General features: G+C 38.0%; 53 protein-coding genes and 6 pseudogenes. 15 read left to right on the forward strand and 44 right to left on the reverse strand.

The genetic code is table 11. The features are described 5' to 3' along the window. Positions 1–405, reverse strand: a pseudogene (locus VP97_RS14295) (RNA-guided endonuclease TnpB family protein); the annotation flags it as partial. 89 nt (positions 406–494) lie between these two features. Here VP97_RS14295 and tnpA point away from each other — a divergent pair. Then, positions 495–896 carry an IS200/IS605 family transposase gene (tnpA, locus tag VP97_RS14300; RefSeq protein ID WP_050182594.1) on the forward strand — a complete coding sequence of 134 codons (402 nt, stop codon included), beginning with the start codon at positions 495–497 and terminating at the stop codon, positions 894–896. Between the two features lie 131 nt (positions 897–1,027). Here tnpA and VP97_RS14305 read toward each other — a convergent pair whose 3' ends face one another. From VP97_RS14305 to lgt, 3 genes are all read right to left on the reverse strand, one after another. Continuing rightward, a complete protein-coding gene (locus VP97_RS14305; RefSeq protein ID WP_050182595.1) occupies positions 1,028–1,417 on the reverse strand; it encodes a hypothetical protein in 390 nt (129 codons plus the stop codon). Positions 1,418–1,613: 196 nt separating this feature from the next. Further along, on the reverse strand, positions 1,614–2,555 hold the full coding sequence (locus VP97_RS14310) for a F510_1955 family glycosylhydrolase (protein WP_050182596.1): 942 nt from the start codon (positions 2,553–2,555) through the stop codon (positions 1,614–1,616). Continuing rightward, positions 2,536–3,363 (reverse strand): prolipoprotein diacylglyceryl transferase, encoded by an 828-nt coding sequence (gene lgt, locus VP97_RS14315; RefSeq protein ID WP_050182597.1) that lies wholly within the window; start codon positions 3,361–3,363, stop codon positions 2,536–2,538. Before lgt ends, VP97_RS14310 begins: the two co-directional genes overlap by 20 nt. Positions 3,364–3,651: 288 nt before the next feature. On the opposite strand from lgt, the gene asnB reads away from it, so the two are divergent. Further along, positions 3,652–5,550: an asparagine synthase (glutamine-hydrolyzing) gene (gene asnB / locus VP97_RS14320; RefSeq protein WP_050182598.1), complete on the forward strand. Its 1,899-nt coding sequence runs from the start codon at positions 3,652–3,654 to the stop codon at positions 5,548–5,550. A gap of 94 nt (positions 5,551–5,644) precedes the next feature. Here asnB and VP97_RS14325 read toward each other — a convergent pair whose 3' ends face one another. Together VP97_RS14325 and VP97_RS14330 are read right to left on the reverse strand one after the other, a co-directional pair. Beyond that, positions 5,645–6,523, reverse strand: a complete 879-nt coding sequence (locus VP97_RS14325; protein ID WP_082220365.1) for a C39 family peptidase — start codon at positions 6,521–6,523, stop codon at positions 5,645–5,647. An 11-nt stretch (positions 6,524–6,534) separates the two neighbouring features. Next, entirely contained in the window at positions 6,535–7,260 is a 726-nt protein-coding gene (locus VP97_RS14330; protein WP_050182600.1) for an urease accessory protein UreH domain-containing protein, read from the reverse strand. Between the two features lie 230 nt (positions 7,261–7,490). On the opposite strand from VP97_RS14330, the gene VP97_RS14335 reads away from it, so the two are divergent. Next, on the forward strand, positions 7,491–7,730 hold the full coding sequence (locus VP97_RS14335) for a hypothetical protein (protein ID WP_050182601.1): 240 nt from the start codon (positions 7,491–7,493) through the stop codon (positions 7,728–7,730). Next, positions 7,727–8,155, forward strand: coding sequence for a DUF2269 domain-containing protein (locus tag VP97_RS14340; protein ID WP_245629900.1), 429 nt, complete (start codon positions 7,727–7,729; stop codon positions 8,153–8,155). Before VP97_RS14335 ends, VP97_RS14340 begins: the two co-directional genes overlap by 4 nt. Positions 8,156–8,369: 214 nt before the next feature. Here the strand turns inward: VP97_RS14340 and VP97_RS14345 are convergent, their stop codons facing one another. After that, positions 8,370–9,311: a cupredoxin domain-containing protein gene (locus VP97_RS14345; RefSeq protein WP_050182602.1), complete on the reverse strand. Its 942-nt coding sequence runs from the start codon at positions 9,309–9,311 to the stop codon at positions 8,370–8,372. Between the two features lie 299 nt (positions 9,312–9,610). Between VP97_RS14345 and VP97_RS14350 the strand changes: the two genes are divergently transcribed. Then, the gene (locus tag VP97_RS14350) at positions 9,611–10,891 is read left to right on the forward strand and encodes an alkaline phosphatase (RefSeq protein WP_050182603.1); all 1,281 of its coding nucleotides are present in this window, start codon (positions 9,611–9,613) and stop codon (positions 10,889–10,891) included. Between the two features lie 224 nt (positions 10,892–11,115). Here the strand turns inward: VP97_RS14350 and VP97_RS14355 are convergent, their stop codons facing one another. The 11 genes from VP97_RS14355 to VP97_RS14405 form a co-directional block, all read right to left on the reverse strand. Next, a complete protein-coding gene (locus tag VP97_RS14355; RefSeq protein ID WP_050182604.1) occupies positions 11,116–13,536 on the reverse strand; it encodes a heavy metal translocating P-type ATPase in 2,421 nt (806 codons plus the stop codon). Positions 13,537–13,616: 80 nt separating this feature from the next. Next, the gene (copZ, locus tag VP97_RS14360) at positions 13,617–13,823 is read right to left on the reverse strand and encodes a copper chaperone CopZ (protein ID WP_050182605.1); all 207 of its coding nucleotides are present in this window, start codon (positions 13,821–13,823) and stop codon (positions 13,617–13,619) included. A gap of 27 nt (positions 13,824–13,850) precedes the next feature. Further along, a complete protein-coding gene (locus VP97_RS14365) occupies positions 13,851–14,195 on the reverse strand; it encodes a metal-sensitive transcriptional regulator (RefSeq protein WP_050182606.1) in 345 nt (114 codons plus the stop codon). A 293-nt stretch (positions 14,196–14,488) separates the two neighbouring features. Continuing rightward, on the reverse strand, positions 14,489–15,049 hold the full coding sequence (lepB, locus tag VP97_RS14370) for a signal peptidase I (RefSeq protein WP_050182607.1): 561 nt from the start codon (positions 15,047–15,049) through the stop codon (positions 14,489–14,491). Between the two features lie 446 nt (positions 15,050–15,495). After that, positions 15,496–16,911 (reverse strand): sensor histidine kinase, encoded by a 1,416-nt coding sequence (locus tag VP97_RS14380; RefSeq protein WP_050182609.1) that lies wholly within the window; start codon positions 16,909–16,911, stop codon positions 15,496–15,498. After that, on the reverse strand, positions 16,908–17,621 hold the full coding sequence (locus VP97_RS14385) for a response regulator transcription factor (RefSeq protein WP_050182610.1): 714 nt from the start codon (positions 17,619–17,621) through the stop codon (positions 16,908–16,910). Before VP97_RS14385 ends, VP97_RS14380 begins: the two co-directional genes overlap by 4 nt. Before the next feature lie 25 nt (positions 17,622–17,646). Next, complete coding sequence (locus VP97_RS14390; RefSeq protein WP_050182611.1) at positions 17,647–17,946, reverse strand: YtpI family protein; 300 nt, start codon at positions 17,944–17,946, stop codon at positions 17,647–17,649. A gap of 119 nt (positions 17,947–18,065) precedes the next feature. Then, positions 18,066–19,232 (reverse strand): D-alanyl-D-alanine carboxypeptidase family protein, encoded by a 1,167-nt coding sequence (locus tag VP97_RS14395; RefSeq protein ID WP_050182641.1) that lies wholly within the window; start codon positions 19,230–19,232, stop codon positions 18,066–18,068. A gap of 23 nt (positions 19,233–19,255) precedes the next feature. Then, a complete protein-coding gene (locus VP97_RS14400) occupies positions 19,256–20,704 on the reverse strand; it encodes a UDP-N-acetylmuramoyl-L-alanyl-D-glutamate--2,6-diaminopimelate ligase (RefSeq protein WP_050182612.1) in 1,449 nt (482 codons plus the stop codon). A 345-nt stretch (positions 20,705–21,049) separates the two neighbouring features. Continuing rightward, the gene (locus VP97_RS23895) at positions 21,050–21,196 is read right to left on the reverse strand and encodes a hypothetical protein (RefSeq protein ID WP_156153504.1); all 147 of its coding nucleotides are present in this window, start codon (positions 21,194–21,196) and stop codon (positions 21,050–21,052) included. Between the two features lie 112 nt (positions 21,197–21,308). Continuing rightward, positions 21,309–22,016, reverse strand: a complete 708-nt coding sequence (locus VP97_RS14405; protein ID WP_050182613.1) for a response regulator transcription factor — start codon at positions 22,014–22,016, stop codon at positions 21,309–21,311. Between the two features lie 151 nt (positions 22,017–22,167). Here VP97_RS14405 and VP97_RS23335 point away from each other — a divergent pair, with 151 nt between their 5' ends. After that, complete coding sequence (locus VP97_RS23335) at positions 22,168–22,494, forward strand: four-helix bundle copper-binding protein (protein WP_082220367.1); 327 nt, start codon at positions 22,168–22,170, stop codon at positions 22,492–22,494. A 248-nt stretch (positions 22,495–22,742) separates the two neighbouring features. Here the strand turns inward: VP97_RS23335 and spoIIP are convergent, their stop codons facing one another. The 17 genes from spoIIP to VP97_RS14485 all read right to left on the reverse strand — a co-directional run bounded on the left by spoIIP (position 22,743) and on the right by VP97_RS14485 (position 35,368). Further along, on the reverse strand, positions 22,743–23,930 hold the full coding sequence (gene spoIIP, locus VP97_RS14410; protein WP_050182614.1) for a stage II sporulation protein P: 1,188 nt from the start codon (positions 23,928–23,930) through the stop codon (positions 22,743–22,745). Positions 23,931–24,078: 148 nt separating this feature from the next. Then, a complete protein-coding gene (locus tag VP97_RS14415; protein WP_050182642.1) occupies positions 24,079–24,774 on the reverse strand; it encodes a C40 family peptidase in 696 nt (231 codons plus the stop codon). 369 nt (positions 24,775–25,143) lie between these two features. Beyond that, a complete protein-coding gene (locus VP97_RS14420) occupies positions 25,144–25,587 on the reverse strand; it encodes an ElyC/SanA/YdcF family protein (protein ID WP_082220368.1) in 444 nt (147 codons plus the stop codon). Positions 25,588–25,751: 164 nt separating this feature from the next. Next, positions 25,752–27,164, reverse strand: coding sequence for a right-handed parallel beta-helix repeat-containing protein (locus VP97_RS14425; protein WP_172656776.1), 1,413 nt, complete (start codon positions 27,162–27,164; stop codon positions 25,752–25,754). Positions 27,165–27,195: 31 nt separating this feature from the next. Continuing rightward, entirely contained in the window at positions 27,196–28,305 is a 1,110-nt protein-coding gene (locus VP97_RS14430) for an acyltransferase family protein (RefSeq protein ID WP_050182616.1), read from the reverse strand. Positions 28,306–29,104: 799 nt separating this feature from the next. Then, positions 29,105–29,971 (reverse strand): hypothetical protein, encoded by an 867-nt coding sequence (locus VP97_RS14435; RefSeq protein ID WP_050182617.1) that lies wholly within the window; start codon positions 29,969–29,971, stop codon positions 29,105–29,107. Positions 29,972–29,975: 4 nt separating this feature from the next. After that, entirely contained in the window at positions 29,976–30,257 is a 282-nt protein-coding gene (locus VP97_RS14440; protein ID WP_050182618.1) for a hypothetical protein, read from the reverse strand. A gap of 117 nt (positions 30,258–30,374) precedes the next feature. Next, a complete protein-coding gene (locus VP97_RS14445; RefSeq protein WP_050182619.1) occupies positions 30,375–30,662 on the reverse strand; it encodes a hypothetical protein in 288 nt (95 codons plus the stop codon). Positions 30,663–30,708: 46 nt separating this feature from the next. Continuing rightward, positions 30,709–31,128: a hypothetical protein gene (locus VP97_RS14450; RefSeq protein ID WP_050182620.1), complete on the reverse strand. Its 420-nt coding sequence runs from the start codon at positions 31,126–31,128 to the stop codon at positions 30,709–30,711. Beyond that, the gene (locus VP97_RS23900) at positions 31,128–31,664 is read right to left on the reverse strand and encodes a hypothetical protein (RefSeq protein WP_050182621.1); all 537 of its coding nucleotides are present in this window, start codon (positions 31,662–31,664) and stop codon (positions 31,128–31,130) included. Before VP97_RS23900 ends, VP97_RS14450 begins: the two co-directional genes overlap by 1 nt. A gap of 115 nt (positions 31,665–31,779) precedes the next feature. After that, positions 31,780–32,157, reverse strand: coding sequence for a hypothetical protein (locus tag VP97_RS14460; RefSeq protein ID WP_050182622.1), 378 nt, complete (start codon positions 32,155–32,157; stop codon positions 31,780–31,782). Positions 32,158–32,188: 31 nt separating this feature from the next. Next, on the reverse strand, positions 32,189–32,461 hold the full coding sequence (locus tag VP97_RS14465; RefSeq protein ID WP_050182623.1) for a hypothetical protein: 273 nt from the start codon (positions 32,459–32,461) through the stop codon (positions 32,189–32,191). A 66-nt stretch (positions 32,462–32,527) separates the two neighbouring features. Next, the gene (locus tag VP97_RS14470) at positions 32,528–32,872 is read right to left on the reverse strand and encodes a hypothetical protein (protein WP_050182624.1); all 345 of its coding nucleotides are present in this window, start codon (positions 32,870–32,872) and stop codon (positions 32,528–32,530) included. 45 nt (positions 32,873–32,917) lie between these two features. Then, on the reverse strand, positions 32,918–33,904 hold the full coding sequence (locus VP97_RS14475) for a hypothetical protein (protein WP_050182625.1): 987 nt from the start codon (positions 33,902–33,904) through the stop codon (positions 32,918–32,920). Positions 33,905–34,021: 117 nt separating this feature from the next. Then, entirely contained in the window at positions 34,022–34,429 is a 408-nt protein-coding gene (locus VP97_RS14480) for a hypothetical protein (RefSeq protein WP_050182626.1), read from the reverse strand. A gap of 55 nt (positions 34,430–34,484) precedes the next feature. After that, complete coding sequence (locus VP97_RS23905; protein WP_156153505.1) at positions 34,485–34,622, reverse strand: hypothetical protein; 138 nt, start codon at positions 34,620–34,622, stop codon at positions 34,485–34,487. Between the two features lie 149 nt (positions 34,623–34,771). Further along, complete coding sequence (locus tag VP97_RS14485) at positions 34,772–35,368, reverse strand: hypothetical protein (protein WP_050182627.1); 597 nt, start codon at positions 35,366–35,368, stop codon at positions 34,772–34,774. A gap of 103 nt (positions 35,369–35,471) precedes the next feature. On the opposite strand from VP97_RS14485, the pseudogene VP97_RS23345 reads away from it, so the two are divergent. Further along, positions 35,472–35,666 (forward strand): annotated as a pseudogene (locus VP97_RS23345) (transposase); the annotation flags it as partial. Here the strand turns inward: VP97_RS23345 and VP97_RS14490 are convergent. Continuing rightward, on the reverse strand, positions 35,632–36,228 hold the full coding sequence (locus VP97_RS14490; RefSeq protein ID WP_050182628.1) for a response regulator transcription factor: 597 nt from the start codon (positions 36,226–36,228) through the stop codon (positions 35,632–35,634). The pseudogene VP97_RS23345 and the gene VP97_RS14490 sit on opposite strands and share 35 nt — an antisense overlap. A 147-nt stretch (positions 36,229–36,375) precedes the next feature. Here VP97_RS14490 and VP97_RS14495 point away from each other — a divergent pair, with 147 nt between their 5' ends. The 7 genes and pseudogenes from VP97_RS14495 (at position 36,376) to VP97_RS14535 (ending at position 42,387) form a co-directional block, all read left to right on the forward strand. After that, positions 36,376–36,702, forward strand: a complete 327-nt coding sequence (locus VP97_RS14495) for a four-helix bundle copper-binding protein (RefSeq protein WP_172656778.1) — start codon at positions 36,376–36,378, stop codon at positions 36,700–36,702. Between the two features lie 243 nt (positions 36,703–36,945). Further along, positions 36,946–38,065 (forward strand): annotated as a pseudogene (locus tag VP97_RS14505) (IS3 family transposase). A 25-nt stretch (positions 38,066–38,090) separates the two neighbouring features. Next, a pseudogene (locus VP97_RS14510) lies at positions 38,091–38,741 on the forward strand (transposase); the annotation flags it as partial. A 184-nt stretch (positions 38,742–38,925) separates the two neighbouring features. Next, positions 38,926–39,833: pseudogene (locus VP97_RS24540) on the forward strand (IS3 family transposase); the annotation flags it as partial. Between the two features lie 223 nt (positions 39,834–40,056). Next, positions 40,057–40,308: a FeoA family protein gene (locus tag VP97_RS14525; RefSeq protein ID WP_050182631.1), complete on the forward strand. Its 252-nt coding sequence runs from the start codon at positions 40,057–40,059 to the stop codon at positions 40,306–40,308. Beyond that, on the forward strand, positions 40,305–41,051 hold the full coding sequence (locus VP97_RS14530; protein ID WP_050182632.1) for a FeoB small GTPase domain-containing protein: 747 nt from the start codon (positions 40,305–40,307) through the stop codon (positions 41,049–41,051). Before VP97_RS14525 ends, VP97_RS14530 begins: the two co-directional genes overlap by 4 nt. Further along, positions 41,002–42,387 (forward strand): nucleoside recognition domain-containing protein, encoded by a 1,386-nt coding sequence (locus VP97_RS14535; RefSeq protein ID WP_050182633.1) that lies wholly within the window; start codon positions 41,002–41,004, stop codon positions 42,385–42,387. The genes VP97_RS14530 and VP97_RS14535 overlap by 50 nt, the downstream gene beginning before the upstream one ends. 242 nt (positions 42,388–42,629) lie before the next feature. Here the strand turns inward: VP97_RS14535 and VP97_RS14540 are convergent, their stop codons facing one another. Both VP97_RS14540 and VP97_RS14545 read right to left on the reverse strand, forming a co-directional pair. Next, positions 42,630–43,289, reverse strand: coding sequence for a DUF4352 domain-containing protein (locus tag VP97_RS14540; RefSeq protein WP_050182634.1), 660 nt, complete (start codon positions 43,287–43,289; stop codon positions 42,630–42,632). Positions 43,290–43,368: 79 nt separating this feature from the next. Beyond that, entirely contained in the window at positions 43,369–44,772 is a 1,404-nt protein-coding gene (locus tag VP97_RS14545; protein ID WP_050182635.1) for an alkaline phosphatase, read from the reverse strand. 403 nt (positions 44,773–45,175) lie between these two features. On the opposite strand from VP97_RS14545, the pseudogene VP97_RS24545 reads away from it, so the two are divergent. Beyond that, positions 45,176–45,944, forward strand: a pseudogene (locus tag VP97_RS24545) (IS3 family transposase); the annotation flags it as partial. Positions 45,945–46,524: 580 nt separating this feature from the next. Here the strand turns inward: VP97_RS24545 and cydC are convergent. From cydC to VP97_RS14570, 6 genes are all read right to left on the reverse strand, one after another. After that, positions 46,525–48,249 (reverse strand): thiol reductant ABC exporter subunit CydC, encoded by a 1,725-nt coding sequence (gene cydC / locus VP97_RS14550; RefSeq protein ID WP_050182636.1) that lies wholly within the window; start codon positions 48,247–48,249, stop codon positions 46,525–46,527. Further along, positions 48,246–49,976: a thiol reductant ABC exporter subunit CydD gene (gene cydD, locus VP97_RS14555; protein ID WP_050182637.1), complete on the reverse strand. Its 1,731-nt coding sequence runs from the start codon at positions 49,974–49,976 to the stop codon at positions 48,246–48,248. Before cydD ends, cydC begins: the two co-directional genes overlap by 4 nt. Before the next feature lie 179 nt (positions 49,977–50,155). Beyond that, a complete protein-coding gene (cydS, locus tag VP97_RS24945; RefSeq protein ID WP_425388475.1) occupies positions 50,156–50,263 on the reverse strand; it encodes a cytochrome bd oxidase small subunit CydS family protein in 108 nt (35 codons plus the stop codon). After that, positions 50,264–51,313, reverse strand: coding sequence for a cytochrome d ubiquinol oxidase subunit II (locus VP97_RS14560; RefSeq protein WP_050182638.1), 1,050 nt, complete (start codon positions 51,311–51,313; stop codon positions 50,264–50,266). After that, positions 51,310–52,659, reverse strand: a complete 1,350-nt coding sequence (locus VP97_RS14565) for a cytochrome ubiquinol oxidase subunit I (RefSeq protein ID WP_050182639.1) — start codon at positions 52,657–52,659, stop codon at positions 51,310–51,312. The genes VP97_RS14560 and VP97_RS14565 overlap by 4 nt, the downstream gene beginning before the upstream one ends. A gap of 600 nt (positions 52,660–53,259) precedes the next feature. After that, the gene (locus VP97_RS14570; RefSeq protein WP_050182640.1) at positions 53,260–54,675 is read right to left on the reverse strand and encodes an N-acetylmuramoyl-L-alanine amidase; all 1,416 of its coding nucleotides are present in this window, start codon (positions 54,673–54,675) and stop codon (positions 53,260–53,262) included. Between the last annotated feature and the right edge of the window lie 158 nt (positions 54,676–54,833).

Genomic DNA, 54,833 nt, shown 5'->3' on the forward strand with positions numbered 1-54,833 from the left:
AGGGAATTCTTTATGTTCCGCCTGCAGGCGGGGCGGCTGTTTCTTAAATCTTTTTCCTTCGGAAAGAACGTATTTCTGCTCTTTTTGCCAGTTTTGATAGTTAGAGCGGAAGCTCTTTACCTTGCCAAAAGCAGAAGCAATGGCACTTCGGCGGAAGTAGGACGGAAACTTGTAAAAACGCTCGTTAAACTCTTTGTATTTCGGAAGAGGGTTTGATTTGGTTGCGTGAATCAGTTTTTCCACTGCCGGCACAATCGACTTTGTTGTCAGGCGTTCAGTATCATCAAATTCTTTATCAATCACCTGAATGATAAAGGAAAGGGCATCATTGTAAATATCTAGCGTATTATTGAAGATTTCGGTCTGGTTTGTAATTTTGTGCAGTAACGACTTCGCAACTTTCATTCTCAAACCCTACTTTCCATTTTTTGGTTATTATGATATGTTGATCGTAACAAAAATAAAAACAGTTGTAAAACGAAAGGAGGTTTAGAATGATCGAATATAATAGGAATAGACATGCCCGATACAAACTAACGTATCATTTAGTTGTGGTTACAAGATATCGAAAAAAATGTATTTCTGAAAGCATCATGAAACGTCTAAGAGAGATTACAGACAGCCTCTTCGAAAAATGGAACTGCCGGGTAATTGAAATGAACGGCGAAGAGGATCATATACATATTCTGTTTGATGCCCCTCCTCAGATTAACTTAGCGAATACCATTAACAGCTATAAAACCGTCACATCACGGTATATAAGAAAGGAGTTCTCTGAGGAACTCTCTCCGTTTTATTGGAAACCTTATTTTTGGAGCCGTAGCTATATGATTTTAACGACAGGTGGAGCAACAATCGATATGACAAAAAAATATATAGAAGACCAGGGAGAGTGAAGACCTTAGCGCCTAACGCCCACTAAATCGGAGATTTTGAAGGGGAATGCGGCGCTAATTTTTTGTTCAAAAAAACACGCACTCAATAACTGGGCGTGTTTTTCTCATATTCATCTGTAAGACGCAATCATTCAATACAAATACCAAATGAATGTCCCACCTATTAATAAATAAATACTGGTTGTTATAAAGACTAGCCTTAAACCCTGTTTGTTTCCATTTATTTCTAAATTTTCATACTCTTTATAGGTGATTTCACCTTTTGCAAATCTTAATCCATTGGGGTTCGGTTCAATACTATACTGGTTTCCATCACTGTCTTCTAAAATGACTTCAGTAATTAAGGCTGTACCATTACCCAAAGTATCTTTATAATCATTTACATTTGAACTTTGTTCATGAAATTCTAACCTTCTACTGCCTAAAAAATTTGCTCCTACGAATTTGTAAATAGATTTCTTTTGAATTTGTTCAGCCATTTCTAAAGCTTGTTGCTCAAATACATTATTAGAAAAACACACATTTATCACCTCTCTATACTTTATTTTGGAGGAGCATAATTGGTGTTAATCATGCTTTTATGCCAGTAGAGCCTACAAAAGGTTATACATCATGCACTTCATATAACATCTATATTCCTTTCTAAAATCCTGTCCACAGTCCGTGTACTGTTGACACAAGCTCTGCTGCACCGATAATTATTACCCTTTATAATGTTTACTCACTTTTTATACCATTTCCGTTGTCTGCGATTGCATCCCAGGTGTCTCCCCCGTTATTACTTTGATAAATATTATTTTCACTGGTTGAATACGTAATAACATTATTGTCTTTAGGATTTACAGCAATAAAGGAAATAAATTCTCCTTCATTTGAAGATGGAATAGGTAATTCTTTTGGTTCAAGAGATTTCAAATCTAAAATAGTTAATTTTGCTTTTTCACCCATAGAACCTACCAGTATCTTTTCGTTGAACGTGTAAGTAAGTGCAGAGACAGGCTCTTTAGAAGCCTGATTAAAGATATTCCCATTGTCAGTAGACAGAAAAGCACCTTTATCTGTGCCGAGCGCAAGCATTTTTTCATTCTCGGGGTGAACTGCTATGGCCGATGCAGATCCTGTAACATTTTCCGCGTTGCTACTATTCCAACTTTTCGCCTCATCCGTAGAAAAATAAAGACCCGCCGACTCCATAACGGAGTTAGGCTGCGGGTTCATGATATAAATGGCTTTTGAATTATAGCCTGCAGCCATCCCATGAAAATCGATTTCTCCATACAGAGCCAGTGGCTCGATTTTAGAACCGAAATTATCACTTTTCACTACACCAAAGGGGTTTTTCAAATCACTGCCCTGGGCAGGATGGCCGCTGCTAAAAAAGCCGTCATTCGTCATAGAAAAACCCATATAATCGTTTGGCTCATTTTCAGAATTTCTCCAAGAGCCTTTTTCGTATATTCTCAACCCATCATGAGCCGGTATCACTAAGCTGTTTCCATCACCTGTGTAGCCCATTCCATGAATATGATCAAAACTGACCGCCTCACCTGTGCTTCTATTTAGATAGAATATACCTGCTACACTCGCTGCTATGATAGCCGAGAGAATGCCAATCATAATCATTGGACTTTTTTTCGATTTATTTGACTTTTTTGCCATATTGATCCCCTTCTATTCTTGCTGCTTTAAATTTATTTCTTCTGTAAACAATCATACCAATTCCTAGCCCAATTAATCCAATTGATACCATCTGGGCAACTCTTAAAATATCAAATAGCATCAAACTATCCGTCCTCATTCCTTCAATAAAAAACCGGCCGATGGAGTAAAGGACAAGATACGTAAAGAAAATTTCACCTTGGATGAGACTTTTTCTTCTTAAATACATCAACACTCCAAAAATAATTATACTCCATACCGATTCATATAAAAATGTTGGATGATAGTATTGTCCATCAATATACATCTGATTAATAATAACGTCGGGTAAATATAATTGCTCCAAAAAGGTTCGAGAGACTTCTCTCCCATGAGCTTCCTGGTTCATAAAATTTCCCCATCTTCCAATTGCTTGTCCTAGAATAAGACTGGGTGCTGCAATATCCGCTAATTTTAAAAACGGAATCTTTCTTTTCTTTGCAAAGAGATAAGCAGCGATCACCGATCCTAACAGTGCTCCGTGTATAGCAATACCGCCTTCCCATATGGCGACAATTTGTTCGGGATTCTGTGAATAGTATTCCCACTCAAACATCACATAATAAAGTCTTGCTGTAATAAGTGCTGTAGGTAAAGCAATAAAAAGTAAATCGCTAAATGTATCCTTTGGGAGTCCTTGCTTGACAGATTCTCTGGTAGCCAGCCATAAACCAAGTAAAATGCCAGTCATGATAATGATTCCATACCAATAAACCGTTATAGATCCAATTTGAAAAGCAACCCGGTCCAACACCTCAACTGTTTCCATGTTCCATATACGCCTCCTAACACCATCTGTTTTGTATCATTATAAGTATTAAATGTGGATTTTCTAAGGAGAAGCCGTCAAAAAAAATGGTGGAGATAAAATGAGTTCTTTATATTTCGTGATCTTCTAATTATCCACCTTGATTTTCATCATAAATTTATAGTAGCAGTTATCTTTTTATTATTTATTTTTAGGCTTATCTTTTTTTAAAACTGCACACTTTCTACAAAATCTCCTGCTAGAATGAATGCTTCGACAGTATCAACTACCAGAGGTGGAGTGAAAAAAATGTGTGGGTTTGTAGGGATATTTTCCGATTTAGAACACAATGATTCTTTGAGAACTCAAAATAAAATTGAAGATATGAATAATATGATCATCCATAGAGGTCCTGATGATTCTGGTTATTATTCTGATCAACATGTACAGCTTGGATTCAGAAGGTTAAGTATTATTGATCTAGAGGCTGGCCATCAGCCTTTATCTTATGAAAATGAGCGTTATTGGATTGTATTTAACGGCGAAATTTATAACTATCTAGAACTTAGAAGTCAATTAGAATCAGAGGGATACCATTTTAACACTCATTCGGATACAGAAGTATTAATTGCTCTTTACAGTGCACGAAATGAAAAAATGGTGAATGAATTAAGAGGAATGTTTGCATTTTTAATATGGGACAAGCAGACAAAGAGATTATTTGGTGCCCGTGATCCGTTTGGTATCAAGCCTTTTTATTACACGGAACAAAAAGACAAAACTTTTTTTGCTTCCGAAAGAAAGAGCATTGCCTTGGCTGTTAATGAAGCAGAAATTAAGCCTGAGTCCCTCCAACATTATTTAACTTTTCAATATGTACCGGAACCGTCTACAATGACGCAAGACATTAAAAAACTTCAGCCTGGGCATTCATTTATCAAAATATCAGGTCAGCCAATGAAAATTCAGCGTTACTGGCAGCCAACATTTAAACCTGTACAGACAGATGAAGCCAAAATGGCGAAAGAAATACAAGATGTTTTATTGGACTCAGTAAATATTCATATGAGAAGTGATGTACCAGTCGGCTCCTTCCTTTCAGGCGGAATCGATTCAAGCTTTATTGTTTCACTAGCTAAACAAATTAATCCAAAAATCAAAACATTTTCTGTCGGTTTTGAGAGTCAAGGATACAGTGAAGTTGATGTTGCCAAAGAAACAGCAGCAGCATTAGATTTAGAGAATATTGATTATACTATTAGTCCGAAAGAATTTATTGAAGAATTGCCCAAAATTATTTGGCATATGGATGACCCATTGGCCGACCCTGCAGCTGTTCCTTTGTATTTTGTTGCCCGAGAAGCAAAAAAACAAGTAAAGGTTGTTTTATCAGGTGAGGGAGCCGATGAATTATTCGGTGGTTATAATATTTACCGGGAGTCAATCGACCTTCAAGGATTTGACACTATTCCTGATCCGATTAAAAAGGTTCTTAAGAACTTGGTTAAAATTGTACCAGAAGGTGTAAAAGGGAAAAGTTTAATTGAAAGGGGATGTACTCCGCTCGAAGAACGGTATATAGGGAACGCTAAAATTTTTGAAGAGTCTGAAAAAAGAAGTATTCTTCGAAAAGTGAATCCGCATTTGCGTTATAGAGATGTAACATCACCTTTTTATAAAGAAGCTGTAAATTACGACAAAGCTTTAAAAATGCAGCATATTGATATTCATACATGGTTACGTGGAGATATCTTGTTAAAAGCTGACAAAATGACCATGGCAAATTCCTTAGAGCTGCGAGTTCCTTTCCTAGATCGGAAAGTATTTGAAGTGGCTGCAAAAATTCCAACAGAGCTTAAGCTAGCGAACAAAACAACGAAATATATTTTAAGAAAAGCTGCTGAAGGTATTGTGCCTGAACATATATTACAAAGAAAGAAGCTTGGATTTCCAGTTCCTATTCGTTTGTGGCTTAAAGATGAAATTTATGACTGGACTGTTGATCTTATTAAAACCAGCAATGTAGATCACCTAATCAATAAAGAAGCGGTACTCTCACTGCTTGCCGATCATTGTGCTAACAAAAAAGACAACAGCCGAAAACTGTGGACTGTTATCATCTTTATGCTGTGGTACAAGATTTATATTGAAAAAGAATACGACTTTTCTTCAAATCTTCAAGAAAAAGAAACAGTTTTACAGAAATAAAATTTTATACAAAAAGGTGATCAATGCTAGCATTGATCACCTTTTGCTTTATAGTTAGATCCCCAAAATATCTGATGTTATAAACCAACCATACTTATTTTAAACTAATAGCTTGTTTCCCCATTTGTTCCCATGCTGCAATAAATTTTTTCTTATCAGCTTTGCTGTTTTTGATATTTGTTAGTGGATCGTTAAAATAAATGTATTTCTCATCGAAACCTGTCACTAAAACAGAATGCTCTTTATAGGTCATTCTAATAGGTCCTTCAGGTGTATCCCATGTTTCAAATTGAGAGTCTTCTAGCACATCAAAGGTAACATTTGAAATAATCCAGACAGTCTTATCTGCCTTAATTTTATTAAGAACACTGTCAAAACTTTCTCCAGTCATATTGACGATCTTTCCCGGGAGATACCGTTCTGCCAAATGGAAAATCGGTTTATTGTAAACACCATATCCTGGATTTTTAAATGTATACATGTCCCCTACAAATCCAATATTAGGGTTACCAAAATGTATTTTTCCATTTTGATAGGTCATAGGGGTCGGGTCTTTTCTGACTTCTTTCGCTAACTCCATTTTATCCACTCTAACACCCGCATCTCCCAGAAACATTGCAAGGCTTGTTACCTCACAGCCTCGAGGCAGTTCCGGCAGCTGGCTAATTAAAGGAGCATCCAATAGTTTTTTGCTTACTTCTATTTCTCTTGCTGTCTGTTCAGGTACTACTATTCCTGCTTGTTCCTCCTTAATTTTTTCTTTGTTTTCTTCACTCTTAATGTTAGAAATAGCTTGTGCAATTTCTTCTTTATACAGATTAAAATTGTAAAAGAAAATGATCAAAAATAAAATTAAAGAAAACAATGAGTAAATAAAGAGAAATTTGGCAGTAAGTACAGATTTACTTTTCAGGTAAGACAAACCAAATATAATTGTTAAGATGCCTGTACTAAAAAGAAGAATAACTCCCATGATGATAACTCCTATAAATACACTACGGTGTCCATAATTCCAATCAAGATAAGAGTAACACCTGTAATTTTTTGTATAACACTTCCTATTTTTTTGCTTTTTGCTATGATTGTTTTATCTACTTCCAAGAACCAAATAACAAAGATAATGACTAAAAGAGGAAGAGTGGTTCCTACCGCAAAAATACCTGGAAGAATAAATCCATAGGGAACCGATACGGTCAGCGGCATTAGTGTAACAAAGAACAAAACAAACATGGTTGGGCAAAAACCTAATGAAAAACTAACCCCCATTAAAAATGACCCCATTTTCCCCTTAAATAATCGCGAAGGAATTTCCCAAAAAGCTACGCTTCCTCTGACTTTAATGAGCCCTGTTAAAAAAATTCCTGCTAAGATCAAGACTGGTCCAATCATTTTTCTAAACCAAGGGAAAAACAGCGTTAAAATCTGTTCAATTTGGCTGCCGACTAACCAGACTACAAAACCCAATCCACTGAAGATGACTACTTTCCCTAATAGAAATAAAAAGATATGCGGCCATGACACACCTTTCTGAAGAGACTTATTTCCATAAATCATGAGGGCACTTCCATTAGCCGTTAGTTGACAAGGCACTAGAGCCCCAACAAACCCTAAAATAAGGGCACCCAGAATCGTAGCATTTTCCATCTGATGGAACCAGTTTAAAAAAGGCTGTGTCAAATAGTTGCTAAAGGTATTAAGTAAAGTATACATTTTCTCTTGTCCCTCACTCGTATCTTTATCTTTTTACAGAACGGATATCATTCCTATTCTAAAGCGAAAATATGTAGAAATTATGGAAAACAGAAAATATCCAATTATCTAAGTTAAAATTAAAATAACAATAGTAGATTAAAAACTTCTTTTGTATAGTTGAAATATTGAGGAGCCTTTAAAAGGCCTTCAGTTAAGGGGTTATTGAGACAAAGAGGCGGAATAAGCTAATGAGTAACTCATCAAAAAAGGATTTAATGAAAAAGAACAATTTAGAGAAAACCGATTCGGAATTGACTACAGGTACACCACGCTGGGTGAAAGTTTTTGGCGGCCTAATTGTTATCCTAGTTTTATTGGCCATTATCATGATGCTCTTTGGAAAAGGTGAACATGGTCCGGGTCGTTACCTGAGTTTTGAGAATGTAAGCCAAACAGTTCCTGAAGTATATAAGGTACCACAGACATGATTATGACCCCTGGCCTCCGAAAATTCGCACTTACTTTACATGTCATTTTCTCAGTCGGTTGGCTTGGTGCGGTCATTAGCTTCCTTGCTCTGGTTATCACTGCCCTAATCACTGAAGACGCTCAAACAGTGGTTGCTATCTGGATAGCGATGGAGTCGATTGGCTGGTTTGCCATTGTTCCCTTAGCTCTTGCTTCGCTGCTAACTGGACTTATAATGTCAATGGGCACCCCGTGGGGATTGTTTCAGCACTATTGGGTGCTTTTCAAATTCTTCCTAGCTATCTTTGCTACTATTATTTTGCTTTTAAATATGGGGACAGTGAGTGACTTGGCAAACATATCAGCAGAATCAGGAAGTATCGAGCTGGCCGGTATGCAGGGTGAACTTATTCATGCGGGAGGCGGACTTCTGGTTTTCTTGTAATAACGATACTGTCGATATACAAACCACGCGGCATGACCCGGTACGGGCTTCGTAAACAACGCCAGCAACGTAATAAACTGGCACAACGATAAATGAAGTACTTAAATAACAGAGTGAAAAGTTTCTCATATTTTCTCCAGTAAGTAAGAAATAAGAAGCCGCATTTATTAGTAAAATGCGGCTTAATTATGCATATTTGATTTAAATACATTCTTTAAAGAACCTTTAGGCTGCCTACCATCCCCGACTCTTTATGTCCAGGTATTGTACAGTAAAATTCAAACGTGCCATTTTCTAACGGCTTAAAGATAATAGATGATTGCTCACCAGGTTGAGCGTGTATGTGAACACCTTCTTCTTCTCCTGAATGGTGGCTTCCCGCTTCTATTAGTTCCGCATTCAATCCGTCGAGTTGAAGATCATGTTCAACTTGTCCTATATTATCAAAGCGTATGGTCACGGCTTGGTCTTTTTTTACGTTTATCTCAAGTGGAGAGTATGTGAAATCATCTGCATTAATTTCTATCGTGTTGATAACCGTTTCTCTTTGGTCAGTTTTTTCTTCCGTTTTTTCTTCTGTTTTATGATTTTCATGTGAGGCTGTTTCGTTTAAAGTACTGGAAAAACTGACTGGGCCACTCATATTAAAAAAGTAAAAGAACACACCCATTGTTATACTCATTAGAATAGGATTTTTAAACCCTTTTTTCCACAATGCTTCCTTCTCTGCTGCTCTCTCGCCTATTAAGAGATAAAGAACGATCAAATTAAACAAGAACTCTAATAAAAATAAGATTATAATTGTGGTCTCGATATAAGTACCTGAAACCATTACGCCTAACATAGCACCCATCATTCCACCCATTAACCCAGATAACATGCCTTCTAAAGCCGTAAGAAGGTTTAATGGGCTTCCTATAATCATTCCTGCTAAAAAGCCAAGACCGCCGCCGGTAACCGTTGACCAAAAGAGGTCCCCTTGAAAATATGCGCCTAAAATAGTGCCTCCAAGCAGCCCAATCAACATTCCCAGCGTCATAGCTGTCATCATGCCAACCATAGGTGGTATTTCTTTTTTATGCTTTACAATATAAACAAAAGTAAGAAAATAAAAAACCAAGACATTTCCTGTTAAAATTACCGAGGATAAAGACATCTTAGGCCTCCTTTAAAGGTGAATTTTCTACATTATATGTGTACAACCCCTTGTATAGTCAGTTCTTAAAAACATTGCAGAAATGCATACTTTTCAGTCCTCTTTTCTCTAGTACCCTAGCAAGAACGTTATTTCATGACATTTTTTCCATTAAAATAAAATAATGGATTTATTTATTTTATTAAGATCGTTTTTACAGTACCTTTACATATATTTAACCCTCACTTTAATTACACTTTATATATAAGTTATATAAATATATTAATAGTTAAATTAAAAATTGAAGTGAGGTTGCAACTATGAAAAAACGTTCAGCAGGAATCGCTGCTTTGTCTGTCGCAGCAATGGCAGCATTTACTTTCGGTACTACATCTAACTTAGATGTAAAAGCTGATAGTGAATCAAACAATAGAAAAGCTAAAAACGTTATTTTTATTAACGGTGATGGCATGGGGGCTGCCCAGCGTGAAGCAATTCGCCTTGCTACCGTTGGAAAATATGGTCAGCTTGCTATGGATGATATGCCTCATGTAGGGATGGTTAATACAAGTTCCGCAAATGCCCTTGTTACAGATTCTGCTGCTGCAGGTACAGCATTCGCTACAGGAGTAAAAACGAATAATGGTACAATTGGTGTCGATACAAATGGAAAGCCAGTTAAGTCTTCATTAGAAGTGGCAAAGGATGCAGGAAAGGCAACTGGGCTGGTAACTACTGCTCAAGTGACTGACGCTACTCCAGCTGCTTTTGGCGCGCATGTTGTTAATCGAAACGCACAGAGTGATATTGCTAAACAATATATTGAAAATAGTAAGATTGATGTGATTCTCGGCGGTGGAGAAGATTATTGGTTCCCGGCAGGAAATCCTGGTTCACACCCTGATAACCCAACTGAGGATACGAGCGAAGCTAGCAAAGGGACAAATGGAAACCTAGTTGAGCAAGCTAAAAATTCAGGTTACACGTACGTGACAAATGTAGAGGAAATGAAGAGTGCAAAAGGGGAAAAACTGTTAGGTTTATTTGCTAATGAAGAGATGTTTCAGCAAAAGCCGGAGGGACAAGGTGATCTCTATAACCCTCCAGTCTCCTTAGCAGATATGACTCAAAAAGCAATTGACACCTTATCTGAGGACAAAAACGGCTTCTTTTTAGTGGTTGAAGAAGAAGCGATTGACGAAATGCCTCATAATAATAATGGCGAACTTACTCTTAAGGCAGGAAAAGAGTTAGATAATGCTGTTGCTGTTGCAAAAGAATATGCAAAAAAACACCCTGATACTCTTGTTATAGTTGCCGGCGACCACGAAACGGGAGGCCTTACCATTGAGGATGCAGGTAACAAGGATGAATCTGGTGATGCGATCTCTAAAGAAGATGGACCGTTTAACATTGCTAATTCTAATGAACAATTTGTGATGGATTGGACTACAACTAACCATACTTCTACACCGACACCTCTTACTGCAATGGGACCTGGTGCAGAGCTCTTAGCAGGCGTTTATGAGAATACTTATCTTCATGATGCTATGATCAAAGCTATGAATCTGACAAAAAAAGATACAGACTCAAACAAATAAGAAATGACATAAAAAAGTTGAGGAATTGACCTTCCTCAACTTTTTTCTTTGAAAATAGATATGACTAGCGCAAGAAGAGATAAGTAAACCGACCTTTCTTATCCCTTTCTTATGTTGAAATCAGTCATTAGAGAATTTCACGACAGGCTATCATAAACAGCGATTACAAGTGCTAGATAAGCAATAGCCGCAAACGCCCAATTTCTCACCATACCATCACACCCTTATAATTTTACTTTTTGTAATCGTAGTGCATTAAGGACAACAGACACAGAACTGAATGCCATTGCAGCGCCGGCAAGCCAAGGTGCTAGGAATCCAAGGGCTGCAATCGGAATGCCTAATGTGTTATAGCCGAATGCCCAGAACAAGTTTTGTTTTACGTTGCGGATTGTCATTTTGCTCATAAAGATGGCATCCGCAATACTATTAAGATCCCCGCGGATTAAGGTGATATCAGCTGCTTCCATTGCGACATCTGTACCTGTTCCAATCGCCATACCGATATCAGCCATTGCAAGCGCAGGAGCATCATTGATACCGTCTCCGACCATGGCCACTTTTTTACCCTGGGCCTGCAGTTTTTTCACTTCTTCCGCTTTTCCTTCAGGAAGAACTTCTGCAATCACATGGTCGATACCGACTTGACTCGCAATTGATGCTGCGGTCTGCTTGTTATCCCCTGTAATCATAATGACTTCAAGGCCCATATCTTTCAAGCGGGCTATCGCAGCTTTAGAGGTCTCTTTAATGGTATCCGCAACTGCGATAATCCCTGCATACTGATTATCAATTGCGACCAGCATAGCAGTTTTACCTGCTTTCTCCATTTCTTCCATTGTTTTATTAGCATCCATAATTGAGACATTATACTGTTCCATCAGTTTACGTGTTCCAATGAGCAGTTCTTTTCCTTCAACCACTGCTTTAATACCATAACCAGGAATAGCTTCAAATTGGGCTACGTCTTTTAATGAAATGCCTTTTTCCTTAATTCCTTGAACAATTGCCTGAGCCAGTGGGTGTTCCGACTGCTTTTCAGCTGATCCCACTAATGCAAGAAATTCTTCTTGGCTAATGGAGTGATCAACTAAAACATCCGTTAGTACTGGTTCTCCATTTGTAACTGTTCCAGTTTTATCCAGAATAACGGTTGTAATGCGGTGCGTTGTTTCAAGGTGCTCCCCGCCTTTAAAGAGGACACCATATTCTGCAGCACGCCCTGATCCTGCCATAATGGATGTTGGTGTTGCCAGACCCAACGCACACGGACAAGCAATAACAAGGACCGCAATCAGCTTTTCAAGGGCACTTGCAAAGTTCCCGGGATCCACCCAGACAAACCAGATTAAAAATGTAACAAACGCGATCCCAACTACAATAGGAACGAAAATCCCTGAGATTTGGTCGGCCAAGCGTTGAATCGGGGCTTTCGAGCCTTGAGCTTCTTCAACCACTTTAATAATCTGCGCGAGCGCTGTATCTTTCCCAACCTTCGTTGCCTTAATTTTCAAAAATCCATTTTTATTGATCGTTGCCCCAATGACTTCATCACCGGACCGTTTATCTACCGGGACACTTTCTCCTGTCAGCATCGATTCGTCAATGGCAGACTGCCCTTCTACAATAACCCCATCTACTGGGATTTTCTCTCCTGGTTTCACATGGAGAATATCTCCAACTAAGACTTCCTCCAGTGAAATTTCGATTTCTTTTCCATCTCTTTCTACGATAGCTGTTTTTGCCTGCAGTCCCATTAGTTTTTTTATAGCTTCAGAAGAACGCCCTTTTGCTTTTACTTCAAATAATTTCCCTAAAAGAATAAGCGTGATTAAAATTGAACTTGTTTCAAAATAAAGCTCAACCATATGAGCGTTTTGCCCGATTGATTCAAAAGTTAAGTATACGCTGTAGAAGTAAGCAGCTGATGTTCCAAGAGCGACAAGCACATCCATATTGGCGCTTTTATTTTTTAATGCTTTATAGGCACCAACGTAGAACTGTTTTCCAATGATAAATTGAACGGGCGTAGCTAGTGCAAGTTGCACCCATGCGTTCATGAACATTTCCGGTACGTATAGACCGGAAGTAAATTCAAAATGTCCAACCATTGCCCATAAAAGCGGCAATGAGAGAATGGCTGAAAAAATAAACTTCCCTGTCTGACGCTCAATTTCTTTCTGCCGGTGGTCAATGCTCTCCTGGCCACTTTCGTCACTCTTTATAGCGGCACCATATCCGAGTGACTCGACTTTTTTGATAACTTCCATTTGTGAAAGAGCGGAAGGATTATATTCAACAGTCGCTCGCTCAAGAGCCAAGTTTACATTTGCGTTTGTAACACCTTCTAGTTTATTTAATCCTTTTTCAATACGTGTAGCACAAGCTGCACATGTCATTCCTGTGATGTCAAACTCTTTCTTTTCTGTAACGACTCCGTACCCAAGATCCTCGATTTTCTTTTGGATCGCTTCTTCATTGGTTTTTGCAGGGTCGTATTTGATTTGGGATTTCTCTAATGCTAAATTGACGGATGCATTTTCTACGCCTTCAAGCTTATTTAATCCTTTCTCGATCCGCACAGCGCAGGCTGCACATGTCATACCAGAAATCTGTAAGCTTGTTTCTTTTGCGTTCTCACTCATGTTTCTCACTCCTTATACCCACACGGGGTATGTTTATTTCAAAAAAGAACGTGCTATTAGTTAGCACGTTTCTTATGTTTTTATACTACGTCATATCCTTGATCATCAATTGTTTCTTTGATTTTCTCGATAGAAACCTGAGTTGTATCATATTCAACATCTACTTTATTTTCCTGCAGATTAACTTGTACAGAACTGACACCTTCTAATTTACCTACACTGCCTTCAATTGCCTTAACACAGTGACCGCATGACATTCCTTGTACATTCAATGTTGTTTTTTCCATTTTTATTTCTCCCTTCAATTATGAATGCTATTTTTTCATCAATCTTTGAATCGTGACTAAGAGCTCATCCACTACTTCATGGTCGCCTTCTTGAATACGTTCTATCACACAGCTTTTCATATGTCCTTCAAGCAAAAGCTTTGCTACACTGTTAAGCGCCGCTTGGGTTGCTGAAATCTGTGTAATTACATCATCACAATAAACATCTTTTTCAATTAGGCCTTTAATGCCCCGAATCTGCCCTTCAATCCTGTTTAACCGAGTCACTAAATTTTTTTTCGTTTTTTCAGAATGGTGGCTTTTTCGAGAGGAGCCCATTTCTAAAGAAGCCAATTGATCTTCACTTTCTAATATCTGTTCATTTTTTTCCATCTTGCCACCCCCTACAACTACACTTTACCATACCCCCCAACCCTATGTAAAGTACTTAATTTATTTTTTATTATGTTTTATTTCCACACCTTTATACATATTAAACAAACATTTTAAGAGCAATTTTTAAATGATCATTAACTGGCTGCTTACCATTAACCTATTGTGATTATCCAATAAAGTTATAATCGGTTCTTCATGCTCTACCGATCATAAACAGTGAAGAGCAAACGGGTAAACACGTCTTTTGTATGAATATCAAAGAGAAACTTTCTCCTTAAAATACAGGATACTTATTCGGTTATACCAGCATCCTTTATAGGCCAATAAATTATTTTCGCATCACCTACAACCTGATCGATTGGAACAGCGCCAATGAGTCTGCTGTCTTTGCTATTCCTTCTGTTATCTCCCATTACAAACAAATATCCCTCAGGAACAGTTTCACTTCCAACAGGTGTATCTTCCAACTTAAAAGATCGTGTTAATGGTATGCTTGACAGCCCTTGTTTGTACTGGTCTAAGTAAGGCTCCTCATATGCCTTTCCGTTTACATATAAAGTATCATCCTTATATTCAATACGATCTCCTGGCAAACCTATTATACGCTTTATGTAGTCTTCATCTTCAGTCGCATGAAAAACAATAATATCAAACCTTTCTGGTTCTTTGAATTTGTAGTCTAATTTGTTTAAAATCATTTTATCTTCGTTTTGTAAGGTAGGCATCATTGATTGGCCATCTACTATTATCGGACTAAATACAAATGTACGGATAACTCCTGCTATTGCAAAGGCTACTGCTATGGTTTTAATCCCTTCCAGTAATTTAGATTTCTTTCGCTTTCTTCCCAATACTTTTCCATCCTCCCTGAAAACACAAGCAGCTATAAGCCACTTTTTTTCAAAATAATGACTTCCCTCTAATTCGTTGTGTTTCCTATTCTTGTGACAAGAATTCTTGAGCTGTATGTTTTCTCAATCACTATAATAAAGATGAACCGTAAACAACTTGATGAAAGCCATTCGGTTCGTTTGTTGCTCATTTTAATGACAGAAAGTGATGCAAAGAAATTGCACCACTCCCTGTTATCACTCCTAATTTTGATTTTTCTTTTTATTAACCCATATATAAAGAACACCCAAAGCAACAGACACCGCTAAAAAGATACAAATCCCAATAAAAGATTCAAACAGCTCATGCAGTGCGTTGTGTGAATGAAAAACAGTGCTTGACAGTGTAAGGCATCCAATCCCCATCAAAATAAAAAATAAAGGTATGACTACATTAATTATTTTTTTCATTTGTCTTCACTCACTTTTTGATTGGTAGGAAACGCTATTTTAAATAACGTTCCCTTTCCCTGGGTGCTTTCAAATTTAATTTCCCCACCTAATAATTGAACTAAATTTTTGACAATAGCGAGCCCTAAACCTGTCCCTCCGGATGCTCTCGATCTTGATTTTTCTACTCGGTAGAAGCGTTCAAATATAAATGGCGCATCCTCTTCTGGTATCCCCATACCAAAGTCTTGAATGAATACTTCAACGCGTTGCTTATGGGTTTTAGTGTAAATTTCCACGCGGGATTCAGGAGGACTGTAACGAATGGCGTTTTCGATTAAGTTAATAATGATTTGCTCTAACCTGACCCCATCTGTATAAAGCAATGGATAATCAGAAGCCGTATTTAACCGTACCTCTATTTTTTTCTCGGCCGCTTTAAGGGACACTTTTTTAGCCGAACTGTTTAAAGCATCGCCAATATCTAACCATTCGTAATTAAGATCTATTTTGCCTTCTTCCATTTTTGCCAGTTCAAACAAATCATTTATCAGTGTTGTTAGGCGTTTTGCTTCTTCAGTAATAATGGTTAAATATTGATTTCTTTCTTCTTCGTTAGAAACCAGGCCATTCGTCAGTACTTCTGAATAACCTTTTATATAGGAAATCGGTGTTCTCAATTCATGTGATATATTGGCAAAGAATTCTCTTCGGTTTGTCCTGTACTCTTCTAATTCTCTCCCTAAATCTGTAATCGCTGTTGCCAGGCTGCCCACTTCATCTTTTGTTGGAATCATAAGCTTTGTTTTTAATTTCCCTTTTGCTATCTCTCGTGTCGCCTGTTCCATCTGCAGAAGGGGATTAGACAGCTTTTTGGATACAAAAAATGTAAAGCCAATTGCTATGAACAGAGCACCGATAACTGATATCAACAGCCAGAGACGCACTTGTTCTATTGATTCATCTACATCTTCCATGCTGGATACAATAACAAGACCGCCACCGACCTTACCGTTTACCATAATAGGCTTGCCTGAAAGAAAAAAATCATGTGATTCCGATGCTGCTTTGTATTCGATGCCGAGCGTCCCATTTTGGGCAATCGGATTATAGATCTCTTTTGTCACATTGGTTCCTTCGGTGAAATTTAATACTCCTGTGCTCTTTAAAATTTCCCCGTCCATGTTAAAAACAAAAAGCTCTGTATCCATTAACTCGGATAACATCTCAAACATGTGATAAGAATTTACATCTTCCACACTTGTAATAGTTGTTGAATATTTTGATGCGAAATTTTCAAGCTGTTCCTGTTTTTGGTTGATGTAAAAAGCGGTAAACATCTGGTCGATGGTATATACTAAAGGGAAGAGTACAACCAAAAACAAAACCATAATAGTGACACCCAGTTTTACCGTAATACTGTTGAACTTCATAACCACTCGTCCGGTTCATGAAATTTATAGCCTACTCCCCACACGGTTTCAAATGGATTATAGTCAGATCCTTTTTCCTTTATTTTAATACGGATATTTTTCACATGACTGTCGACCGTTCTTGTGTCACGCGAGTCGTTATATCCCCATAAAACATCGAGAAGAACTTCTCTTGTAAAAACTCTTTTTGGATTGGACGCAATGGTATGCAGTAATTTATACTCCTTAGGAGTTAATTCTAACTTTTCCCCGGCGATTAAAACACTGTGTCCATCCTGATCTATTTGTAAAAATCCATTTCCATAAACAATCGAGTTATTTTCTTCTTTTTCTGATTTTTCATTACTCAGTTCAGATCTTCTCAAAAGTGCTTTTACCCTGGCTAAAAGTTCTTCTGGCTCAAAAGGTTTAATTAAATAATCATCCGCACCAATTTCAAGTCCATGAACTTTATCTTTTGTATCATTTCTTGCGGTCAGCATAAGAATAGGTGTTGTTTTAAACTCCCTCACTTCTTCACACACTTCCCAGCCATCTTTTCCAGGCATCATAACATCCAGTATGATTAAATCAAATGAATTTTTCTTGACTAGAGCGACTGCTTCTTCTCCATCCACAGCCATTGTAATTTCAAAGTCCTTCGTTAAATATATTTTAAGAAGGTTCCTCATGTTCCATTCGTCGTCAACGATCAATAATTTTTTCTTCATTTTGTCTCCCCTTATGCTTCCGTATCTAGACTGTTATATCTTTTTCTTCGTTTACAAAAGGCAAGTAAAAACGATATTCCCTATAAGCTAAGAAAGAACCTGCAAAACCAATAATGGAGAAAATAATACCCACCATAACCCCAATAATAGAAAGATGTAAAACCAACTGATTTACCCCTATAAAACCAACAAAAACACCAAATGCTATACTTGACTTAGATGAAATCCATTTCTTTTCAATCGACGAACTGGTTCTATATTGTTGTATTTTGTAATAGATATAAAACGCTAATGAACTTAAATTGACAATATACAAAGCCCCCATTTGCTCCACTCCCTTAAATGAAAAATCCCCTTCCCTATTATTATAATTCTAAAATGTAGAGAATTTATGAAGTTTAGAAAAAAAGCTTCCAAAATAGAAACTATTATGGAAGCTGGCTATTAATATTCTTTTTTTCTTTTATATACTATCCCTATTATAGCTAAAAAAAGAAGCATAAATACAAAGATAATAGAGAAATTTTGATTAAAAAAAGATAGTTTTTCTGTCTTAGATGAGGAAACGTCCTCCGATGAAGCTGGTTTGAACTGTTTTTCTTCTACAAGCTTCATGGAGTTTAAAACTATCTGTTCTTGGTTTAAAATCTGCAAATTACCATCATTGGTTACCTTTTTTACAACACGCTCATCGTTTAACTGTGTGAAATAAAAATCTTCTGTTAACTGGTAGCGAACACCTTTTTCAGAATTAAATAATGTTCCTTTCGCAACTTTTGAAGATCTGTAATTATCATATCCATAATCCAGGAGTTGGACCGCGTCGTCATAGGCTGCTGTTTGCGATAATGCTTTAAAACTAACAGCAATCAAACTTAAGTTTCCTCTTTTTGCTGTAGTTACAAGAGTTTGGCCTGATTGATCGACAAACCCTGTTTTTCCTCCTGTAACCCCTTCATATGGAATTTCTCTCATCAATTTATGATGATTAATTAAAGTAGTCTCCCACGACTTTCCCTTCCAATCTAACGTTTTTGTCCCGAAAATTTCTCGAAACTCTTTATTTTTCATTGCATATTGTGTGATTTTTGCCATGTCATAGGCGGTTGTTACATGGCTTTCCTTAAACAATCCATGAGGATTCTTGAAATTTGTATCGTGAACTCCTACCTTTGTTTTTAAATACTTATTTATGTTGGTTGAAAATTTTTCGACACTGCCATCCAAGTGCTCTGCTATGGCAATACCCGCATCATTCCCTGAATTAATGAGCATGCCCTGTATCAGTTTCTTAAGAGAAACCTGTTCACCGGCCTCAAGATACACTCTTGTACCATCAACGTCTCTTGCATTTTGGCTGACTGTAAAAATTTCTTCGAGGTTTCCTTTTTCAATAGCATAAATAGCCGTTGCAATCTTGGTCAAACTTGCAGGATACACTTGCTTGTCTCCATTTTTTTCATAAAGCACTTGACCAGACCGTTCATCAATTAATATGGCTGATTCGCTATTTAACGTAAGTGATGCTGAATCGTAATTACCAAAAGCTTTTGTTACCGATATTGCGTTTATTAATAATAATAACCCCAAATACACACTAACTTTTCTCACTTTTACACCCACTAATTATGTTTTTAACCGTTTAAGTATTGAACCGTCTCCATATCTGAAGAAGTTGGAAGGGAATAGTCTTGTTGATACGCTTCGTGCCCCTTACCCGTAATGAGAACCCAATCATTTTCCTTGCACTGATTAAGCGCACGACTAATAGCCTCCGTTCGATCCGGAATAATGATGCGGTTTTCATTACCCTCTTCATGTCTATTTAACCGGTGAAGAGTTTCAAGCATTTCTTCTAAGGAAACATTGTTTAAATCATCGACCGTTAGAATGTACTGGTCACTTAATTCAGCAGAAATTTTAAGCATTTCTTCCCTCTTTCCAGAATCTCGATTTCCTCGAAAGCCAAAGACATGTACAATCTTTTTGGCTCCGCAATCTCTGGCGGTTTTTAAACAGTGAAAAATGGCATCCGCTGTATGAGCATAATCAACAACTACTGTCACACCGTTCTTGTTTACAAAAGATTCAAACCGTCCGGGAACCCCCTTAAAACTTCCAAGGGCTGAAATAATATCCGCTTCTTGGATCTGAAGCTGCTGGGCAGCCGCAAAGGCCATAACGGCATTATATAAATTGTGTACGCCAGGCATCGTAAATTGGATACCTATCTGCTTTTCAGCGCGGTCTGAAACTGTTACTCCTGTGTTATTTGAAAGGAACTTGCAAATTTTAAGGTTTGAGGAAGGAGAATGCCCTATAGAATATACCGGTATTGATTTGTTTTCTAAGAGACGGCTTAGCTTCATGCCCCATCCATTGTCTAAATTGATGATAGCTTTTCCGTTCGGTTTTAACTTTTTAAACAACTGTGATTTAACTTCAAAATACTCCTCTATTGAACCGTGATATTCCAAATGGTCAGACGCCAAATTAGTGAAAAGACAATAATCAAACTCTATGCCTTCTAGTCTGAATTGAGATAGCCCGTGGGATGAAACCTCCATAATGACAACTTCATCCTTACTTTTAGAAAGTAAATCATTTAAAGCGAGTGAATTAGGCGTCGTATTCATGGACGTAATTTCTTCACCGTTTATGATGTTTTTAATGGTCCCAATTAGTGAGCAGAATAACCCACTTTGTTCCAAAATATGCTTTAAGAGAAAACTAGTAGTTGTTTTTCCATTTGTGCCGGTTATACCAATCATTACTTTATTTTTTGAAGGGTCCTGGTAAAATCTTTTGGAAACCATACCAAGAAACTTTCTGCTGTTATCAACTTTTATGTATGGCACAGGAAGATCTATTCTCTCTTCTTCACCTACTATAGCTGACGCCCCATGTTTTATTGCCTCCTCTATGTATAAGTGGCCGTCAGAATGGTGTCCTTTAATGGCCACAAATAAAGATCCATCCAGGACTTTTATAGAAGTGTCTGTAATGGCGTTTATTTGAACATCCCGAAAAGTACTTGGTGCCTCTTCGTTTATTAACCCCTCGACTAAATCATACAACTTCATTATTTTTGTACTCCTTTTTAATGTTGACTTGTGGTTACTGTACTCAAAAAATGTGTAGAAATTGTAGAGATCTGCATTTTTAGGACTGTTACATTTTGCTATCAGGAGAATGTGCCCGGAGATCGTGATTTATTGCCTATTTACGATCAAGTAAAAAAACCCCATAACAACATTCCAAATGGAAGGTGCCTGGGGTTAAGACTTAATTAAATTAAGCTAAAGATAGGGGCATTCACGCTCTTCTTCATCTTTTTGCATAATTTTGTGTGAGTTATAAATGATACCTGTATTTTTATAAAAAACTTCTTCTTGTCCGCCAGTAACAAAGCTAGGTTGGCTGCTGCTTTAGCTTTCTTCATTCTCCATATTCATGTTTTCATGATCCATGCCTTCCATATTGCTATCCGAGTTGTTTGAATCATCATTTCCACACGCAGCCAGAATTGCTGATAAAGCCGTTACCATAACCAGCCCTTTAAATCCACGCTTCAAAAGTACCGCCTCCAATAATTTTATATTGTTTAAATCTTACCAAGTAAATGTGCAGATTTTATGAAGCACGCCTACAAAGGTAATTAAAAAACCAATATCTATTTTTGTGCTATTAAGACTTATTACGAGCTGTTTCTTCCTTCCTTACTCCGCTTACCCACATATACCCATAACCCCAAGAGGTTCTTAAATGATCATCTACAGGAAATTCAACATCTCTTAATTTCCCCCGTAGGTTTCTTATATGAGAATCAACTGTGCGGGTATCTGTATATTTATATCCCCAAATTTGTGTAATTAAATGTTCTCTTGTTAAAACCTGATTTTTGTTGCTTAAGAAACAGTCCAGCAGATTAAATTCTTTCTGAGTCAATGACAAGATCACATTCTCGTATTTAGCCTCATACATTTCTCTGTTTAGCACCAAGCCATTAAAATGGATTTCACTAACACTTATAAGACCTTCTCTTCTTAAATTAGCTTTAATTTTTGCTAAAAAGATGTCCTCGTCTATTGGTTTAGTCATGAAGTCATCCACCCCAGCATAGAGACCATTTAAGATGGATTCCTTATCGGTACTTTCCGTTAATATTAAAATAGGGATATTGGAAATACCTTTTACTTTTTTACATGTTTCCAACCACAATCCAGGAGAAGATGTTAGATCGAGAACAAACAAATCAATCAGCTCATTTTGAACCATATGTATGACACCATCTTCAGATATCGCCCGTAAACACCTTATTTCTTCCTTGTCCAGAAGTGAATGAAGCACATCTAACTGATCTTCTTTGCTTTCTAATATCAGAATAGAATGCAAAAATAACACCTCCTTTTTCCGTAAAAAATGCAACTGTCATTAATTATCGAAAAAAAATGTGCAGAAATAATGGAGTTTGGTTTTTTTCGTTTAAATAAAAAAAAGAGGGCAATATATTTAGGGAATCCAAATTTTAAGAGGAGGTACAATAATGAACCATAATTTTCACGATTGTATTAAAGCTTGCTTGGAGTGCCTGGAGGCTTGTAACGTATGCTTCGATAAATGTTTATCTGAAGAACACGTCCATATGATGGCCGAATGTATCCGATTAGACCGTGAATGTGCCGAAATTTGTTCTCTTGCAGCGCAGTCTATGCAGAGAAACAGCCCATTTGTTGCACAAATCTGTCAGCTATGTGCTGAAATTTGTGAAGCATGCGGAAATGAGTGCAAGAAGCATGAAGCTGATCATTGTCAAAGATGCGCTGAAGCATGTTTCAAGTGTGCTGAAATGTGCCGTAGTATGGCATCTTAATATTCTGTTTCAAAAAACCTGGTGACTTAACTATCATTAGTTAATTCTCCAGGTTTTTTGTATGAAAGAACTCTAATAAAACTACAAAATTCATTTATTTATAGCGAACAAGAGTTTGGTTCACAAGAGAGATAAACTAAAAGAAAAAAGTCGAACCTGTGACATGTCTGAAGACATGCCCGGTTCGACCTCGCTATCATCCCACACCTGAAGGAGTTAGCTTTCCCGCTCGTAAGGTCTGTAAATTTTCATCTGCCCTCGCCATTCACTTTTTCTGCTTTCCAGTAATATTCGCTTATCACTTTGGCGAGAGCCTCTGCTGTATTTTTCAGTTCATTCATGTTATTATCAATGCCCCCTATTTCAATCAGGATAGAGCGTTGCGATAAATCCTGATTGTAAACCCCATCTACTCCTTTGCCGCTTTTCCCGATAACCCCTCTGCTCAGTTCAGGGTATTTTTTCTGTAATATTTCATGCAGGTCATTTACAACCTTTAAATTTTTCTCGAAATGTTGATTATTTTTACCCACAACAAAAACTACTTTAGCGTATGACTTATCATTAATGGTGACCGTTGTGTGTTCTTTTCTTAATGAATCCCTATGCAAATCGATAAAATAACTTAATTCATTATTATTCGCTACAGCATCTTGGACAATTTCTCGTGATGCTTTGTAAGACCTTGGTGTCTTCCACCCCTTCTCTTTAAGCGTTTGACCCATGTCTGTTTTGTCGTGAATAGCCCCTAATCCATTTTTCTCTAATTCTTTCGTCAACATATCTCCAACCAATATGATGTTGGTTTTTGAATCAACTGCTTTATTTACATCAGGATCTCCTTCAAGCCCTAACAAAGGAAGGTATGACTCCCAACTATGAGTTTGGTATACATAAAACCGCTTCTCTTTTATTTCTCCCTCTTGAGGGGCATCTGGTTTCTGCTCTTCTGTGATCTCATTTTCGGTCTTTGGAGCTTCCTTTTCCTCCTCCCCAGCTTGTCCCTCAGGTATTTCTCTTTCTTTGAGTATGTCTTCCAGTGAAGGGGCAGCAGATTCTCGTGGCAGAGTCGTATAATCTGTCCCTGTACCCGAAATTAAAATTTCTTCTTTGTATATGCTAAACCCGGGAAGTTCATTTCCCAGAAGACTGCGGGCATCCCCTAAATTCACGGCTGTGGCCAACTCTAATCCGATAGAAATCAACGTTGATTCTTTTTTTTCTTCAGGGCCTTTAGAAATGAATGGAAGTTCTGAGCTTAACAAGCTAATAAAAATCTCTGTAGGAACAGCTTGAATATTTTTTTGTATTCTAGAGTAAACCATCTGTCTCTCACTTGGAAAGTAGCTCGCAATAAACACAAAGGTTAATACAATAGAAATAAAACAAACTAAAAGCTGAAAAGAATAAGGAATTTCAACATCCCTGCTAGTCATTACCCATCTTCTTTGATTTAGATTTTACTTATTAAAACAGCTGGTCTTTTTTAATTAGATGTTTCATTATTGTTGTTTCCTTATACTATGCAGGGGTATCGTTTCACATTATTAAGAAATGAAAAAAGGAGCGGATAATCCGCTCCCTTTAATTCGATGATATTCTTTTTGCCCCTAAATAACGCTGAGACCAGTAGCTGTTTTTCATAGAGCTGATCCCTACTCCTTTAGAAGAAGAACTGTGTATAAATTCGTTATTTCCGATATAAATACCGGCATGGGAAGCACCTGGCTTATAGGTTTCAAAGAAAACTAAATCCCCCACTTGTGGCGTTGACACTCTTGTTCCCTTTGTATAAATTTCTGCTACGGTTCTTGGAATAGTAATCTTGTTGCTCTCTTGATACACATATTTTAAAAACCCGCTGCAGTCAAACCCACTTGGTGTATTGCCACCCCACACATAAGGAACACCCATATACTTTTTGGCTACGTTAACAAGTTTAGCTGAATCATATGTAGAAGTGTTTTTCACTTGCGCTGGGGTGGTTGACTTTGCCGATTTTACTCCTAAAGCTTTATATGTACTTGGACCTGCAATACCGTCGGCTGTTAGACCTTTTTTCTTTTGAAATGCAATAACAGCATTTTTTGTTATAGGACCAAAATATGTAGTGGTATTGGCTTTAAAATATCCTTGCTTTTTGAGGACAGTCTGCAATTCTGTTACGTCTTTATGCTTCATGCCTTCTTTTAAAGTTTGATCTCCCAGGGCCGCGTTACCAATGACTGGACTAGTAAATAAAACACCTGCTGCTGTAAATGTCATTATTAACTTTTTCACTTTCATTCTTCCATATCCCCCTGAACATCTTACTTAGTATCTGTATATTTTTGTTTAATTTTATCACCATTTTTAGTTTTGTTTGGTAACATTCCCATTACAAACTGTGCAGAAAATGTGGATTTAATAAAATTAGTGGAGAATTATACATAAATATACCAAAAAGAGAAGAAACAGGGAGAATGAAAGACTTTTTACTTTCCATTTTATTCTTCTTACAAATTATGTTGCTTTTATGTTGAGAGAAGTAGAGAAGGCTAGTGGGAAAATAATTGTTTAGATATCGATGAAAACGGAAATTGAGGGCTTTAATACTGATTGAAGACAATAAAAAAACGCCTTTGAAGGCGTAATGATGCGCATGTCTGTTTATTTATTCCAATACAAAAAATAGTAACCAACCAGTTTTACATATTCTTTCCACAACATCTGTTTGCTTTCTTCATCATTCCACCAGGTTGCAAATTGGTAATGGGACGGGGCGGTTGCATAAGTGAGATTTATATTGCTGTCATGGTACACTTTTTCAAAAATAAATTTTGTTCTTCTCATGTGGTAATCGTTGGTTACGATAATAGCGGACCTGATGTCTCGTTCTTTAAGCAATTCTTTTGTGTATGTGGCATTCGTATATGTGCTATAGGCCTGTTCCTCAGCAATAATACTATCTTCCGGTACACCAAGCTCTGCCGCCTGCTTCACAGTAAAAGTTCCTGTATTGGCTCGTGATAAAATAAGTTTATCGGCATAGCCATCTTTCCACAATTGGACCCCTTTTTGAATTCTTTCTACACCAGGGCTTAGTACGATAATGGCATCTGATTTTTTTGGGTTTTTCTACAATCAAAAGGTAATAGCCAGCATTTATCAAAAAAATGGTAATAGCAATGCCGCCTAATATCAAAAAACCAGTTATAAATCTCCATTTTTTGCGTAATTTCATAATTGTTTTTTCTCCCTTCTTTCAAAAGGGTAAGCTAGTCTGATTTATTTCCTTTAGACTTGTTTGAGGAAATGGACGATTTCTTTGCTGCCTGTACTTCCAGTCCTTCTCCTCTATTGTTAACTAAGTTGTTATCTGTAACCGTTGCACTTGTTACTTCAAAAATTGCAATGCCTGTTTTCCAGTTACTCTCTACTTCATTTGATTTAATTACAATGTTACGCCGATTAGACAGCCCTCCCCATACATAAATACCGTTACCTTGATTTTCAGCAATGAAATTGTTCACCAACTGGTTTTTTCCAATATGATTGACAAGGAAAATCCCATCTTTCTTGTTTTCTATAATAGTATTATTTGTTATGTGATTGTCTGTTGAAAAATTTACGTAAATCCCAATTCCGTTTTCAGATACAAAATTGTTTTTTATAGAATTCTGTTCAGCAGTTCCGTTACCTTCACGATTACCTCCAACATAAAACCCGCCCCCTTTATTATTAAGCACTACATTGTTTTTCGCTTCATTACCACTTGCATAAACAAAGGCAATGCCATATCCGTTATTATCAATGATTTTATTGTTTGTAAGCTTAACGTTTTCAAGTGGCAGATTAAATGGAGGATCCCTCTCCAAATCAATCCCTGCTTCTGGCGCTGTCCCATTTGTTTTAGAGAAAATATTATTTTTAATAACAATATTTTTTCCAGCTGTTATGGAAAGCCCCTGCCGCCTATTGTTATGAGCTTCAGATTGGGAAATCACAATATCTGTAGGGTATGTTTGTAATTTTGCATCACCCTCAATAAAGAAACCGTCTCCCCAAAAATCCTGTGCTTTCACATTAGAAATATTTATTTTACTTGAGCTGCCGCCAATGTAGATGCCATGCCCAAATTCTCCTGTTGTTCCTTCATGTTTATATCGGTCGCCGACCAGTGACCCGCCGCTAATTTTTATATTTTCACCATTGTATATGGTAAAGATTCGGTAGACAGGCAGGGCATTGGGTATACTCTTCAGTACTGTTTTTTCTGCCATCTGTATTTCAATATTATCTTTTACATGTAACGAGCCTTTTTGAGGATCGGTATTAATTAAAAACGTTCCTGCAGGAATACGCACAACTGCATTTTGTCCGTCAGCTGCATTAATTGCAGCCTGTATAGCAGCTGTGTCATCCTCTGAATCATCTGGCTGGGCCCCATAGTCTGTTACATTAGCCAAAAATGAGGTATCTTCTACATTCTCATTTGAAAGAGAAAAAGCCTTTAACTCGGCTTTTTTTACTCCATAGTCGGTTTGGATAGTGTCAAGTTGCATTGCAGCTCGATTTTCTATAGAGGTATTATTCTTCTCACTACACAGCCCGTGAGTGGATGGCAAGAGAAACAACGAAACAATGCTTACAAGCAAAACAGTCGTATAAACAGGTTTCCTTTTTAACAAACACTTGCTCCTCATTCTCATTGGAGTACTCTCAATGGGCTTTGGCCGCTGGCACTTTAGCTTTTTTCACTGGATCTGCTACTTTGTCTTTGCTGCTAATGCCGACTTTTCCAACCATATAAGCGCCAAAAGGAAGTTTATTGAAAATGTAAATTGTCGAAGCACACAAAGCTATAGTAAGAAAAAATAAAATAGGGACCATTAAGAGTGGATGAATGTCCTGCCATAAAAAATAGAAACTAGCGGCAATTCCTAAAAAGAACGGATGAAATAAGTAAATCCCAAATGAATATTTGCTGACCAGGACGAAGAACCGCGGCACCTTGGAAAGCAGCATTGCGTGCGAGTAGATAAAAAAGATCATGCTTATTGTAAAGAGCATCATATCAATCCGTTTAGAGGAAGGAGTCGGCAGGATGCCCATCTGATAAAGCATAATGGGTAAAACACCCGTAACGATCACCGAAACCGTTGTCCAATGCCGGTACTTTGCCAAAAGCCGCTGAAACGATTCATAGTAGTGCCCGCTGTAAAAAGCAAGGGAGAAGTAAAAGACCCATCCCGGGAAAGGAACCCAATAATACTTCGACCAGATGTAGTCGGCAAATGGCAGATTCATAGGCGGCACAAAATTAAAAAATGCTAGATAGAGGGCTGTAATGAGAAAGGAAAAGCCAATTATTTTTCTGGGAGAAGCCTGCTTTAAATAATGGTTAAAGACTACGTGAAGGGCATAAAATTGAAAGATTATTAAAATAAAATAGCCGTGGTAATCACCGAGTAAAATGTGTTTCCACAAATACTCGCCAAACACTCCTGTAAACGAACCGGTGGCAACCGTCTCACCAAACGCTTTTGCGGCTGCATAAAAGGCACCGAAAAACAGGTATGGAAGAAAAATATATTTAATCCGATTTCCCCAAAACGATTTTATTTCACGATTTCTGTAGGAATAGGCGATAATAAACTCAGAAATAAATATAAAGGCAGGAGTGCCAAACGTAAGAAGCACACTCATGTTGTTTACTGCCCCATTCTGGTGCATGTATACCCTGTCAAAAACATGTAAAAGTAAAATACTAAGACAGGCTATACTCCTTAAAATAAAAATTTCATTGATAAGCCCTTTGTTCTTTTCCACAATTGTGTCCTCCTTATACAAAATATCTTTAAAATATTTTCCTTTTTAAAGAACGTTTCGTTCGTTATAAAGAATGATAACCTGCTGATATGAAAAAGTAAAGGTCTTTACAAAGGGATTTTTCTGCATATTTCTGCACATTTACGCGCTTATTCATTAACTAATGACTGCATAAATTCTTCAAAAAATAACCCATTAGTTATTTTGATATATCAAAATAATAGCAGCTTTTAATTAACAAAATTCGCTTTAATGGAAAATCGTTAACAACAGAGAACGTTTGAGGAAAAATTCGATCGTGTTTGGTTAGCCCGTAATTTCAGAAATAGAGCATCGCTTGTAAGACCATTTCTGGGAGCTGCTTCTGCTCTGGTAGGTGCAGCTTATGGATTAATATAAAAGGAATGAGAAAAGAACAAATTTTATCATCTTTGGCGAGAACACCCCACTACAACCGTCAGGTAAGTGGGCGGTAGTTTAATCCTTTAATATTTAGTAGTAGCAACTCTAAATTCTAAAAAAGGCATACTTGCGGGAAGATAAAAAGATCCCTGAGTGAGTATAAAGTTGAGGTGCTGTAGCAGAAGCAAAAGAATTGCTGAACTGTAAAATTCAGATAAAACTTCAGAGATCTTAACTCAGTATGAACAATTAATCCTGTTTCCTCCTGTCATTAGGCTGGTTTTTGAAATTCTTGTAATGCCGATCATATGCAGGTACTTTATGGAAGGAGAAACAGGAAAGATACACATTACTGTGCATCCCCCGATAGTATGAATGTTTTCTGCTTTTAGGATCTTCATTTTTGATCACCATCCAATGCTTTTTGCTCTTTGTTATAAACACGAATCATATCATTTGAAAAGGCTCGAGTTTTAAAGCCCTTCTCTTCTTCATTCCAGTCCAAAAGCCCAAAAGAATGAACAGAAAAGGCAATATCACAGTTATCAGCCCACTCAACATCATAATAGATCTCGTCAAATCCCGTTAAGGATTCCCAGCTAAACTCAGACGCCATTATTGTGTTCGACTCATTGAATAATTCAACATCGAAATTCCGCATTTCAAAGGAGATCTCCAGGCGACCGTCATCATTTATGTCAGCCATACCTGTGAATTCAAGCCAATCAAAATCAATGGTGCCCTGATTAGTCATGATACAAAAACCACCAACAGAAGCAAAGTCAGGCTTTTTGTCTACCGCTACATCACTTATCAATGTAATATAGCCGCGGACCGAAAGAGGATTTTGAATACATTTTGAGCCTGCCGGTACATTTTCAAACACCTGCAGTTGCTTCATTTCTTTAGATTGAAATCTTTGTACAAGGCTAGCGACTTCATTCCAAATTTCAATGTCATCATCCATCCAATCTTCATAGACGAAGGGATCTTGTTCATAAAGGTAGTGCCCGGCTGTTTGAATTTCATTCATTAAACCAGCACCGTATACTTCATCTTCTACTGCTTTAAAATATGCTTTGATTAAGAAATCCTCAGTCACTTCGTTTTTCGTATTTTGTTGCTGGTTAAACGACTGAATTGCTTGCGGAGAAACTTCATAAGTTGTGTACCCACCTTTTTCATCCAGATGGCTAATACTTAGGCTCTCTAAATTCATTAGAATTGATTTTCCGCCCTCAACGAATGTTGCTTCATAATTCATCGCTTCAATTGATCCTTTGCTGATTAGTTCGCTCCAGCACAAATTCATAATTTGGATCTGGCTCTTCTTCCATCCATTCGCGATAATGCTCTTCATCAAAGTGTCTTAGGTCTCCAACCATGACAAGGTGGCCATTCTCGTCGATATACGTTTCTTTACTGCCGCCTGTAATATAAAGGCTAACCCGTACACCATTTAGATCTACAAATACCATTGATCCAGTGTCTGTAAAGACCAGCTCTTTGATTACTGGATTCGTACTGGCAAAACGAACGTCCGCTTCCACGTTAAATAAGTTACCTGGTGTTTGATTTGCTATTTTAGTTATTTCATAAAAGTTTCCCTGCTTTCGAATTGTTTTTTTAATAAGTTTTTTGGATTTTATATTTTATCTTTTTAGAAATTAGCGAGGTTCGTTGGCTTCTTCTGCTTCAATTTCACTATCTGCTGCTTCCTCATGATAATGAAACGAATAATTAGCTGATTCATACATAGAAATCTCTTTCGGCGGCATTTCAACTGAAGGCATCACCACAAAAATAGAATAAATACTCTCTTTATGGTCCCAGGTCTCAATTTTTTCGAGAGCATGCTGTTCATCTAAATAAACAGTATCGAATACTCGATAATACACCACTTTCTTAAGAAGCGATGTTCCATTACCTGTAACGTTTTGAGCTGCTTTTTTCATTAGAGGATCCCTCTTTTATTTTGATTTTTGAAGTTCCTGAATCGGGTTACTTATAGCTGAAAAATCTATCGTAAAAATAAACCAGATCCGCTTCACTTAATTCTCCTTTTGTCTCCCAGTTGATGAAATTTCCGGTCACATAAGGATTGCAATAACCCTTAGTAAAGCCTTCCACTCCCGAATCCATTTCACTGGTCCCGATAAAATAATCTCTTACAACGGCGTAAACCTCTTTTTGCTTCTTGGCATGTATACGGGCTAAAGTATCCTTGCTGTAATGGAAAGTTGCCTGTTCAATTAAAACGTGAGAAGCATGAGCAATGACCTTACCATTGAAAGGATTTTGCTTTTCTTTTGATCGGATTGAGAAACCACCTTTGAGGACATGGAAATATACCTCTACACGCTCAACTTTTGAAAGGGTTGCACTTTTTACCACGGTTAAGCCAGCAATCTTAGTAGCCATTAGATAAACTTCTTAATGGTCGACTGCTGATAGGCAGATTGAAGTGACCAAATGCCGCGGTCAACCGGTGCAAACTCTTTTTCAAGTTGTAGGGTCTGACGGATTTTCGCTTTCCAATGCTGGTTCTTTTTTGCTTTATCTGTTCCTTCTAACAGCTTGTGAAGAAATTCTTCATAGGAAGTGCAACGGCTTAGATCGTCCGCGTGAGCTTCTCCCCACATATTACCGCTGTATTTGATCATGGAATGGTAAGGCGGTTGAGAGAAAACAAGGCTTGATCCTTGTGGAACTTCATATGTTAAAGCATTGAACGGATTACTATAACGTCCATTTAAGTCCAGATGAAGCGTGTTTTTATAGCCCATGCTCCGGGCAACAGAATAATCTGTTTCACCACCTCTGAATACTTCAACGAACTCTCCATCAGCTGGCTTAAATTGCTCTAATAAATCTTTAATGATATGTCTTGTGCAATTCCCTCTATATTTTTTATCCTCCCACTTACCTCTGCTTGGATAGGATACGATTGATTTCATAATGATTATCCTCTCGGTAACTAATAATAAAACTGTTCTGAAAAGGTTTATTAAAACTGGATAATAAAAGAGGAATGCTTTAAGCATTCCTCTTAAGTCCCGTAAAGCTGTGGCTTTAATTTTTGTGAAGCTGAAGCTCTTTCGCATGTTTTGCATCATAATGATTATCAATGACCATGTGATAAAACAAGATAGATAATTGATCAATCTTATCTAAATCAGACTGATAATTTACATCTTCTAAAAATGTTTTATCAGGAAATTCGTACCGCCACGCTTCATCCATTGCTGCTTTATTCCAATCGAACGAAAAAGCATAAGATTCTTTAAATTCTCCGCCTATATATTGCACGGAGATACGACCATCTTGCAAACGGATGGCTGTTACTTTATTAGTGAAATCAATATCTGCCCTAATGTAATACCAAACCCCTTCTTCGAGTTCAAATAGTTTCGTAGCAGGGTCTGAATACGTTAGATTGTTTGTGTCCATGTTCCTTCTCCTTCTTTTTTGTAGTCGGTGTTTAGTTGGCAATTCTCTTCAATGCTGCATCCAATTCACCATCGTTATATTCCTTCAGTTGGTCTTTAAAATTTTCAAAAGAAAGATCATATCTTTGCTCTCCAAATTCATAAAGTGTAACCATCTCATAATCATTTGATAAGTTTGAGACTACACTCGGACCGTAGATTGTATGAATTTCCTGTCCCTTGAAATACTCAACAAGAGCATTTCTTTCAGATAACTCTTTGACAAAACTATCATTAGAATCAGCTTTTTGGACTGATTTCGCCATTTCAAATGGAATGTCATAAAATTCGTTTGACTTAATATCTTTACCAAGAAACCGCGTTCGCTTCTTCTAAAAAAAACGAACCGTGCTACCGTCAGTAAGAGTAATAAAATCTCCGAACTTTGCTGAACAAACCAGGCTGAGTCCTATTATTTTCCGATCAATTGCAGCTGAAGATTTTTTCTCTGAAGGTTCTTTATTTTGCAGAATATGTTGAGCAGATGATTCAATGTTAAAGCCAGATCCTGCTTTTGAAAAATCTACTACAGAGATACTGCGTTCTACTCCATTTATATCGCAAAGAAACCGAGTACGGTTTAATTTCTTAAATATAGCGGTTTGGCCACTAGTAAGAGTAACAAGGGTTCCTGCTTTTAGATTTTTTAATATTTCTTTCTTTGCTGTTAAGTCCATACTTATTCTCCTTTGTTGTTTAGTACTGGTTTCAGCCGTTGTTACTTATACTGCAGCCGGTCCTGCCAACTCCTTATTGATATATGCCGCCAGAAGTTCTTTTGGAAATTCCCATTCACAGTATGACTTTCCGTCCCATGCAATTAACGAAAACTCACTAACATAGCAGTTAGATAAACATGGCTCGTTTTCCCATTCTACTGTGTAGTAGATCTCTTCAAATGAGGTAATAGCATCCCATCTAAAATCAGATAAAGGAGTATTTGTAACTTCAAATAGCTCCATGTCCAGGTCTCTTAATTCAAAAGAGAGTTCTAATCGGCCATCTTCACGAATTTCTGAGTTGCCGCTGAACTCATTCCAATCAAACGTAACTGTTTCTTCCCCGCATTTTGCCTGGAAACCTCCAATAGATGCGTAGGTTGGTTTCTTAGAAACAACTACATCGGTTACCAATGTAATGAGCCCGCGTACAGAAAAGGGGTTTTTCATTACTGGGTGATTATCCGGTAATTTTGTTGTTTCCTGCTGCTGTTGGCGTTCATTATAAGAGCGGGTCTTATCCTCAGGAATTTCTACATACTTAAACTTCTCATCAGATAGATTCCAATGAGAAATACCAAACAAGGTCAACTCCATTGGAATATTAGTAGAACTAGGATCACTTTCGTAAAAAGCATCATAGTGAATAGATTCCAGTGTTCCTTCTTGAAGAAGAGACTCCCAGCAAAGTTCATAATCTGCAGGAGGACCGTCAGTTTCCAATTCATCTTCATCACTCAAAAATGGTGGATTAATGCTTTTTAGTTGTAACTCAATTTCAAGTCTTCCATCGTCATTTAATCCAGAGAACACTAAACCCTTATCCCAATTAAAACCGATGCGAATTCCTTCTTTATCTTTAAAAAAGATAGTTCCAATACCGGTGTATTCAGGTAGATTGACTGGCTCACTGCTAACTAGTTTGATCGATCCTCCAACATTTAAGGTTGCGGAAAACTGGTTACTGAAAAATTCTTTGTTTGCTTTCATTAGCTAATCGTCTCCTCTTTAAGCCAACAAAAAAAGGAATACGGTATCCGAATTCCTCTTGTTAACTGGCTGTCCTATTTTATGATTAATGTTTTGGTCTGAGCAGTATGTGCCTGATTATCCGGCTTCACTCGTCTCCATTTCTTCAATATCTACACCACTATCATATGCTAGATAATCCGCTTCATTGATTGGGATATCGTATATACCTTTCATATAATAAGCAGCATCGATGGCATTCTTAAATGTTAAATCTGAATCAACTGCTTCGTTCTCTGCAATGATTTCTGCGACAATTTGTCTCCAGCTGTCTCTATAAATTCGCTTTACGTCTGAAAGCAAATTATAAAAGCCGCCAATTTCTTTTTCTAGTTGCGTCTCTGTATAGTCATACAGGTTAATGTCCACTACTTTTACTTTAAAAGCAGTTCCTGTATAAACTAAATCCACGACACGATAAAACATATTACTGTCCTGATTACATAGTACATATTGAAATGTATCAGTCTGGATCCATGCAGTCATTCTCATTTCCTTCTTTCTATAAAAATTGTTCAGTCGTTTGCTCCCTCAAAGAGCTTCACGCATAATTATGTGCAAAAGAGAGCATTGAATGTAGAATCTGGTGAATTTCTTCATCCGTTTCACATTTCAACCCTTCCTGTTCAGCATATTCCTTCAAGTATCTTAATTCTGCCTCTGTAAGTGTTAAGTTCATATCAGGCTCCTTCATTATCAAAATCCTAAATCAACAACTGAGGCTCCTGGCCAAATGTTTCTTCAAGTGATGAAAGAATTCTTATATTGTGTTCAATACATTGTTCTTTTGTCCAAGCTGCCATTCTTTTTGTTGCAAATCCAGCTGGATCAAAGACATAAATTTGATTGTTTTTTTCGTCCGTTTATCCATCCAGATGAATCTGCTGAAAAAAACGGAAATTCTAAAAGAAGATTGCTTGAACCGCCTAACCAATGGAAGTTCTGTTCTGGATAACGGCGAAAGACTTCTTTGAAGAGTTTTCTCTTTACTTCATCTTGGTATTTTGGACCAGCCTGTTTTCCAAGTAAAACAGTTCCTCCAATAGCAATCAGCTCATGGTCTTCTTGAACAATTCGATCCAAGCTATCCCAATCACTTCGATGCCATTTTTGAGTGTCACACTGCCAAACAGGAATAGGCCTTTTACCAGTGAGCTTAGTGAGCAGCTCATAGTTTATTTCAGATTGATTTGGATCATTAATTACATCCAAATTAAAATAACCATGAATTTTTTCATGGTTAGCATTAATAAACTCTGCATATTCTTCAATCGTAATTTGTTCTTCATTACATCCTTTTTCAAGTCTGTTATACAGTGTAAAAGCACCTGAATCTACTAATAAACGTATTTCAGCTTCTTGAAGCTTTTGGAGCCAGTCGTCTAAATTCTTTTTTCGCCTTAAGTAAAAATAAGAATTTAGCAAAAATCGAACCTGTTGTGACCTCATGGTGGAGCGTCTACACTTATCTGGACAGAAAAATTAAGGTCACGTACACTTGACCTAAAACAGATGAGGAGCTCTAACTATGACAAAGCGAGAACGCCGCACATTCACGCCCGAGTTTAAAAAGCAAATGGTGCAGCTGTACCAGAATGGAAAAACGAAACGAGCTATTATTGATGAATATGATCTGACTCCGTCATCTCTTGACCGGTGGATCCACCAGGATGAAACCTCCGGTTCTTTTAAAGAGAAAGACAACCGGTCTCCTGAACAGCAGTGCGGGCATCTGTATATCTGTATCCCCAAATTTGGGAAATCAGAGTTTCTCTTGTGATCACTTGATTCCGGTGGCTCAAGAAGTGTTCAAGAAGATGAAACTCTTTTTGAGTTAATAACAAGAGAACACCCTCGTAGGATACCTCATACATTTCCCTATTTAACACTAAACCTTTAAAATGAATCTCATTAACGTTTTTAAATCCTTCTCTTCTTAGATTAGCTTTAATTTTTGCTAATAAAATTTCCTCATCTATTGGCTTATTCATAAAATCATCCACACCCGCATGAAGACCGTCTAAAATAGATTTCCTATCATCACTTTCAGGTAAAATGAGAATCGGAATAGGGGATATACTTTTTACTTTCTTACAGGTTTCCAGCCAATAATTAGATAAAGATGTTGGATCAAGAACGAGCAAGTCAATCACTTCGTTTTGTATCATATGTATAACTTCATTTTCGGAAGCTGCTTGTAAACACCTTATATTTTCCCTCACTAGGAATGAATCAAGGGAATTAACTGTTGGTTCTTCAATTCCTGATATAAGAATGGAATACAAAATAGCACCTCCTTTATCACTAGAAATAATTTTTTAATTAATTATGAATAAAAATTGTGCAGAAATAATGGAGTTTCTGTTTTTTCGTTTAAATAACAAAAAGAGGGCAATATATTTAAGGAAACAATTTTCCAAGGAGGTTTTATGATGAATCACAATTTTCATGACTGTATCAAAGCTTGCTTAGAGTGCCTGGAAGCTTGTAACGTATGCTATGACAAGTGTTTATCTGAAGAACATGTTCATATGATGACAGAATGTATTCGGTTAGATCGTGAATGTGCGGAAATTTGTTCACTGGCAGCCCAATCCATGCAGAGAAACAGCCCATTTGTAGCGCAAATCTGCCAGCTTTGTGCAGACATCTGTGAAGCATGCGGAAACGAATGTAAGAAGCATGAACATGATCATTGTCAAAGATGTGCTGAAGCTTGTTTTAAATGTGCTGAAATGTGCCGCAATATGGCTTCCTAATATCTCAACTCTAGAAAAAAACAGTATAAAGAACTGCCTCCTTACCTGTATCAAGATAAGGGGCAGTTTTTTCATGGTGTTTCGCGTTTTTTCAAGCGATATAGCGAGAGGTATGGGTCGTATTAGTTACCTTTCTTATTTACCTTCTCTGCTTTCATGTAGTAATCTGGAGCGTCTACACTTATCTGGACAGAAAAATTTAGGTCACGTACACTTGACCTAAAACAGATGAGAGCTCCAACTATGACAAAACGAGAACGCCGCACATTCACGCCCGAGTTCAAAAAACAAATGGTGCAGCTGTACCAGAATGGAAAAGCGAAACGAGCCATTATTAATGAATATGATCTGACTCCGTCATCTCTTGACCGCTGGATCCGCCAGGATGAAACCTCTAGTTCTTTTAACGAGAAAGACAACCGGTCTCCTGAACAGCAGGAGCTTTTAAAACTCCGCAAGGAAAATAAACAGCTATTAATGGAGAATGATATTTTAAAGCAAGCAGCGCTGATCATGGGACGAAAGTAAATGTCATCAAACGAAACCAAGACAAATACTCGGTATCAGCAATGTGCAGCGTCCTAAAAATCTCACGTAGTACGTACTATTATGAGGCCAAGGAACGTCAGTCAGAAGAAGACGTAACAGGCGCTGTCACAGAGATTTTTGAACAAAACCGAAGTGCCTACGGCACGCGCAAGATCAAAGTCGTACTGAACAGGCGTGGCTTTACGGTTTCCAGAAGGCGTATTGGCCGCATCATGAAGGAACAAGGGCTTGTTTCTTCCTATACGGTGGCACAGTTCAAGCCGCAGAAAGCCCCCTGTAATGAGTCAGCTTAGGTAAACGAATTAAAATGTGGATTTCAGCAGACAGAAGCAAAAAAAGTAGTCGTCAGTGATTTAACATACGTCAAAGTCAAAAAAAATGGCATTACGTATGTACCTTTGTCGACCTCTTTAACCGCGAAATCATTGGCTTCAGTACAGGACCAAACAAAGATGCGAACCTTGTCGCATGCGCTTTTTCTTCTATTCAAGGTGATCTGCGAGATATCCAGCTGTTCCACACCGACCGTGGCAGTGAGTTTAAAAATCAGCTCATCGATGAAACGTTAGCGGCCTTCCAGATTGGCCGTTCTTTAAGCATGAAAGGCTATCCATATGATAATGCCGTGGCGGAAGCCACGTTTAAAATCATCAAAACAGAGTTTATCAACCAAATGAAATTTGATAGCCTGGAGCATCTTGCGCTTGAATTCAGTGACTATGTCAACTGGTTTAACAAGCTGCGTATTCATGGAACACTAGGCTATGTAAACCCGATTGAATACAAACAATCGTCCCTTAAAAAAGCTGTCTGATTTAGTGTTGACAATCCACCAAGACCTTTCAAAAACGGTACTCAAGAATAAGGTTCGTAAGAACACCAATAAAAATATTTCAACAGCCGTAGCGGAAAGAAAAGCGCTTGAACTATTTGAAGCGGCTAAGCACTCTTATCCGGCCGTTCCTTCGACGGACGTCTTATGCGAACAACTTAGATCTTATGCAAAAAGGTATCAGAAACTTCTTCGTGAGAAGGACCAGTGTATAAAAAATATGATTCCCCTGGCTGAAATTCGTGAGGAATATAAAATCATTCTCAGCTTTCCAGGGATTGGTCCTAATACAGCAGTTCGTCTTATGGCATAAATCGGAGATATTCACCGGTTTGATAACCATAAGCAGTTGAACGCTTTTGCGGGCATTGATATACGCCGCTTTCAATCAGGAAAAACCTTTTTCAAGGACAAAATTAATAAGCGCGGGAATAAGCACTTGCGGAAGCTACTCTTTCTTATTGTCCAGAACATGATTAGACTCCGGCATTTCGGACAAAATCACATTGTCGAGTACTATGATAAATTAAAAACACAACCTTATAACAAGTGTCATAAAGTTGCATCGATTACCTGTGTGAATAAGCTGTTGAAGAACCTCTTCTACCTTACTGCACACAATATGAACTATGATTACCGGTTGGCCACCAAATCATAGCTTTACATACATAGTAGTACATTATATTCAAAGGAACTTGGTAAAAAGATTAGAGTCCACTAGGTTTATTTGTCATGGCTAAAATCTCTCACTCAGTCTTGCCTGCTCTACCTTATGTAAATGACCTTCTTATCTTAAACAGTTACTCACAAAAACATAAAAAAAGTGTTTGACTAATCGTAAGAAAAAAGGCTATGGCCATATTCGCGAAAAAGTAACGGAAGCAGAACTAAACCATTTTATCGAGGAGCACAAAGATCAATACCCTGTTCAGAAAATGTGCGAAGTACTGGCCGTGCCAAGAAGCAGTTACTATGATTCCTTTGAAAAAACAAAGTCAAAGCTTGAACAGGAAAACCAGGAACTTACAAAGGAGATCCAACGGATTCACCTGGAAAGCAAGGCGCGTTATGGGGCTCCAAAAATCCACAAAACCTTATTAAACAACGGTTTTTGTCTAAGCCTGAAGCGTGTTCAGCGCTTAATGAGAAAGGCTGGGGTCCGTTCGATTACCAAGAAGAAATACCGTCCCTCCCCCTCAAAAGAAAAGGTTGTGCAGCTGGATAATCTCTTAAAACGAGACTTTTCTACCTGCACGATCAATGAGAAGTGGGTGGCGGATATTACGTATATTCCTACGGTAAGAGACGGCTGGTGCTATCTGGCCTCTGTATTGGATCTGCATTCGAAAGAATTGTTGGCTATTCTTTTTCCCGTTCTATGACTTCGGAATTGGTGATCGAGGCACTTCAAAACGCCTGTTTTTCTCAAAAGCCCCAAAGGGGCTTAATTCTTCATACCGATCTTGGCTCACAGTACACCAGCAGTGAGTTTACTCAGCATATCCAAAAACATGGAATTAAGCATTCTTTCAGCCAGAAAGGCTGTCCTTATGATAATGCCTGCATAGAGTCGTTTCAGGCCATATTAAAGAAAGAAGAAGTTTATCATACGCAGTACACAGACTACTCAGCTGCAAAGCTGGCTATATTCCAGTTTATAGAAGGCTGGTATAACCGAAACAGAATCCACTGCGGCATCGGCTATCAAACACCACAAGCTGTTGAAGACCAGGCTAGAAGATCTGCTTAAGACTTAACTTATTTGTGTCCAAATTATTGACTCAAATCCATGGGATAATTACCGTTTTGTTTAGGCTATAAAGTTTATTTCTAAATTAAATAATTTTGTGTTCATTTAACGTTTGTCCTTCACTAAATAACGTTGACAAGATAACAACACGAGAATATTGTGGAATTAAAGTTGCCTAAAGGCAAAAAATTATGCCTATAACAAAAAGATTGGAGGAATCCTTATGACAGATCAGAATCAGATGACTAATTTGTACCTGGCCCAGATAGCTCAAAAATTTCTGATACAAAAAGTGGGGATTAAAGGAGACATAAAAAGGCGTTTACTAGATCTTGGTTTTGTCCCCGGCTCTGTCGTAGAAGTATTAAAAGCAAGTCCATTAGGTGACCCCATATCTTACAGAGTGGCTGGAACAGTCATTGCTTTACGAAAAGAAGAGAGTCAATTACTATTCGGCGAGGTGATCGAATCATGAAAGAATATACCATTGCTCTGGCAGGCAACCCGAATACAGGTAAAAGCACACTATTCAATGCACTGACGGGTCTAAAGCAGCATACCGGAAATTGGGCTGGAAAAACTGTAACCCTTGCTTCTGGTTATTATCGCTATAAGAACATTCCGTTTAAAATTGTCGATCTTCCCGGTACGTATTCTTTGTTCTCAAATTCGGAGGATGAAGAAGTTGCAAGAGATTACATTGTGTTTGGGAAGCCTGATGTCACTTTACTTGTGCTGGATGCTACTTCTTTAGAAAGAAGTCTTAACCTAGCACTTCAGGTGTTAGAAATGACAGATCAGGTGCTGATCTGCTTAAATTTGATGGATGAAGCGAAAAAGAAAGGCTTAAAAATCAATGCAAAACAGTTATCAAAAAATCTTGGTGTTCCCGTTATCCCGATTTCAGCAAGGAATCGAGAAGGTTTTGAACTCTTATCAGATACGTTGCTAAAAATGTGTTCAGGAACAATAAAAACGAAGCCTTACAAAATGAAGTATGGAGAAGAAATGGAAGTGAAAATAACAAAGCTCGAAAAGGAATTGATCGAGATTTTGGGTCCTGATCATCCTGTCCGCTGGCTCGCAATACGGTTTTTAGATGGAGATTCAAAATTGATTGCTGCACTGAAAAATAAGCTGGTATCCAATGGTAAAGGGGGAGGAACACATGAGTCAACAAGAACGCCTGGACGCTCTGGCGGCGGCCACTCCTGCTGAAGAATTAGACCATATACGCGAAAGTATTGTCAGCAACTTGTTTCAAAAATCGCGGGAACTCTGCAGCAAATCGGTTGTCATCCAGGATAAAAGCCAGTTGCATAAATCGGAAAAGCTGGATCATATTTTCACGTCGAAAATTTGGGGTTTCCCGATTATGCTGGGCTTACTGGGAATGGTCTTTTACCTGACAATAGCCGGTGCCAATGTCCCTTCCACCATGCTGGCCAACTTTTTCGGCTGGGTGGAAGGCTATATTACCCTTGCATTCACAGCTTTAAATGCCCCTGAATGGCTGCATGGTGTCTTAATATTGGGATTATACCGGGGGACTTCGTGGGTTGTCAGTGTGATGCTGCCACCAATGGCGATCTTTTTCCCAGTATTCGCCCTTTTAGAGAATTACGGTTATTTACCGCGAGTCGCTTTTAATTTGGATCGTCTGTTTAAAAAGTCTGGTGCCCATGGAAAACAGTCGTTAACGATGGCCATGGGATTCGGCTGCAATGCAGCTGCCATTATGTCAACGCGTATTATTGAATCTCCACGAGAGCGTATGCTCGCCATTTTAACGAATAACTTTGTTCCATGTAATGGACGCTGGCCCACGCTTATTTTACTCGCTTCTCTGTTTATGGCGGTTGGCTTTACCGGCGGGATGCATACACTCGTAACTGCTTTTGTTGTCATGGGAATGGTATTATTCGGTGTAGTCATTACTCTGCTTGTATCGCTGGGGCTGTCTAAAACCGTACTCAAAGGCACTCCATCCCACTATACATTAGAGCTGCCGCCCTACCGGAAGCCTAAAATGCTGAATACCATCCTTCGTGCTTCCTTAGACAAAACGATTTATGTACTAAGAAGGGCTGTAAAAGTAGCTGCACCAGCCGGGGTTCTCACATGGATGCTTGCCAATATTTATATTGGGGATACTAGTGTACTGCTTCATTTCGTGCAATTTCTTGATCCGTTTGGGCAATTACTTGGATTGGACGGATTTATTTTAATGGCCTTTATAATCGGGATGCCTGCTAACGAAATTGTCCTGCCTATTCTCTTGATGGGCTACCTTTCAACAGGTGCCTTAACAGAAGTAGAGGACATGGCCGCGTTAAAGCAGATCTTTTTAGATAACGGATGGACCTGGCTGACAGCATTAAATATGATGCTGTTCTCCCTTCTCCACTTCCCGTGCGGAACAACATTGGTCAATATCTTTAAAGAAACGAAAAGCTGGAAGTGGACATTCGTTGCATTTGCAATTCCAACTGTTATTGCGGTCGCAGTCACGTTTACACTTGCACAAATTGTACGAGGATTTGGCTGGTTGTAATAAGATTTAAACAAAATAGCCGAAAAGAAAATGATTTCTTTTCGGCTTTTCATAACTGATCAAAATCGTTGATTTCTACATTAATAACCAGGATATATTCAATCAATATTTTAATTTTTCTATTATTAAAAAAGGATATTAGGTGTTAAAATAAAAACCTTTCTTACGGTAGTCTTTTTAAAGTGTTGGAGCAACCACTCTCCATGCATCTTATGCAAAATATATTACAAACAAGTTCTCAATTAAAGATCGATATTTATATTTTTTGCTTTTTCAATACTCTCGCCAGTGCTGTTCACAAGATCACTTGTTAGAATTTCAATTGATTTAATAGTATCAGTGTTGCTTAGAACAAAACCCATAATGCCTTTTTTAATACTACCTCCTTGTAATTCTCCCGTTAATTCTTCCAGGTAAATGTCATCTTCCCATGTTTTTTGCTCCCCGCTACTTGTCTTAACAAAAGCCACCGGCGCGAACTTTACGTCTTCATTAGATATATTGTTCACTTCTATTCCTACTTTAACAAAGTCAAACTCTTCTTCGTCAGTGTAGGCATGGAAAAAATCAATCATCCTGTAATCGGGAACATAATGCATCACTTTTACGTCTTTTATAGTCATTTCAACAGCACCAACATTTACTGTTTTGTTCACGTTTTTATATGATTTTAATGTAAGCTCCCCTTTATCGTCGGTGACGGTTTCTCCTACTGTCACCAGGTTAAGGTCATCCGTTATTTGCGGATTGGGAACATATACATCTTTCTTTACGTTTTGACCTGATGTTTCCGCTTCGGTACCTGTTTCTACTTGCTCTTCAAGAACTGAAGTCTCTTCAGTGTCTGTTGATGAACAGCCTGCCAGAACAAACAGTAAAGTCAGGATAAATAATCTTTTCAAAGGAATTCCCCTAACATTTCAGCATAATCAAAGCACCCGCTGCTTTTAGAAAGCAGCGGGGCTCTGATTATGCTGAATTTCACTTTTTATTTTTTGCTTTTTCTAAAAGATCAAAGATAATCTTAGCATTGTCTGTATTATCGATTTGTCCCGCAAATCGTTCTTTGTAAGGCCCATACGCATATACATTTACATCTTCACCAGTGTGTCCGCCCGTTGTCCAGCCTGTTTTGGATCGCTCATTAAAGATTGCTTCAATCGCATTGTCAATATCAGTGACTTTCTTAGCCGCTGCGGCATCTTTAACAGATTGAACTTCTTCTTCTGTTAAGGATAATAGGTTTTGATCAATATAGGTTGTTAATGTCTGTTCAACATCGGCGCCTTTCGCGATTTCTGCCGCCATAAAGTCCGGTGTACGTTTGGCTGCTTTAATTGGATCGGCGAACCAATTGTAGTTTCCATTAGCACCAATTGTGACTCCGCCTGTTGAATGGTCTGCTGTAATTACTACCAACGTCTCTTTGTCTTTTTTCGCAAACTCAATAGCTGCCTTAGCCGCTTTTTCAAAGTCTTGCATTTCGCTCATTGTTCCAACGATATCGTTATCATGTGCAGCCCAGTCTACCTGGCTTCCTTCGACCATTAAGAAGAAGCCGTCCTTGTCTTTGTTTAAGCGCTGGATCGCTGATGATGTCATATCTTGAAGTGATGGAATATCTTCTGTACGGTCAACCATTTTTGGCAGGCCGCCAGGAGCAAACAGTCCAAGAACTTGCTCGTTTTTATCTTTTAAAAGCTGCTCTTTGTTTGTTACATAACTAAATCCGGATTCTTTGAACTCTTCTGTCAGGTTACGGTCAGGGCGAACAAAGTTTAAGGAACCGCCTCCCAGAAGGACGTCAACTTTTTGTTTTCCATTTACTAGTTCATCATAGTAGTCATCGGCAATTGCATTCATGTTTTTACGGTTTTCATCATGGGCACCGAATGATGCTGGTGTCGCATGTGTAATTTCTGAAGTAGCGACCAGACCCGTTGCCTTACCTTTTTCTTTTGCAGTTTCTAATACTGTTTTCACTTCGGATTTGTCGTTATCGACCCCAATAGCTGCATTGTAAGTTTTAATGCCGGCAGACATGGCTGTTGCGGCAGAAGCAGAATCGGTTATATTTTGATCAGGATCTTCTGGATATGTCATCTGTTGTCCAACGAGATACTTATCTAATTCTGTTCTTTCAACAGCAGCCGTTGAAGTGTCATCTTTAAAGTAACGGTAAGCTGAGGTGGAAGCTGGTCCCATCCCATCCCCAATTAAGAAAATAACATTCTTAATTTTTGTATTCTCGCTCTGCTTTTCACGGTTTTTCTCTGAAGCCTGTGCGTCTGCACCTGGAATTGCTGTTCCAGCCAGCGTCCCCAATGCGAGTGTTGATAAAACACAAATTGGAATAAGCTTTTTCGTTAATTTATTTTTTACCATTTACATAACCTCCGAAAGTTAATTTAATATGATAACAAGGCTTACTATAACGGAAAACTGTTAATCCGCTGTTAAAAGTAAGTAAACATATGTTAAAGAGATGTAAATATTCAGAGCTGTTCTATGTAATTAAAAACCATAAAAATAGCTTATTTCTAATGGGATAAAATAACTCTCATTCACCATAGGTTTCTGGGTATATACATTTTCCAGAAGAAGTTTACTATCCTACAAATTTACTCCTTTATGTTAAGAATAAATTTTGTGAAAATGGTAGATTTGATTAATAACGTATGGACTAACAAAGGTGATAACTATATTTTCTTTTTATTTTATTCCCAATTATTCCAGTATAATCTAATGGAAAGTCAATTTAAGAGGAAAATGAAAAAGGACGGATAATCCGATCCTTGAATTAGTTAAAGTCGCTGACATTCCACGTAGTACATATTATTACTGGGAAAAACAATTAAATCGAGAAGATAAATATGTGAGTGTAAAAGAGGTCATTGAGGCCGTTTATCATGAACATAAAGGTTGTTATGGTTACCGCCGTATCCACAAAGAATTAACGAAAAGGCACATTCATCATGACCCAAAGACCATTAATCGCACAATGAATGAGATGGGCTTAAAAAAGTGCGTATGAAAAAATACCGGTCATATCGTAGAAAAGTAGGTAAAATCGCCCCTAATATACTGAATCGCGATTTCCACGCAGACAACATGAATGAAAAATGGGTAACCGATGTAACAGAATTTAACTTATTTGGAGAAAAGCGATTTTTATCTCCTGTTTTGACTTATGTAATGGGGAAATTATTGCGTATAAAGTAATGAAACGTCCTGTTTATTCACTGATTGGAGAGATGTTAAAAGAAGCAGTGAAGCGAAGACAGCCTGAAGATAAGGTCATCCTCCATTCAGATCAAGGTTAGCATTATCAGATGGCCCAATACCCAAAAAAATTAAAAGAATATAGTATTCGTCAAAGCAGTCTCGTAAGGGGAATTGTTTAGACAACGCAGTCATGGAAAATTTCTTTGACTTATTAAAACCGGAACTTCTTTACTTACAAGAGTTTGAGGGTTATGGAACATTTTGAACAAGAATTAGAACAGTATATTTATTATTACAATCACAAACGAATGAAGACAACTTCCAAGACCTGAGTCCGGTATTCTATTGGACTTAAGTCTTGGAAGTTGCCTACACTTTTTTGTCTAACTTGATTGGTTCAGATCAAACCACACAGCTTTTTAGTGATTAAGCACTCTATATTTTAGCTCAAGTTCTCTACAGAAAGGCTATGCCCTGCCTCCTCGTCTACTGTAAATTGTGTTGATATATTTTTTGATAAAATTAGAATTTGAATTTAGCATATAATGATAAAAAATAATATATGTTTTGTCTCCGAATCATAATCTCGCTTTAAACTTGGTTTTTGCCTGCCCGGCTTGCTAAAGACTTATACAGTTCAAGTGAAGATAGCAAAAGAGATTGTTACGATCTTGTCAGTGGTTTTCACAACGTTCTTCGCATTCAAAACGTATCAGAACAACAAGAAAAAAGCTCCGAGGAAAAAGAAATCCTCGAAGCGCCGTAAGCCATATAGCATCTGCAACAGTTAAGGAGATAGCCGCCTTCTTACCTGATTTTATTTTACCACGATTTGAAGCCACTGCTGAAGAAGACCATTTTTGATATTCTTGGGATTGTGTACGAAATGACCGTAAAACATAGACAAGCTGCCTAGTTAAAAAACACGCTCTGTTCGATTTGTTTCATTTCATAGAAGTAGCCTTTTTTATCCATCAATTCCTCAAACGTTCCAATTTCGACAATAGATCCATGATCCATCACAATTATTTGATCCATTTTCTCTAGTCCTGTTAAGCGATGGCTAATGAGAATAACTGTATCGTCTTTTGCTTCTTCAAATAGATGACCAAAAATATGTGCCTCGGTTAATGCATCGATGGATGATGTTGGCTCATCCAATAGCCATAGGGGGGCTTTTTTGAGCAGAGCCCGGGAAATAGCCAGACGCTGTTTTTCTCCACCTGAAAGGTTTTCCCCTTTTTCCAATACTCGATCATTTAAGGAAAAATGCCCAAGCTTCACTTTTCCCAGTACTTCTTCCATTTCTGTATCACTTACTTCATCTTTAGCAAGCAGTAAATTATCTCGTATGGTTCCATAGAAAAAATGATTTTCTTGTAAGACGACATTTGTATTCTCCCAAATACACTCTTGTGAAACATGATTGATGGGATGATTGTTAAAACAAATGCGGCCAGGGTTTACAGTATAAAATTTTAAGAGCAGCTGCAGCAACGTCGATTTTCCAGAACCACTTGGGCCAACTATCGCTGTTTTTGAACCAGCTGGAATCATTAAATTTACACCTGTTAGCGTATTACGTATTTCATCTGGAAAAGCAAAAGTTACATCCTTCACTTCAATAGAAGGAATCCCTTGAATAGATCGTTCTTCGATACTTTCTTGTGATGTCTCCCGTGCAATATCCTTACCGACAACAGCGTTAAGTCTTGATGCTGCTTGCCGGCTCTCTTCTAAATAGCTTGGGAAAGCGGCCATGGAAGTTGTGTTCTCAAAAACGGTCAATGAAATCATAACAAGCATCGCAAGGAAAATGCCATCTAGTTGGCCTTCTGCCACTAAATAGGCTCCAATACTTAGAACAAGTAATGATATAAGGAGCGATATAAACGTATTGGCAGACTGGCTGAACAAGTTATGAATACTTTCACGTTTTTGTTCCTCTAAATAGGTATCTACAGATTGACGCAGTTGTTCTTCTTTTTCTTCTAGTTGTTGGTGTATTTTTAAATCACGAAAGCCATAAAGAAATTCTGTCACTTTGGTAGACAATTCTCCCCGTTTTTGTCTCACCTGTCGATCAACTTTTCTTTGCTTCAAAGCGAAAAAGGCTGGAACGATAAAGGTAGTTAACATCAGGCCAATAAATACTATCAGAGCTACTTCTATTGAAAAAAAGGCTGTGAAAAAAATTGTACATAGAAATACTAAAATTAAAACAACCGGCGGATAAAAAACACGCAGAAAGAAATTCTGTAATGCCTCTACATCACCAACAATTCTGGCAAGAAGATCTCCGCTTCGATACTTTTGAAAAATAGTTGGCGCTAACGGCTCCAACTGCTCATAAAAAGAAACACGCATATTACTTAACATCGTAAATGTTCCTCGATGAGAAAAATAACGTTCCCCATAACGGCTTACTGCCGAGATAATACCCAAAAGCTTTATTGAAGCTACGAGGAGCATCAACGTATAGATCGGGGGTGCTAAAGCAGCTTTGGAAATCAAATACCCACTGGATGCAAATAAACTAACAGCTGTTATCCCAGAGATAAATCCACAGATAATAGAATAGAAAATATCCTTTTTTTCTATTAATAATATCTTGATAACAAATCCTAGGTTCTTCATCTTGCCATCCCTCCTTGTTGAACAGACACCATATTCCGATAAGGTTTTACTTCTTTCAGCAATTCCTCATGTGTACCAGCTGCAAAGAGTTCGCCGTTTTCCAAGAAAATAATCTTGTTAGCATTTTTAATTGTATGAAGCCTGTGGGCAACCGTAATGACTGTGGAAGATTTGGATAATTTTTTGATAGAAGCTTGCAGGATGTGCTCAGTCCGAAGATCAAGTCCCGTGGTCGGCTCATCAAAAAGAATGATAGACGGGCTTTTTAGGAACGCTCTTGCGATGGCTATTCGTTGTTTTTCTCCACCTGAAAGGCCTCTCCCTCCTTCTCCAATAGGTGTATCATAGCCATGCTCAAGTGAAGCTACCCACTCGGAGATTCCAGCCTTTTCAGCAGCTTGTTCTATTTCTACTCTAGTCACATCCACACGACCGCCAACCGCAATGTTTTCCGCAATCGTTCCTGAAAACAAATAAGGATTTTGTGAAATATAACTTAATTGATCGAACCATTCCTTTTCCTTAAAGGTTGACTGCGGTTTCCCATTGATCAGCATTTCTCCCTCTGAAAGTGGGATAAGTCCGGCAATCACATGTAACAGAGTTGATTTCCCTGCGCCCGTTTTACCCACAATCGCTACTTGTTCGCGGGGAAGAATTTCGATACCAATGTTTTTCAATGCAAATGCATCTTGCCCATAAGTAAATCCTGCACCACGTAATTCAATTACGGGTGGCACCTTTCTTTCCACGCTTTCCTCCCCCCATAAAACAGGTTTCTCTGTTTCAGTCAGTTCATCTGCTAGCTTTTTAGCTGCCCCCATACTTCCTCGACCTGTATGGAAAGCACTGCCTAACTCTTTCAATTTTGTATAAAACTCTGGAGCTAATACCAACATAAAAAAGGCAGTGAAAAACGTAACATTTTGAAAAATGATTAATTGAACGGCAAGCTCTAGGGCAACGATTCCCATACTTAGCATCGAAATAAATTCCAATGCCAGAGAATTTTGAAAAGCAATTTTAAGTACTTCCATCGTGGCATCACGAAACTCAAGACTGCTGTTTCGTATAGCTTCTTTTTGTTCTTTCGAACGGCCAAGTAATTTAAGGGTGGTCAGTCCCTGTAATGTATCAAGAAACCCTCCTGAAAAAGCTGCCATTTTATCCAATTGTTTTTCGGATTTGTCTTTTGTTTTGAAACCAATAATGATCATAAAAATCGGAATAAAAGGTGCAGTGATTATAATAATCAATCCTGTGGCTATATGTTGTGTGAAGATAACGATTAGAATGATGAGTGGAATGATGGTAGCTTGAATTACTTGTGGAATATAACTGCTAAAATAACTGTCAATTTCATCTACGGCATCCATCATTACACTTACTTTCTTGCCGGATTGTCCTTGTAATGCTGATTGCATAGGATTATTAGAAAACTTGCGTAAAAGTAATTTTCTAAGATCCCCTTTCACCTTCGAAGCCATTTTCACTCCAGTTCTTCCACTAAGATAATGAAAGACTGTTCTAAAAAAAAGCATAAATAACAATCCGAACAACAGCGGAACAACCTCAGAAAAGGATGCATCTTGTAAAAAAAGTCGATCCACAATTGTGACGATTAAATAACTCTGTCCAATAATGGTCACACCTGAAATGACAGCAAAAATGGCCAAGAGAACCAGCTTGCTTTTTTGTTCTACTGCTAATTCCTTCAGCTTAACCATTGTGTATACCTCCTGAAAACGATCTGACTTAGTGAATTATTTCACATAAATAGGCAAACTGGCAGTAAGCCCCTTCTACATCGAGTTTCACCCCTTAAGAATTCTAGTCAGGGATTACCGCCAGCATGCAGCTTACATCAATAGCAGAAAAGTTCGCCACTGATCTTAAAAGCGTATCTTTATTTTTTTGAAACAGATTTATCTTTTGGTGCTGCCCAGAATGAAACTACTATTGCTGCACCGATCACAATAAACGGAGCTACAAAGATTAGAAAGTCATGTAGCATTCAGCTCAATCCTCTTTTCTCGTTTGATTTTACATTTTTTCTATTTCCTCTTACATAATCCTTGTCAAATAAGAAAAGTTTCAATAATAGATAGATAGAAGGTACTAACAATATCAATCCTAGAATAAACACCACAACAAGAGAAATGGCCATTGCCTCATTTGTAAACCCTTCATAGATCGTTAAATATGGATAAAGCAGGTATGGGTAAAGGGAGATGCCATATGCGAAGAAAGCAAGGGCAAATTGTCCAATTAATAATCCAACTGCAAGTCCATAATTTTTTTTCTTCCAAACGAGCCAAACTGTCCCGATCCACAATAAGAACGATAGCCCAAATATCCACCATAGATCTAAAATTCGTTCAAATTGTCCTGGATTGTGAGAACTTAATTCGTAAATGATGCCTGCTGCAGCGATGATTAAAGGGAAAGCCCAGCACAATGCATATTTTCGCATTAGATTTGTTGCAGCTGTATCACCTGCTTTATTTGCATACCAGCTGAGAAAGACAGCTGCTATATAAAGGACGGCAACAATAGATAAAACGACAATCGACCATGTTAAAGGACTTGTAAACAATGCCCTGTAGTCCAAAATAGGATTACCATCAATTATGGAAATAAATCCACCTTCAGAAATGGCCAGAACTACAGATAATGATGCAGGGATTAATAATCCTGCAATTCCATACATTAAAGCATATCCTTTATGTCCTTTTGACCCATACGTTTCAAATGCATAATACGAACCACGAATGATCATTAATAGTAGAGCGATACTGGCTGGAACAAGAAGAACCGATCCATAATAGAATGCTGTTTTTGGGAAAAATCCGACCATCCCAACAAAGAAGAAAACGAAAAATACATTCGTGACCTCCCAAACTGGAGACAGATACCGCTGGATAATTTTTGTTATTAAATGATGTTTACCAGTAATTATACTGTAAGCATTAAAGAACCCCGCCCCAAAATCGATTGATCCGAGGATGACGTAACCGAATAGAAATGTCCAAAGGACTGAAATCCCCAGTATTTCTAAACTCATGCTGTTTCACCGCCCTTTATCGCTTCCTGTTGTTCAAGCTCTAATTCAACTGGATTTTTCCTAAACATTCGATTAAGCACAACAATGGTTCCAATCCCTAAGATTAAGTACAAACCACCAAAAAGGATCACCATTAATCCAACATAATCACTGGATGTTGCTGCTGCTTCGATTGTCATAATTCCATTAAGTATCCAGGGCTGTCGACCAACTTCAGTCATCCACCAGCCTGCTTCGATAGCAATTACAGATAGAGGGCCTCCAAGAACAATAAGCCAGCGATACCAATTTGATCTTACAAAAGGCCATTTTCGTTTGATTCCTGTCCAATAAACAAGAGACAGGACAACCATGAACATCCCAATAGTAACCATTACGTCGAAAAAGTAATGGATAACAAGTGGAGGCGTTTCTTCTTCGGGAAATTGATCTAATCCGATCACTTCTGACGTTGGACTTCCGCTTGCCAGGATACTGAGTGCATACGGTATCTTGATCTCATATTTGACTTCTCCTTCACCATCCAAAATACCGTACATAAGAAGTGGCGCTCCTTCTTCCGTTTCGAAATGCCATTCGGCTGCAGCTAATTTTTCTGGCTGGTACTCTGCTAAATATTTGCCTGATAAATCTCCAATTAAGGCTGCTGCAATAGAAAATATAAGCCCCATTTTCATAGTTAAATAAAGTGATTTTTTATGATAAACATGGTTGGAGCCTTTTAATAATTTGAAAGCTGCAATGGATGCAAGCAAAAATGCAACGGTCATATAGGCTGTTGCCAGTACATGGGACACTTTCGTCGGCATCGCCGGAGTAAACATAGCTGCAATTGGATTTAGATTTACAAGTTGCCCGTTAACAATATCAAAGCCCTGTGGAGAATTCATAAATGAATTTACCACAGTAATGAAAACAGCTGAGGCTCCTGCACCAAGAACAACAGGGATTAGAAGCAAAAAGTGTTTACGCCGATCTTCAAATCGATCCCACGTATATGCATAAATCCCTAAAAATATAGCTTCAAAGAAGAAAGCAAATACTTCTAAAAATAGAGGCAGTGCTATAACATTTCCTGCCAATTCCATGAAGTTTGGCCAAAGCAATGAAAGCTGAAGCCCCATCGCTGTCCCCGTTACAACACCGACAGCAACCGTCACAACAAAACCACGGGCCCAGCGTTTGGCCAATAAGATATAATGTTCGTCATTTTTCTTGATTCCAACCCAATGAGCAATCATGATCATGAGCGGAACCCCTACCCCTATCGTTGCGTAAATAACGTGAAATGAAAGGGTAATAATTGTTAATACACGGCTACCAAAAACTGGATCATCAAATAACAATGGTCATTCTCCTCCTTTTACTCGATAGCGAACATGCTCAACATTGAGCATAACTTTGTATGTTCAATACTGAGCATAACTTTATATGTTCAGTATTGAGCATATTTTTGCATTATCAATACTGAACATAGCTATCTATGCACTTAGTTAATACTATTATCATGTTGTAAACTTATTATATTCAATATTGTAACTGTAATTGCTCATTAGGGCGTAGATGACTTGTGACAAATTTTCTAAGCGGAACTGACAATTATGTGAACAAGATTATTTATGCAGCCTTTTAGGTGAATAGTGGCAAAGTCATTTGGCGTAAAAGAAAGTAACCATAGAATTTGTTTCACTGTTTGTTTGTAGAACAAATTACGACGTTTGCTAACGGAATCTTAGTTTTGATTACAAGTTATGACTACTTAAAAAAGAAAAAGAGTCATGATTACACACGAGGTAATCATGACCCTTTTTCTTTTTTATTTATTTTGGCTATTGGTTAGTAGTTGACGAAAATATCTATATTCATTTGGTGAACCTCCACCTAAATCAAAGATTTTGATGGAGAGGTTCATTTCTCCCTGCTAATTCTTCCAGGTTTATTTATATTTATTTTGCTACACTATAAAGCGATTCTGTATTGTAGCCTTTTGCTTTATAGTAATCTAGGATTCCAAGGTAAATGGCTTTCGCAGCTGCCGTCTGCCAGTAGTCTGACGTGAGTTTAGCATTGTCCCCTTTGTTTGTGATAAAGCCAAGCTCTGCAAGTGCTGCTGGCATAGTATTCTCACGTAAAACCGCAAAGTTTCCGACTTTCACCTTACGATCATTCAGATCCCATGCAGTCAGCATCCGTGCTTGAATTTTAGAGGCGAGCAATTTGCTGTCTGCCACATAAGGATTATTAGCTGCAGAATAGTAGTACGTTTCTGTACCATTTGCCGCTTCTGAAGCCGAATTATTATGGATGCTCACAAAGACATCTCCGCCTTGATTCTTAGCAAAACTTGTACGCTGTGTTAAAGTAGGGTACGTGTCGCTTGTACGGGTCATGGCTACTTTAAACGGTGTATTTTTAAATAAGCTGTTTACTTTCAGCCCGACAGCCAATGTAACTGTTTTTTCTGAATCGCCAAACCCGCTGGCTCCTGGATCGCTACCGCCATGGCCCGGATCAATGACGATTGTTTGGCCCGAGAGACGTGAATCGGCATCCTCGACTACTGGATTGTTTTGTGAAGAGGTTTCAGTTGAACGCAGGTAATACGTGCTGACAAAACCTGTTTTAGTTCCGGCTTTTACATATGTCCAGCCGCCCACTGTGTGAGCTCCTGCTACCTGTACATTGGCATTAAGCGTTCCTTTGGAAGCAAAGGATGTATTTGGACCCGAGCGAATGTTTAAATCCCCTGTATTGGTCCACAACTTTTTGGAAAAGCTGATCGATATTTTGGTACGAAATTCCGGATTAATAGCACGTGCAAGGAATACTGAAAAGTCGACGCGAGTAATCAGATTATCGGAACCAAATGTTCCATCTTCTAAGCCTCTTGCAATTCCCTGACTCATCAATGCTTTTGTTGCTCCTGACAGGGTTCCGCCAAATGAATAGCCGAACGCTTTCGAGAGCATCACAGCCATTTCACCCCGGGTTACCTGGCCATCAGGCTGAAAACGGCCACCGTCGTAGCCAGATAAAATTCCTTTTTCAACTGCTGACTGGATGTATCCGGACGCAAAATTACCGGAACCAACATCCTTAAAACTTGTCTCACGTTGTTTTCCGTTTAACTGAAGAGCACGTCCAATAAAAACAGCCGCTTCCGCTCGTGTAACAATTTTATCAGAAGCAAAGATCGTAGTCGATGAACCATTGGCAATGCCGCCTTCAGCTAAATAATTTACTTCTTTGGATGCCCGGGAAGGGACATCGGAAAATCCTGCTGCCTGAGCAGTAAAATTTGTTCCGACAAAAGGAATGAGCAGCAACAACGCTAGCAATACATGAAAAACGCCTTTCTTCACTTCTTTTCTCTGCCTCTTTTCTAATTAAAGGTTACTCTGTAACCAAATATATGGATTTTATACTAACACTTCTCTTATTCTACAAAAAAAACTAGTACTTTGGTAGAATAATGTTTAAAATGTAACATTTATGTAACAATAAATAACGGAATTAACCC

It is taken from the genome of Domibacillus robiginosus, assembly GCF_000966195.1.
Lineage (GTDB): Bacteria > Bacillota > Bacilli > Bacillales > Domibacillaceae > Domibacillus > Domibacillus robiginosus.

Coding starts and splice junctions, on each gene's coding strand:
- tnpA (WP_050182594.1), top strand. CDS start 495: ATGATCGAATATAATAGGAATAGACATGCCCGATACAAACTAACGTAT.
- VP97_RS14310 (WP_050182596.1), bottom strand. CDS start 2,555: ATGGCAAAAAAGTCAAATAAATCGAAAAAAAGTCCAATGATTATGATT.
- lgt (WP_050182597.1), bottom strand. CDS start 3,363: ATGGAAACAGTTGAGGTGTTGGACCGGGTTGCTTTTCAAATTGGATCT.
- asnB (WP_050182598.1), top strand. CDS start 3,652: ATGTGTGGGTTTGTAGGGATATTTTCCGATTTAGAACACAATGATTCT.
- VP97_RS14325 (WP_082220365.1), bottom strand. CDS start 6,523: ATGGGAGTTATTCTTCTTTTTAGTACAGGCATCTTAACAATTATATTT.
- VP97_RS14330 (WP_050182600.1), bottom strand. CDS start 7,260: ATGTATACTTTACTTAATACCTTTAGCAACTATTTGACACAGCCTTTT.
- VP97_RS14335 (WP_050182601.1), top strand. CDS start 7,491: ATGAGTAACTCATCAAAAAAGGATTTAATGAAAAAGAACAATTTAGAG.
- VP97_RS14340 (WP_245629900.1), top strand. CDS start 7,727: ATGATTATGACCCCTGGCCTCCGAAAATTCGCACTTACTTTACATGTC.
- VP97_RS14345 (WP_050182602.1), bottom strand. CDS start 9,311: ATGTCTTTATCCTCGGTAATTTTAACAGGAAATGTCTTGGTTTTTTAT.
- VP97_RS14350 (WP_050182603.1), top strand. CDS start 9,611: ATGAAAAAACGTTCAGCAGGAATCGCTGCTTTGTCTGTCGCAGCAATG.
- VP97_RS14355 (WP_050182604.1), bottom strand. CDS start 13,536: ATGAGTGAGAACGCAAAAGAAACAAGCTTACAGATTTCTGGTATGACA.
- copZ (WP_050182605.1), bottom strand. CDS start 13,823: ATGGAAAAAACAACATTGAATGTACAAGGAATGTCATGCGGTCACTGT.
- VP97_RS14365 (WP_050182606.1), bottom strand. CDS start 14,195: ATGGAAAAAAATGAACAGATATTAGAAAGTGAAGATCAATTGGCTTCT.
- VP97_RS14380 (WP_050182609.1), bottom strand. CDS start 16,911: ATGAAGTTCAACAGTATTACGGTAAAACTGGGTGTCACTATTATGGTT.
- VP97_RS14385 (WP_050182610.1), bottom strand. CDS start 17,621: ATGAAGAAAAAATTATTGATCGTTGACGACGAATGGAACATGAGGAAC.
- VP97_RS14390 (WP_050182611.1), bottom strand. CDS start 17,946: ATGGGGGCTTTGTATATTGTCAATTTAAGTTCATTAGCGTTTTATATC.
- VP97_RS14400 (WP_050182612.1), bottom strand. CDS start 20,704: ATGAAGTTGTATGATTTAGTCGAGGGGTTAATAAACGAAGAGGCACCA.
- VP97_RS23335 (WP_082220367.1), top strand. CDS start 22,168: ATGAACCATAATTTTCACGATTGTATTAAAGCTTGCTTGGAGTGCCTG.
- spoIIP (WP_050182614.1), bottom strand. CDS start 23,930: ATGACTAGCAGGGATGTTGAAATTCCTTATTCTTTTCAGCTTTTAGTT.
- VP97_RS14435 (WP_050182617.1), bottom strand. CDS start 29,971: ATGAATTATGAAGCAACATTCGTTGAGGGCGGAAAATCAATTCTAATG.
- VP97_RS14445 (WP_050182619.1), bottom strand. CDS start 30,662: ATGAAAAAAGCAGCTCAAAACGTTACAGGTAATGGAACATCGCTTCTT.
- VP97_RS14450 (WP_050182620.1), bottom strand. CDS start 31,128: ATGGCTACTAAGATTGCTGGCTTAACCGTGGTAAAAAGTGCAACCCTT.
- VP97_RS23900 (WP_050182621.1), bottom strand. CDS start 31,664: ATGAAATCAATCGTATCCTATCCAAGCAGAGGTAAGTGGGAGGATAAA.
- VP97_RS14460 (WP_050182622.1), bottom strand. CDS start 32,157: ATGGACACAAACAATCTAACGTATTCAGACCCTGCTACGAAACTATTT.
- VP97_RS14465 (WP_050182623.1), bottom strand. CDS start 32,461: ATGGCGAAATCAGTCCAAAAAGCTGATTCTAATGATAGTTTTGTCAAA.
- VP97_RS14470 (WP_050182624.1), bottom strand. CDS start 32,872: ATGGACTTAACAGCAAAGAAAGAAATATTAAAAAATCTAAAAGCAGGA.
- VP97_RS14475 (WP_050182625.1), bottom strand. CDS start 33,904: ATGAAAGCAAACAAAGAATTTTTCAGTAACCAGTTTTCCGCAACCTTA.
- VP97_RS14480 (WP_050182626.1), bottom strand. CDS start 34,429: ATGACTGCATGGATCCAGACTGATACATTTCAATATGTACTATGTAAT.
- VP97_RS23905 (WP_156153505.1), bottom strand. CDS start 34,622: ATGAACTTAACACTTACAGAGGCAGAATTAAGATACTTGAAGGAATAT.
- VP97_RS14495 (WP_172656778.1), top strand. CDS start 36,376: ATGAATCACAATTTTCATGACTGTATCAAAGCTTGCTTAGAGTGCCTG.
- VP97_RS14525 (WP_050182631.1), top strand. CDS start 40,057: ATGACAGATCAGAATCAGATGACTAATTTGTACCTGGCCCAGATAGCT.
- VP97_RS14530 (WP_050182632.1), top strand. CDS start 40,305: ATGAAAGAATATACCATTGCTCTGGCAGGCAACCCGAATACAGGTAAA.
- VP97_RS14535 (WP_050182633.1), top strand. CDS start 41,002: ATGAGTCAACAAGAACGCCTGGACGCTCTGGCGGCGGCCACTCCTGCT.
- VP97_RS14545 (WP_050182635.1), bottom strand. CDS start 44,772: ATGGTAAAAAATAAATTAACGAAAAAGCTTATTCCAATTTGTGTTTTA.
- cydC (WP_050182636.1), bottom strand. CDS start 48,249: ATGAAGAACCTAGGATTTGTTATCAAGATATTATTAATAGAAAAAAAG.
- cydD (WP_050182637.1), bottom strand. CDS start 49,976: ATGGTTAAGCTGAAGGAATTAGCAGTAGAACAAAAAAGCAAGCTGGTT.
- cydS (WP_425388475.1), bottom strand. CDS start 50,263: ATGCTACATGACTTTCTAATCTTTGTAGCTCCGTTTATTGTGATCGGT.
- VP97_RS14560 (WP_050182638.1), bottom strand. CDS start 51,313: ATGAGTTTAGAAATACTGGGGATTTCAGTCCTTTGGACATTTCTATTC.